Genomic DNA, 54,656 nt, shown 5'->3' on the forward strand with positions numbered 1-54,656 from the left:
CGGCGTTGGTGGATCAGTTGGTCGCCCAGGTCATTGGCCTGGAAGTCGGATTGTTGAGTTGCCAGGCACGCCTGGCGGCGGTGACCGATGACGAGGCGTTGCACGACTTGCGCACCACCGTGCGGCGCCTGCGCAGCCTGTTGCGGCCCTTGCGCGGGCTGCCCGGTGTCGAGCAACTGGAAGCGGCCGCCAGCGCGGTCGGCCAATTGACCACGCCACTGCGCGACCGTGAAGTGCTGGCGGCGTACTTGCAGCAGCACGGCTATCACGAAGCGGCGGCGCGGCGCCTGCGCCAGCAGCCACAAACCTATCGACAGGTGGCGCACAGCCCGCAAGTCGCACACCTGCTGCTGATCCTGGATGCCTTTCCCCGCTTTATCCGCGCGTCCGATCACCAAAAATTGCTCAAGGGGCTGCAGGCGCGCATCGAAAAGCGGTTGGCCAAGCAGTGGCAAACCCTCGATGAGGCCCTGCACGATCCCGGTCACGACCGCCATCGCCTGCGCTTATTGATCAAGCGCGTGCGTTACGCGGCCGAGGCTTATCCGCAATTGGGGCAATTGCCGGCCAAGGCCATGTCCCGTCTCAAGTCCGCCCAAGGCGCGCTGGGGGATTGGCATGACTGCTGGCAATGGCTGGCGCAGGCGGAACATCAGGCGGATCTGCAACCTTGTGTTGCGGTCTGGCATCGCACCATGGCCCAGGCCGAAGGCAAGGCGGATCGGGTGCTGGATAAGCTGGCGGCGGAGTGTTTCTGATCCGGCGGCTTATCTGTCCGGTTTTTTGGCCGGAATAAGCGCTGTACCTGACTGGCACGCTGGTTAAGATCGCACAATCGATTTTCTTGATGTGAGGTCGCCATGCGCTTTAGTGATTTGCTCGACGCCGCCCGTAATAACCCGTTGGACGTGTCTATCCCGGCCGAGTGGGCCCAGGGCCGCGCCACGTTTGGCGGGCTGGTCGCCGCTTTGCAATACGAAGCCCTGCGCGCCCAGGTGCCGGCAGACCGCCCGTTGCGGTCGTTGGCCGTGACCTTTGTCGGGCCGGTGGCGCCAGACGTATCGGCCAGCTATCAAGTGGAAGTGCTGCGCGAAGGCAAGGCGGTCAGCCAGTTGCTGGGGCGAGTGGTGCAGGGTGGTGAAGTCATGACCCTGGTCCAGGCCAGTTTCGGCGCATCGCGCCCTTCGGAGATCGATGTGCAGGCGTTGCCGGCGCCGACCTTCAAGCATTGGGACGAGTGCCAGGAACTGCCGTATATCAAAGGTGCGACCCCCGAGTTCATGCGGCACCTGGCGATGCGCTGGAGCGTCGGCGGCTGGCCGTTCACCGGCAACAAGTCGCGGGACATGGGCGGCTGGGTACGTTTGCGTGGGGATGTGAAGGAGGAACCCTTGACCGAAGCGCATATCCTCGCGCTGGTGGATGCCTGGCCGCCGGCCCTGCTACCGCACCTGAAGCGGCCTGCCCCGGGCAGCACCCTGACCTGGACCATCGAGTTCATCCAGCCGCTGGCGCAGTTGACGACCCTGGACTGGTGCCAGTACCACGTCGAGATCGAGCATGCCCGTGATGGCTACGGGCATGCCGCTGCCAAGCTATGGGGGCCAGACGGCCAGTTGATCGCCATCAGCCGGCAGACCGTGGTGGTATTCGCCTGAGTGGCCTTCAGTGGCGGTGGCGCTGACGCCAGGCTTGCCACCAGCCGCCACTGAGGACAAAACGCGGAAAAGTCACGAACTGCTCGACCAGCAGGCGCTGTACCGCATCTTTACGATCACTGAACGGTTCGCTGGCCTGGGCTTCCAGGCTATGGCCATGGCGTTGCAGCGCCAGGCCGGCCAACACGCCGATCACGCCGATGGCAAAGCTGGCCAGGCTCAGGCTGAACACCCCGGACACAATCAGCAGAAACCCGACGATGAACAGCGGCACGGCAATCAGGTGCAACACCAGATTGGTCGGGTGCTGATGGTTCTGCGGGTAGGCGCGCCATTGCCAGGCCGGGAGATTGGGGTGACGTTTGCCCATGATGATAAATCCTCTGTCCATTGATACTCGATGAACAGAGTTTAGGTTGGGTGGGCAGGGGCGGCGAATTGGGGTTGGCTATGGGGGTTATAGCGATTTGATGGGATCCGCCAACGGCGAGCGTTGGCTGATCGGCAGGCAAACTTCACAACTTCAGTTGACCGATCGCCTTGTTCAACTCGCCGGCCAGGGTCGCCAGCTCGTTGCTGGTGGTCGCGGAATCCACGGTCTGTTGCACGGTGTTTTCCGTGACATCACGAATGCTCACCACTGCGCGGTTCATCTCTTCGGCCACGTGGCTCTGTTGTTCGGCGGCCACCGCAATCTGCGTGTTGCTCTCGCGCATCTGCGCCACGGCGCTGGTGATTTCGGCGAGTGAGGCGCCGGCTTCCTGGGCTTGCTGTACACAGTCATCTGCCTTGAAGGAGCTTTCCTGCATAAAGTCCACCGCGTCCCGGGTGCCGGCCTGCAGGGCCGAGACCATGCGGGTGATCTCATCGGTGGAGCTTTGTACGCGCTTGGCCAGGTTGCGCACTTCGTCGGCGACGACGGCAAAGCCGCGGCCCATTTCACCGGCGCGGGCGGCTTCAATCGCGGCGTTGAGGGCCAGCAGGTTGGTTTGTTCGGCGATGCTGTGGATCACGCCGACCACACCGTTGATCTTCTGACTGTCTTCGGCCAGTTTCTGGATCATCTCTGCGGTTTGCTGCACGCCGGTGGACAGCCCGGCAATCGAGCGCTGGACCCGGGTCACCACTTCCTGGCCGCTGCCGGCCAAGGTGTCGGCGGTCTGCGACAGGTCGCGTGTGGCGCCGGCGTGTTGGGCAATGTGATACACGGTGGCGGTCATTTCATTGATCGCCGTGGCGGCCTGGTCGGTCTCACTTTGCTGGCCGAGCATGCCGTGCTGGACCTCATTCATGCTGCTGGCCAGGCGTGCGGCACCGTCGTCCAACAGTTTGGCGGTGCGCGCCACCGTGCTCACTACCCGCTGGTAGCCGGCCTGCATGGCGTTGAACGCGCTGGCCATCTGCCCGACTTCGTCCTTGCACGCCAGGGGCACCCGAGCCGAGAGGTCGCCGGTTTTCTCAACATGCAGCATCACGTCTTTCAAGGTGTTGAGTTGGGCGAGCAAAAAGCGGATCAGCAACTGCGAGGCGCAGAGCATCGCCAGCATCAGGATCAGCACCGCTACCGCGTAGTGGGTGAAACGTTCGGTAAACACCTGGCTCAAGCTGGGTGCATAGGCCAGTACGGCGACTTGCTGGCCGTCGGCGCGGGAGATGACTTCGGCGCCCATCAACGGGTTGTCGCCGAACAGTGGCATATGATTGAACTCGACCCAGCCATTGGCTTCGCTCAGGGCAGACAGGTCGTGGTCCGCCAGTTCGGGCGCCTGGCCCCGCTGGAACGCCAGCCAGTGTTCGCCCTTGGGCAGCGCCTGCCCGGCCGGCCAGGCGCCGAGCAAGCGGCCCTGGGCTTGTGCCGAAGCCTGGGAGGCGTGGCTGCGGGCCTGTTGTTCAAGCTGCACGGCATACAGCACCAGCAGCAGTGTGGTGATGAAGGCGACCGCGTTGACGGCCCAAAATTTGTACTTCAGCGAGATATTGCTAAGCCAGGCACCCATGGAAGGTTTTCTCTGATAGCGGAAACAGTTTTGGCAAGGTGCCATTATTGTGCCGCTATTCGGAAAAAGGGTGTTGATATGGGTCAATGCGCCGCGTCAATCCAACGCAGGCAGGCCGAAAAACGTGCGGGCGCAGGCGGTGCTGTGCTGGGCCAGGTCTTCCAGGCTTTCTTCGCGGTGCTGGGCCACTTCACGCAAGACTTCCGGTAAATAGGCGGGTTCATTGCGCCCGTTCTTGGGTTTGGGACGCAGGGTGCGCGGCAGCAGGTAGGGCGCATCGCTTTCCAGCATCAGGCGACCCCGGGGGATTTCCCTGACAAGCGGGTGCAGGTGCGTCCCACGCCGTTCGTCACAGATCCAGCCGGTGATACCAATATGCAGGTCAAGGTCGAGGTAGCTGAACAGGGCGCGCTGCTCGCCGGTGAAGCAGTGCACCACGGCGGCGGGCAGATGATCGCGGTAGTCGCGCAGGATCTCCAGCAAACGCTGATTGGCGTCGCGCTCATGGAGAAACACCGGCAATTGCAATTCGACGGCTAATGCCAGGTGGGCTTCGAGGACTTTTTCCTGCTGGGGCCGTGGTGAGAAATCACGGTTGAAATCCAGCCCGCATTCACCCACGGCGCGTACCCGGTCCTGGCTGAGCAGGTCACGCAGTTGCCGGGCGGTGTCGGCGTTCCAATCGCTGGCGCTGTGGGGGTGAATGCCCGCGGTGGAGAACAGCCGTTGGGCGCTTTCATCCCAACGCTGGCACAGTTCCAGGGCCTGTTCACTGCCTTGCACGCTGGTGCCGGTGACAACCAATTGGCCCACGCCGGCGGCATAGGCGCGGTCGAGCACGGCCTGGTGTTTGTCGTCGAAACTGGGGTTGGTCAGGTTGACGCCAATATCAATGAGTTGCATGGTGCTATCTCCGCCTGCGGCCGGAAAGTCTATCAGAGCTGTAGATTTATAAGAAAAACCTAGAACTACAACGAGTTATCGCTGTCTTTGAACGTCGCAAGTAACACCGTGGTTGGCCGATGAGCTGCTGCTGTGACACCCTTGCGCCCAAAGTCTGCGCCTCTGGCGCTCTGTTTCTGTCCCCCAATGTGGCGTTTTGCGCGGTGCATGGGGCCTTGTTCTTTCCGGAGAGCGGATGATCCGACCCTCGGCATTGCTCATGGTATGCCTGACGCTGCTCCTGCCCACGGCGGCGGTTGCGCGCCTGGACGGGCCGCTGGAAGTGACCAAGACGGGCAAGGTCCGCGACCTGGCCGAAATCCGCAGCAGCCGCACGTTACGGGTGCTGGTCAACCAGAGTCGCAACAGTTCCGGTGAAGTCCAGGGGCAGTCCATCGGTGCTGAATACCATCGCCTGCGCGCCTTCGAACATTACCTTAATGGCCGGGCCCGTGACGGCCAGGAAATCAACCTCAAGATCATTCCCAGGGCCAAGGACCAATTGCTGGGGGCGCTGGCTCGCGGCGAAGGCGATCTGGTTGCCCCCGGTGAATTGCTGGATGCGACGGGGGCGCACAAGATCAGCAGCAGTGACCCGATTGCCAGTGATGTGCCGCTGTGGCTGGTGGGGCTCAAGGGCGAGCGGCGGTTTACCCGGCTGGAACAGTTGTCTGGGCGCACTTTGGCCTTGACCACTGGCAGTGCGGCGGGGGAAGCGGTCAACCAGATCAACCAGAAACTGGCGCTGCGCAAACTGCCGCCGGTCAAGGTGGAATGGGTGGACCCCAGCCTGGCGGTGGAGGATGTGCTGGAGATGGTCCAGGCTGGGATCTTCCATCTGACCATTGTCGAGCGACCGATTGCCGAGCGTTGGTCCAAGGTCCTGCCCAAGCTGCGTTTTGATCGGCAAGTGGCGATCAGCGAGCCGGGCGAAGAGTACTGGTTCGTGCGCCAGGATGCCTCGATGCTACGGGCGAGCATTGATCGCTTCCTGAAAACCTACAAGACCCCGTCGGACCAGGATGTGGCTTTCCAGCGTATCTATCGCCGTCTCTATAAGGTGCGCTATCCCCTGGCGCGGGCTGATCGCCAGCGCCTGGAAAAGCTGCGCCCGGTGCTGCAAAAGCATGCCCGGGAACAAGGCATGGACTGGTTGAACCTGGCGGCCCTGGCCTTCAAGGAATCATCGCTCAACCCTGCGGCGAAAAGTGGCAGCGGGCCGACGGGCCTGATGCAGATCACCCCGTCGGCCGCGCAGCGGGTCGGGGTCAACAATATCCAGACCCTGGACAGCAATGTGCAGGCGGGCGCGCGCTACCTGGCCCTGATTCGCCGCAAGTTCTTCGCCAGCCCCAAGCTCAACGAGCGCGAGCGCATGGCGTTCGTGCTGGCGGCCTACAACATGGGGCCGGAGCGGGTACAGGGCATGCGTGCCGAGGCCAGGCGCCGGGGCTTGAACCCCAATCAGTGGTTCTTTCAGGTGGAGCGTATCGCCATGGAGCAGGTCGGAATGGGCGGTGTCAGCTATGTTAATAGCGTGAACAAGTATTACTTGGCCTTTGATCGGGAACGGGACTCCCTGGAGCCGGTGTCAGCGAAGATTGTCTCGCGAAAATAATCGATATTATCGATATGATTTAGGCATTTTTTCGGCTTTTATCATTATTTAAACTGATTAATATAGCGACCAACCAACCCCTACATTGAAAGGATTGTCAGCATGAGCCCATTGATCAAAAACATTCTGTCCACCCGCGCAGGCTACGGCCTGACGGTACTGCGGATTTTCGTCGGCATCATTTTTGCCGCCCACGGTTCGCAAAAACTCTTTGGCTGGTTCGGTGGTGGTGGCTTGGCGGGGACGGCGCAGTGGATGGAAAGTATCGGTCTGGCACCGGGCACTCTAATGGCACTGTTGTCGGGCGGTACCGAGTTCTTTGCCGGCCTGGCGCTGATCATCGGTTTGCTGGTGCGTCCGGCAGCGCTGGGCCTGGCCTTTGTCTCGCTGGTGGCGATTTTCTCGGTGCATATCAGCAACGGTCTGTTCATGGCCAACAACGGCTACGAGTTCGCCCTGGCATTGCTGGGCGGTACAGTGGCGGTGCTGTTTGAAGGGGCTGGCAAACTGTCTGTCGACCGCGCAATCGCCAATTGATCCTGCTGACGCTCCTGTAAAGGCCCGCCCCGTGCGGGCCTTTTTCGTTGTACGGGATTCTTGACACTTCCCCACCAGCTTCTCTAGGATGCTGCATGCGCCGATTTAAACAGCTAATTGCGGGGCGCCACAGGGACTCGATGCAGCCCCGACAGAAGCCTGTTCCAGGTTTCGAAATACCGCTAAAGCGCTGGTTCGGTGTTGCCTCTCACCTGCCCGCAGACTTTTGAGGTAGAGACACGACACGATGAATGCACTACGACCTCTTGTACGCTTGGCCCCGATCACTGCGGGCCTGACTCAGCGCAATCCGAAAATTCTTCTTGGCGGCAAGCACCAGCCGACGCTGCTGCGTTATCTGGATGGCTGGCCCCGGCGCACGGGTCGTCCTTCGGCTTTCCTGATCCAGTTTGTTGAAGACGGCGAGTCCCTGGCGCGTTTTGCCACGAACAGCTTTGATCTGGCGGTGATCCAGGCGCCGAACGCCGAGGATGCCGATGAGTTCATCCGACACCTGACCCGTGTGGCGCGCCAGGGCCTGATTACCCGGCGTTAACCTGTAACGCTCAGTAGAACACTGCAGCAGGCGGATGTTGGCGACGTTGGTGCGAGATGAAGATCCCCAGGCCGAGCAGGCTCACTATCAGCGGAACGGTGATGATAGAGAGCAGCATCACGATGAGCTCCAGTTGGCGGACGTTCTTGTAGGCGTCTTTTTTCAGCGTGTGAAGCTCCATGCGTAATCGCAGGCGTTCTTTGTTTAACGCTTGCAGCATCGTATTGGAGGAAATGGCCTGGCTCCCCGATATCAATGACGGCGTGTTCAACGACTGCCATTCTTTTTCTGCTTGGTCCAGGCGTTGTTCCAGGAGGGTGGCTTTTTTTCGGTAGGACTGTTCGGCCTCGTTGCGCAGCCTGTCCAGCAACCCTGGTTGTTGCTGATCGCTTGCACGAGGGCTGATAGCACTTAGTGCGTCGGACGCTGCCAGGTTATCCAGGGTATTGAGAACAAACCTGGCATTACCCGAACGCAGCGCTTTTTGTCCATTGGCGGTGCGTGCGGCCAGCCAGATGCGGTCACTGAGCAGGTCAGTGTCGGCAACCAACACTACATGGATCCTGGCGGCCTTTTTCACCGCAGCTTCCTGGCCATTGATACCTTCAGGGAAGGCAGAATAGGCGGGCCCCTCGATACGAGCTGCGATCACATTCTGCCGACCGCGAGTGGCAGCCTCGCTGATCATGGCGTCGAATGCGTCCTGTTGAGCGAAGCGTGCCCCATCGAACGTGCTAGCTTGCCCGGAGCTCTGGATCAGCGGGGTGAATGTAGTGCGGCTTTTTTTCAGTGGCGTGAGCGTACCAGAATTTAACAGCGTTACGCTGTCAACGCCCCAGGTGCTGATATCGTGCTGCGCCATCGTCTCTCTGGGCAGGGTGAGCGCCCCAGGATGGCGTATGGGCGGCTGGCCGACGGCAAGCACTACCTGGGTTGCATAGCGGCTGTCTGCCAATACCTTGTTCGCCTGCATCTGCACCCCCCATGCGGCAAGCAGGTTTTGCTGGCCTGAGGTATCGGCGGTTGAGTCCAGGTCATCCAAGGGGTCAACAAACATCATCAACTTGCCCCCTGCCAGGACAAACTGGTCAATGGCAAAGAGTGTCTGTTGCGGCAGTCGAGCGGGCTGTACGACCATCAAGGTCCTGACGTTCCCGGGGATACGCGAAATGTCGCTGCCCAGGCTCATCAGATTGAAATGGCTGCGAATTTCCTTGAGTAGCTGCCACTGTGGGGCGATTTCCTGATTGCGTTCATTTTGGCTGCCACTCATGGCTAATCCAGAGATCAACCCGATGACTGGTTGTTCCTGGCGCGCGATATTGTGGATCAGGTGACTGATTTCATACTCCAGGAATTCCACCTGGGCGGGATCGAACCGCTCGATTTTCTGGGGCTCTTGGTTTGCACGGGTTCCGATGAGCCCAAACAGCCCTTGTTTACTATCAAGGCCCAATAATTGGGCCTTGTACTCATCTTCTGAAAAGGGTTCAGGGTCAATCAGATGCAGCGTAATGTTGCCCTTGGACGCACTTTCATAGGCCTTGAGCAACAGGGCGATGTACTCGCCATGGCTTTTCAAGGCTTCACTCTTGCGGGGGTGGCTTGCGTTGAAAAAATACAAGTCCATGGGCGTTTCAAGTTCCGCGAGCAGGGCGTCGGTCGAAGGCGACAGGGTGTAGATTTTTTTCTCTGAAAGGTCCAACCGATAGTTGGGCAGTTTCAGTGCCCATACCAGATTGAAGGCGAGAAAAAGCAAGGCGATGACGATCAACGTCACACCGAAGTTCATAAGGTTCCTCATGGGGATTTCCTTCCTCAGCCTTTTCTGAAATTTAAAGTAAGAGTGGTCGCGGTGAGGAAGGCAATGATCATGCTTATGAAGTACGACGTGTCGTGTAGTGTCAGAAGGCCGTTGTCTATCGCGTTGAATCGTATTCGCGGATTGAGTGAGATCAAACTGTCAATTACCCAGATGGGGGCCTGATGGTCCAACATATCCAGTACAGATGATAGTGTGCTTGTTGTTAACAATAATGCGAGTGTGATAGCGAAAATAATAAGGCGATTATAGGCCAGGACACAGACAAGGCACGCGAACGAAAGATAAGCACCGGCCAGTAGCCAGCTCCCTATGAATTGGGCCAGGATGCTTAAATTGTCCGCCATAGCCAGGTAATTAATGGCGATGACCAGCGGGAAATTCAATGAAAGCGTTAATGCGCAAAGGCTCCAGGCGGCCAGAAATTTTCCCAGTGTCAGTTCGAGAGCTGATATTGGCAGTGTATTTGTAAAGGAGCGCGCATTGTCTTTGTGCTCGTCCGACCAAAGCAGTGTAGAAATAAATGGAATGAAAAAAAGATAAAGCCAGGGGTGGAACTGAAAGAAAGCGTGTAAGTTTGCTGGAGGTTTTTCCAGGAAATTTCCTATATGAAAGCCGAGCGCAGTGTTAACAATCAAGAAGATCACGATACCAAAATAAGTGGCCGGGTTCGACAAGTAGTTACTCAGTTGCCGCTTGAATATCACGGGTAGACGTTTCAATTGGGCATCTCCTGGCTCAAATGATGGATGACATCGCTCAGGCGTCCCGGCTCAAGGCTCAAGGTATTGATCTTCCAGCGGCGGTTGGCGACCAGGGCATTGACATGTGGATAGATGATTTGCCCCGGCATCGCGAGTACCGTCACGCTGCCGTGGGCATGCCGGTCTTCTTCGATGCCAGCTACCCCCGGAAGCACAGCCAGCGCCAGGAGGTCCAGGGGGGTATCGGCGGCCAGGGTGATCGCCTGGTAATGGCGCGAGCTACGCTGTAACTCGGTGACGGGGGCATCGGCCAGCAATCGACCCTCGACCAGAACCAGCGCCCGCTGGCAGATACAGGAGAATTCTTCGGGATTGCGTGAGGCAATAATGACCGTCATATCTTCGGTCAACGATTGGATAAGCGCCCCGATCTTTTGTTTTTGCAGGGGGTCCAGGCCTTCTGTAGGTTCATCGAGCAACAGTAGCTTGGGGGTATGCAGGATGGCTTGGGCCAGCGCCACTTTGCGCCGGTGCCCTGGCGGAAGGGCTGTGATAGGTGAGTCAAGTACTCGCCAAAGCTCCAGGCGGGTGATCGTCCGATCGACCATCTTGCGCTTTTCCTGGCCATGAAACCCACGAACTTCGGCCATGTAGCCCAGAAAACTTTTTACCTTCATATTGCCATGGCCGAGTGCCGATTCAGGCTGGTAGCCTATTATTTTTTTTGCCTTTATGGGGTGGTTAGAGATATCTGTGTCATATATTTTTATCGTGCCTGAAGTTGCCGGGATTGCGCCTGAGAGCAATTTGAGGAGCGTACTTTTTCCTGCGCCGTCATGTCCAAACAGTCCTAGACACTCCTGAGGGCGGGCGCTAAATGTCAAGTTGTCGATTGCAATCGCTCGTCCTGTTTTTTTTGTTAGATTTTTTATTTCGATCATTGGGTTTTTCTACTTGGTTGTTTGCCGGGACACGCTGAGTATTCGGTGATCTCAGTAGCCTGTGTGATCAGGTTGGAAATTGCCGAGGGTTGATGGTGAAAAGTATTGATTAAGTGTTTCAGGTGCAGCTTTGTTAAAAAATGGTACGTTCAATGGGGGGGCTTGGAAACGCTGAAATGCTGAAATAAGGTAATTCCTACATGTAGCTCAATCACTCGCTGAAACAATTGTGTTGCTCTTGATGTTTTTTGATTTGATAGATGGCGTGTATATGAAGTACTACCGTAATGGAGTCCGACACTCATGATGCTTCTACGTACTCTTGTTCTTGAACACTCTGGTCATGATTCCCCGGTCAACGGTGCACTGCTCTGTTGTTTTGCGATACCGCAAATCGCTTCGAATTTTCTTGTCTATAGCCTGGACGAAGAGGTTGAGCCAGGGAGTTCTCGGGTCTATATCGCCGCCTTGCGTAAAAAGACCGAGCGGTATTTTCTTGGCGGTATCGAGTCCAAGGAGAGCCTGCAACTGGCGATGAGCGTCCTCAAGCAGATCATCACCCTGGCCACGGGGTCCGGTGTCAAGGATGGAAATACCTCAGCGTCACAAGTGCCTTATCATTTCATTGACCTGAAGGGCAGCAAGCTACCGACGGCCAGACCTGAGGATCACCACTCGCTGATGATCAAGAAGGCACTGGTGATGAAGGTGATCACCCTTGGGACTTCAGTCATTGGTCTGCCTGCGATTGAGAGTACCGAGTTGATTGTGCCGTCTATTCGTTTCTCGTCAAAAATGGTGTCGCCACCCGGTACGGCAGATGGCACTGAGGTTGTGGGGCAGGGGGCGGATGAAGAACCGTCAGTTGTCTTGCCGGTGGCAGCGCCTGCTGACACATTGCCTTCCCCGCCTAAGGGAGTGGTGCCGCAGGTACCCGCTCCGCGAGTGCAGCAGCAGCCTGTTACGTCGCCAGAAGTCGTTTCGCCAGTCGTGGCCCGGGAGCAGTCATCCCTGCTTGAAGTGGACACCACGCTGACCAATCTTGCCCGTGTGGCGCAAGAGTTGACGCAACAAAAGCGTGCAGTGTTCCAGCAGCAGGAGGAGCTTGAGCAGCACAGAAGTCAGCTGCTACGGGAAAAAGCCGCACTGGAGCAGGCCAATCAACAGCTGGCCGCATTGGAGGTGGCCTTGCAACAGCGAACCGAAGCCTTGAATGGGCGTGAGGAGCATCTGTCCCAGGATGCGCAGTTGCAACAGGCAGAACAACGCCGCCTGGAGGGGTGGGCCCGCCAACTGGAGGATGAGTCGTTCAGGCTACAAGCGTTGGATAGGGCATCCCAGCAACAGGCTGAGCAATTGGCGACCGGACTGGGGCAGTTATCAGGCTTCAGGGGCGATCTGAAGGGGTTGCTTTATCGTCTGGACGGAACCTTGTTTCCTGTTGAAAAAGTCGACCGACAACAGGATGCGGATGCAGGCAGTGTGTCTGGTTCTGATTGACCTGGGGGAATCAGGCCTGGCTACTTTCTGGCGTTCATTTATCATCAAGGCCTACCGATTGCCGTCAGGCAGCCAGCGCATCTTTAGCTGATGCTGAGGTGGTTTGAACCGATAGGCATTTCCTGGGGATGTGACGCTTTTGAGTACCAAGCTGATTACCAAAGAAGGTCATGAGGCGCTGAAGAAAGAGCTTGATTACCTGTGGCGAGAAAAGCGTCCTGATACAACACGCAAGGTCACTTGGGCTGCCTCGCTGGGAGACCGTAGTGAAAACGCCGACTACCAGTACAACAAAAAGCTGCTGCGCGAAATCGACCGCCGGGTGCGTTACCTGCGCAAGCGCCTGGAAGATATGCGGGTGGTGGAATACATGCCCGAGCAGGAGGGCAAGGTGTTCTTCGGAGCCTGGGTGGATATCGAGAACGAGCAGGGCGATACCAAGCGTTTTCGGATCGTGGGCTATGACGAAATTTATGAGCGCATGGATTACATCTCCATCGACTCACCCATGGCCAGGGCCTTGCTGCGCAAAGAGGTGGACGATGAGGCCATTGTGCAGACGCCCGGCGGCGAAATGTGCTGGTGGATCACTGGCATCGAGTACATCAGGTAGGCGCCGGCTTGCCGGCGATGGCGCGAGGAAGAACGCCGTGATGCAGTGAGCCGGCTCCCACAGGGGAGCCGGCTTTTTTGTTTCAACCTTCGCGCAATACTGTCAGCGGGCTGGCGTTCAGCGCACGGCGTGTACCGAACACCCCCGCACCGCCGATCAAGACCGCACCAATCACCGGAAGCACCAACAGCCAGGGATGAGGGTGCCAGACCAGGTCGAATGCATAGCGATACAGCACCAGGGTCACTAACTCGGTCCCCAGCGCCGCCAACAGCCCACTGACCGCTCCCAATAGGCCAAACTCGATACGCCGGGCCTTGACCAGCAACTTGCGCTCCGCCCCCAGGGCGCGCAACAAGGCGCCCTGGCGGATGCGTTCGTCCAGGGTGGCCTGCAGGCCGGAGAACAGCACCGCCATGCCTGCCGCCAGGACAAACAGCAGCACATACTCCACGGCCAGCGTGACCTGGGCCAGGATGCTGCGCAGTTGGGCCAGCAGCGCCTCGACCTGCAGGATCGTGACTGCCGGGAAGGCCCGGGACAGGTCGACGATCTGCTGGTCATGGCCGGCGGCCAAGTAGAAGCTGGTCAGGTACGTGGCCGGCAGGTCCTTCAGGGTGCCAGGTTGAAAGATCATGAAGAAGTTGGGTTGGAAGTTGTCCCAGTTGATCTCCCGCAGGCTGGTGACCCGGGCCTCACGGTTTTCCCCGCCAACGGTGAAGACCAGGTGGTCGTTGAGCTTGAGCTTGAGGCTTTCGGCGACCTTGGTTTCTACCGAGACGCCAGGTATCTCATCCTTCGGCTGATCCGCCCACCAGGTGCCTGATGTCAGGGTGTTGCCCGGGGGCAGGTTGGCGGCCCAGGTCAGGCTCAAGTCCCGCTGTATCGCCCGATCGCCACTGGAGTCCTTGCTGACAATTTCCTGCACGGGTTCGCCGTTGATGCTGATCAGGCGTCCTGGTACCACCGGATACAAGGGCGCTGCCTGCGCTTGCAACTCCAGCAGGCGGGCCCCGAAGGCGTCCTTGTCGGCTGGCAGTATGTTGAGCGCGAAATAGTTGGGGGCATCCTTGGGCAGTTGGTTCTGCCAGGTGTCCAGCAGTTCGCCACGCAGCAGGGCGATCAACCCCATCGACAGCAGGATCAGGCCGAACGCCAGGGACTGGCCCGCCGCCGCCAACGGGTGGCGCAATAACTGGCCCAGCCCCAGGCGCCAGGGCAGGGCTGCACGCGCCAGCAGGCGGCGCAGGCTTTGCAATAGCAGCAGGAGCAGGCCGCCGAGGATCAGGGCGGCGATAACCCCGCCGCCCAACAGCGCGAAGGTCAGCACCAGGTCCAGGCTCAGGCGCCACATGATCAGGCCCAGGGCAAACAATGCCGCGCCATACACCATCCAGGTGCTGGAGGGGATCGGCAGCAGGTCGCGCCGTAGAACCCGCAGCGGTGGTACGCGGCCCAGGGCCGCCAGGGGCGGCAGGGCAAAACCGGCCAGGGCCACCAGCCCGGTACCGATGCCGGCGACGGCTGGCAGCAATCCGCCAGGCGGGACATCTGCCGGCAGCAGATCGTGCAACAGGTAAAACAGACCCAACTGCGCCAGCCAGCCCAGTGCCGCACCGGCGAGGCTGGCCAGCAAGCCCAGGACGGTCAGTTGCAGGCTGAACAGCAGCATGGTTTCGCGCCGCGACAGGCCCAGGCATCGCAACAGCGCACTGGCGTCGAAGCGGCGGCTGGCAAAGCGGTTCGCCGACAGGGCCACGGCCACTCCGGACAGCAGCACGGCGACCAGGCTGGCCATGTTCAGGTAGCGCTCGGCCTTGCCCAGGGCGCCACCGATTTGCTGGTTGCCGTCCCGTGCATCCTGCAGGCGCTGGTTGGCCGCCAGGCCAGGTGTTATCTGGTCGCGGTAGGTTTGCAGGGTGGTACTGGCTGGCGGCGCGCGCCACAGCTCGCGGTAGCTGACGCGGCTGCCTGGCTGGACCACGCCGGTGGCCTCAAGGTCGGCCAGGTTGATCATCACCCGTGGGGTGAGGCTGTAGAGGTTGCCGGCCCGATCCGGCTCATAGGTGAGGACGCGGGTCATGCGCAGGGCTTTCATGCCGACGTCGATACTGTCGCCGATTTTCAAGTCCAGTGCGGTCAACAGGCGCGCCTCGACCCAGGCCTCGCCGGGTTTCGGGCCGCCGCCCGAGGTCTCTTGTGCGAACGGTTCAGCCGCGCTTTTCAGTTGGCCGCGTAGCGGGTATTGCTCGTTGACCGCCTTGATACTCGAAAGCTGAATGCCGTTGTCGGTGGCGATGACACTGGAGAACTCCACCACCCTGGCGTGCGTCAGGCCCAGTTGCGTGCCGCTGGCTACCTGCTCGGAACGGGCGGGGGAGCTGCCCTCCAGCACCAGGTCGGCGCCGAGGAACTCGGTGGCGCGCAACAGCATGGCGCCGTTAAGCCGCGCACCGAAATAACCGATGGCAGTGCTGGCGGCCACTGCCACCAGCAGGGCGAAGAACAGCACGCGCAACTCACCGGCGCGGGCATCACGCAGCAATTGGCGCAGGGCAAGGCTGAACAGGCGCAACAGCGGCAGGCGTGCCATCAAGGCTCCAGGGGCTCGACCATCAGGCCGGCTTCAAGGCGGATCAGGCGTCGGCAGCGATGGGCCAGGCGCTCGTCGTGGGTCACCAGCACCAGGGTGGTGCCGTTTTCTTTATTGAGTTCGAACAGCAAGTCGCTGATGCGCTCGCCGGTATGGCTGTCGAGATTGCCGGTGGGTTCGTCGGCAAACAGCACGTCCGGTTCGGCCGCGAACGCCCGGGCAATCGCCACTCGTTGCTGCTCGCCACCGGAGAGCTGGCGGGGCGAATGGGTCAGGCGCTGGCCCAGGCCGACCCGTTCGAGCAAGTGCCGGGCGCGTTCGCGGGCGTCCTTGCGCCCGTCCAGCTCCAGGGGCAGCATGACGTTTTCCAGGGCGTTGAGGCTGTCGAGCAATTGGAACGACTGGAACACAAAACCGACGTGTTCGGCGCGGATGCGTGCCCGCTGGTCTTCGTCCAGGAGGCTCAGGGCCTGGCCGGCGAGGGTGACCTCACCGCTGCTGGGCAGGTCGAGCCCGGCCAGCAGGCCAAGGAGCGTGGATTTTCCGGAGCCGGAGCTGCCGACGATAGCCAGGCTATCGCCCTTGTTCAGTTCCAGGCTCAGTTCGTGCAGGATGGTCAGTTCACCTTCCGCGCTAGGAACCACTTTGCTAAGGTTCTGCGCGGTGAGAATGCATGCGCCCATGGAGAATCCGATGCGAATATGGTTTTTGAGTGCTGGCCTGGCCCTGATGTGCATGGCCCAGAACGCAGCGGCGGGTACTGTCCTGATCGTTGGCGATAGTATCAGTGCCGGTTTCGGCCTGGATACCAGCAAAGGGTGGGTGGCGCTGCTGGAGCAACGGCTCAAGAGCGAAGGTTTCGACGATAAGGTGGTCAATGCTTCCATCAGCGGCGACACCAGTGCTGGTGGCCTCGCGCGGCTGCCGGCGGCACTTGCAGAGCATAAGCCGGACCTGGTGATTCTTGAGCTGGGCGGCAATGATGGACTGCGCGGGCAACTGCCAACGCAATTGCAACAAAATCTTGCTTCGATGATCGAGAAGTCCAAGGCCAGTGGTGCCAAGGTGCTGCTGTTGGGCATGCAATTGCCACCCAATTATGGGAAGCGTTACACCGAGGCCTTTGCCAGGGTCTATGGTGATGTGTCCGAGGTGCAAAAGGTCCCGTTGGTCCCGTTTTTCCTGGAGGGAATCGGTGGTCATCCCGAAATGATGCAGGCCGACGGAATCCACCCGGCAGTCGGCGCCCAGGTCAAGTTGCTGGAAAATGTCTGGCCGACGCTAAAACCGCTGTTATGACGCTTTTCTAGCAGCGGTCTTTCGGCTAAGGTGGCGCCCCCGATTTGGAGCCCCCGATGTCGTCGCGTCCTGCCTGGTCCCTGTTTGCCTACCAACTGATCGAGCCCGACGAGCAGTTGGATCTGTTCGCCTGCCAGGAAGTGAAGGTGCATCTGGTGACGCGCCAGTTGGAGCTGGGCGGCACCATCGACCGCACGCTCTGTGGCACATTGCTGCCGGCCCAGCCACGCTGGTCCTCGGTGGATCGCTCGATCTTCCAGGATCAGCGCCTGTGCCCCCTGTGCCGGGCGATTCTCGAATCGCAAAAACGCGGCACACCGCCTATCTGGCCTGAGCTGCGCTTCGAGCTTTAAGGGCCGCTACACGCTACAATCGCCATTTTACTCCCCGTCGATCTGCGAAGGATTTCCCGGATGTTGTCGCGCCTCCCTGTCGTCACCCGTTGCCTGTCTCTCGCTGCCTTGTGTGCAGCCGGTCCTGTTGCAGCCTTGCAACTGCCCCTGCCACCGCCGGGTGAAGACATTGTCGGTCAGGTCCAGGTGATCAAGGCCAAGTACGAAGACACCTTTGCCGACCTGGGGGTGACTTATGACCTGGGCTATTCGGAGATGGTCGCAGCCAATCCGGGTGTCGATGCCTGGCTGCCGGGGACCGGGGCCGAGATTGTGTTGCCGACCCGTTTCATCTTGCCGCCGGGCCCCCGGGAAGGCATCGTGATCAACCTGGCCGAGTACCGCCTGTATTACTACCCCAAGGGTCAGGACGTGGTGTACACCTTCCCGCTCGGTATCGGTCGCGAAGGCTGGGGCTCGCCGATTGCCCATACCAGCATCATCGCCAAGACCCCCAACCCGACCTGGACCCCGCCTGCGTCGATCAAGGCCGAGCACGCGGCTGACGGTGACCCGTTGCCCAACGTGGTGCCGGCAGGCCCCGACAACCCCCTGGGGCCATTCAAGTTCACCCTGGGTACGCCGGGCTACCTGATTCATGGCTCCAACAAGAAGTTCGGCATTGGTACCCGTACCAGCCATGGCTGCTTCCGCATGTTCAACAACAACGTGCTGGAGATGGCCAAGATGGTTCCGGTGGGCACGCCTGTGCGTATCATCAATGATGCCTACAAGTTTGGCATCAGCGGCGGCAAGGTTTACCTGGAGGCGCATGCGCCATTGAACGACGATGGCACGCCGTCGGTGGTCGACAAGCACACGGCCGTCATCAATGCGATGCTCAAGCGCGAAGACCTGGCCAACAACCTGCGGGTCAATTGGGATGAGGTGCGTGATGTAGTGGCGGCCGAAGATGGCTTGCCGGCGCAAATCGGCGAGCCGGGCGAGGCACCTATGGTCACCAGCGCACCGGGCGACTTGCTGCAATAACGTCACCCAATAGAAGCCCGCCACGGATTATTCCCTGGCGGGCTTTTTATTGCCTGGGATCCGGAGCCCAATTGCGGGCAATAAAAAGCCGATCCAAAAATGGATCGGCTTGATAACAATCCCGAGGGATTATTACTTGCGGCTAGCTTTTTCAAGCATGCGCAGAGCGCGCTCGTTAGCTTCATCAGCAGTCTGTTGTGCTTTTTGAGCAGCAGCCAGAGCTTCATCAGCTTTACGGTAGGCTTCGTCTGCACGGGCCTGGGAGCGAGCTGCTGCGTCTTCAGTTGCAGTCAGACGAGCTTCGGTTTCTTTGGAGACGCTGCTGCAACCGGTAGCCAGAACTGCGGCCAGAGCCAGAGCAGAGAATTTCAGAACGTTGTTCATCGTGTTCCCCTTCAAGGACTTTCTATTTAATGGCTACTATCTCAGAGTGAGCTAATAGCCGGCGTACATACTACCCATTACTTGTAGTAAGTAAACTGACGTAGCGCAAGAAGCAAAAAAAATTCTTGTACCGAATCTATTTTGGCTAATCTTTAGCGAGTTTGTATAAAAATTGTCCAGTCTTTGCTGCACAGTCAAAGATTGGATCCAGGCTGAAAGCGCCAGCTGGCAAGTGTTAAACGTTGTAAGCGCAAGTCAATTTATATATCAAGGCGAACACTATTGTTCAGATTTTCCTGGCGCTGACGGGCATCTTTTGCGCATGTAGAGGTGACTTTAAGAGCCGCTGTTCGTCTCAAGCTTCAACTGCCGGCAATGTTCAGGCTATCGATCAGCGGATGCTCGATCAGCCCTTTCTATGTCCGCCAGCCCCATGGATGACAAGCGTCCCTTGAGCAATGACAGGATTGGTGCCTACTATTCCTGGGTGCGGGCCGTGAGTGCTGTAGGGCTTTTCTCGTTGTCGAAACCGGCACGGGGTGGCGTAGATGTTCCTTCGCCGGAAAAACATCGGTAAGGTAGGGGTCAGAAACCAAGACCCGCGAGGAGTAGTGATGAGCGAGGCGTTGTCCATCCACCATGACCAGGCTGGTCATCAGTTCGAGACCAATGTGGACGGTCATCGTGCCTATCTGACCTACATGGACCTGGGGAAGCAGACCCTGGATATTTACCGCACGTTTGTGCCCAATGCCCTGCGTGGACGTGGCATTGCTGCTGCGCTGACCGAAGAAGCACTGCAATACGCCGAGAGCATGGGCTACACGGTGATCCCGTCCTGCTCCTACGTCGAGCGCTACATGGAGCGCCACCAGCGCCATGCCGCGAAGCTGTGACCGCCAATAGACACGCATAAAAAAACGCCGGGCTTAGCCCGGCGTTTTTGTGTGCGTCAGGTACGTTTGCGTTTGGGCAATACGTCCTTGAGCTTGGCGTGCATGCTGCGCAGGGTCGTCTCGGTGGCGGACCAGTCGATGCAGGCATCGGTGATCGACACGCCGTATTGCAGGTCGGCCAGATCCTTGGGGATCGCCTGGCAACCCCAGTTCAGGTGACTTTCGACCATCAGGCCGATAATCGACTGGTTGCCTTCCAGGATCTGGTTGGCCACGTTCTCCATCACCAGCGGTTGCAGGGCCGGGTCCTTGTTGGAGTTGGCGTGGCTGCAATCGACCATGATGTTCGGCTTGATTTTCGCCTTGGTAAGCGCCTGCTCGCACAGGGCCACGCTGACCGAATCATAGTTGGGCTTGCCATTACCGCCACGCAGTACCACGTGGCCATAGGCGTTGCCCTTGGTGGTGACGATGGACACGCCACCTTCCTGGTTGATCCCCAGGAAGCGGTGTGGGCTGGAAACCGACTGCAAGGCATTGATCGCCACGGTCAGGCCGCCATCGGTACCGTTCTTGAAGCCCACGGCCGAAGACAGGCCGGAGGCCATTTCGCGGTGGGTTTGCGATTCGGTGGTACGCGCACCGATCGCCGACCAGCTGATCAGGTCTTGCAAGTACTGCGGGGAAATCGGGTCCAGGGCTTCAGTGGCCGTGGGCAGGCCCATTTCAGCCAGGTCCAGCAGCAGCTTGCGGCCGATATGCAAGCCGTCCTGGATCTTGAACGAGTCGTCCAGGTACGGGTCGTTGATCAGGCCTTTCCAGCCGACGGTGGTCCGTGGCTTCTCGAAATACACGCGCATCACCAGATACAAAGTGTCAGACACTTCTGCAGCCAGTACTTTTAGGCGCTCGGCGTACTCGTGGGCAGCCTTGAGGTCGTGGATCGAGCAAGGGCCGATCACCACGAACAAGCGGTGGTCAGTGCCGTCGAGGATGTCACGAATGACTTCGCGGCCCTTGGTGACGGTCTGCAGTGCAGCGTCGCTCAAAGGGATTTCGCGTTTGAGCTGATCGGGTGTGATCAGGGTCTCGTTGGATTCGACGTTTAGGTCGTTGATCGGTAAATCAGCCATCGTGTTACTCGTCAGGGTCACGGGTGCCGGCCGCCAGCGAACCCCGTGCGGCGGAGCACAGCATGATTTAAATGCAGCGGGGAGCCGAACCTTAGCGCGTACACGCCGGCTCGACAATGGGCAATTGCGCACGGTGGCGTACGGCCTGATAGTGTGTTGCCTGGTTAAAGGGCGTGGTGTGGATCGAGTGAAAGCGTTTGAATTGACGGATTTGGATATCGACCAGCAGTTACTGGCGTTACCGGGCACTTCGCTGCTGGTGTTTACCAGCGTCGGCTGTTCCAGTTGTCGGTGGGCGCGCCAGCAGATACCCGGTTGGAACCTGCCGGTGGCGCGCATCTGTTGGGTCGACGCTGGGCACAATGGTGGTGCGGTGGCGCGCTACGGGATCTTTCATTTGCCGGCTTTATTTGTAGTGTGCGAGGGTCAACTCCACGGAGCACTGCAGGTGGGCCTGAACCCCAGCGACCTCAGCGAGGCTATAAATGAGGCGCTCAAACAAGAACCAGAGGAGTTGCCATGACGAGTGCAGTTGAGCCTGGCCCGCGCATTGGGATTATCGGCACCGGTGCCATCGGTGGTTTTTACGGGTTGATGCTGGCGCGCGCCGGTTTCGACGTGCATTTCCTGCTGCGCAGTGAATACGCGGCGGTCAGTGAGCGTGGCTTGCAACTCAATAGTGCGGTGCATGGGGCCTTGAGCCTGCACCCGGTCCAGGCCTACGCCAATGCGGCCGACATGCCGCCTTGCGATTGGCTGCTGGTGGGCACCAAAACCACCGGTAACGTTGAGTTGGCGCCGACGATTGCCCAGGTGGCGGCGCCGGGTGCCAAGGTCGTGCTGTTGCAAAATGGCCTCGGTGTCGAGGATGGCCTGCGTGAACATTTGCCTGAGTCTCTGCATTTGCTCGGTGGACTTTGTTATATCTGCGTACACCGTTCCGGGCCAGGGATTGTCGAGCATCAGGCCATGGGCCGGGTCAGTCTTGGCTATCACAGTGGCAGTGCCTCTCATGATGCTGCACGCCGCCAGGCAATTGTCGAAGAGGGCGCCGGGCTGTTCCGCGAGGCCGGGATCGACTCCCAGGCCATGCCCGACCTGGACCAGGCGCGCTGGCACAAACTGGTGTGGAATGTGCCGTACAACGGCCTGTCGGTGCTGCTCGGTGCGAACACCTCGGCGTTGATGGCCGACGAATCCAGCCGGGAGTTGATCCAGGGTTTGATGGCTGAAGTGGTGCAGGGCGCCCGGGCGTGCGGCCATGAGATCGCGCCTGGCTACGCCGAGCAGATGTTCAACATGACCGAGCGTTTGACGGACTACTGGCCAAGCATGTATCACGATCATCAGCACCAGCGCCCGCTGGAACTGGCCGCGATCTACGCCCGCCCGCTGGCCGCTGCCAGGGCCGCAGGCTGTGAGTTGCCGCGGATGCAGGCGCTGTACCAGGCCCTGAGCTTTATCGATCGACGCAACGGCTGAGGAGCTGACATGGCTAAAGGGATAAGCGACAAACTGGTGCTGGCGATTTCCTCGCGAGCGCTGTTCGACCTGGGTGAAAGCCATAAGGTTTATCTGTCCCAAGGCGTCGAGGCGTACCGCAAATACCAGATTGAGCACGAGGAAGAAATCCTTGAGCCGGGAGAAGCCTTTGCCTTGGTCAAGAAACTCCTGAGCCTGAACGCCAGTCTCGGGCGGGCGCGGGTCGAAGTGGTGCTGGTGTCGCGCAACAGTGCCGACACCGGTTTGCGTGTGTTCAATTCGATCCAGCATTACGGCCTGGATATTTCCCGTGCGGCGTTTGTCGGTGGGCGTAACCCTCACCCTTACCTGGCCGCGTTTGGCAGTCACCTGTTCCTTTCGACCCACGCCGAAGATGTGCGCAGTGCGCTGGACGAAGGTTTTGCGGCAGCGACTATTTTGTCCGGCGGTACGCGGCGGGCCTCCAGTGCTGAGTTGCGGATTGCTTTTGATGGCGACGCGGTGCTGTTTTCCGACGAGTCCGAGCGTGTCTACCAAACCGGCGGCCTGGAAGCGTTCCAGGCCAGCGAGCGGCAGTCGGCCCGTGAACCGCTGCGTGGTGGGCCCTTCAAAGGCTTCCTGGCGGCGCTCAATCTGTTGCAGCGCGAGTTCCCCGATGAGTCATGTCCGATTCGCACGGCGCTGGTGACGGCGCGTTCGGCGCCGTCCCACGAGCGGGTGATCCGCACCTTGCGTGAGTGGGATATCCGCTTGGACGAGTCGCTGTTTCTCGGGGGGCTGGAAAAATCGGCGTTCCTTGAGGCGTTCGCCGCCGATGTTTTTTTTGACGACCAGGCTGGCCATTGCGAGAAAGCCAGGGCGGTGGTGGCCACCGGGCACGTGCCCCATGGCGTGAGCAATGAGCCGAAAGTCCAGGTCGAGAGCTAAGTTCATCACAGTCGCAAAGGCGCTGCTAAGCTGAAGCAATCCCCGCCATCCTGGCAGTCCAGGAGGTTCTATGATTCGGTCGATGTTGTATGCCTCAGACCTGGGTGTGTATGCGCCTTACGTGATGCAGCATGCGCTGGCGATGGCGCGAACGTTCAAGGCGGATCTGTACGTGATTCATGTGGTAGAGCCTATCGGGCTGTTCGCAGAGTCGGTGTTGCAGACCTACCTGGATGAGCAGGCCTTGAGCGAATGGCAGAGCCAGGGGCTGAGCACGGTGATGGCCAGTATCGAGCAGCGAGTGCTGGACAGTTTCCGTGAAGAGTTGCAGGACGGTGAGCAGGACTTGCAGGTGATTCGTTCGGTGCGGGTGATCCAGGGGGATCCTGCCCAAGTGATTCTCGACCAGGCGCAGAAACTCTCGGTCGATTTGTTGATCGTAGGAAGTCATAGCCAGGGCACAGGGATCTCGACCCCACTGGGACGTACTGCGGCGCGAGTGTTGCAGCTATCCCAGGTGCCGGTGTATCTGGTGCCTTTACTGCAGCGTCGGCGCAGTGATGATGTGTGATGGGGCGTAAACGATAAAAAGTTCTAGATTTATCATTCAGACCTTTAATATAGTTATATACCGTCGCTGATATCCGTGGCGTCTATCTGCTTTGAGGGACACATATGAAGCTTCAACAACTGCGCTACATCTGGGAAGTGGCGCACCACGACCTCAACGTTTCCGCCACGGCTCAAAGCCTCTACACCTCGCAACCGGGTATCAGTAAACAGATCCGCCTGCTGGAAGACGAACTGGGCGTCGAAGTGTTCGCCCGCAGCGGCAAACACCTGACCCGCGTCACGCCTGCCGGTGAGCGCATCATCACCACGGCCGGCGAAATCCTGCGCAAGGTAGAAAGCATCAAGCAGATCGCCCAGGAATTCTCCAACGAGAAAAAAGGCACCCTGTCGATCGCCACCACCCACACCCAGGCCCGTTACGCGCTGCCGCCGGTGATCAGCTCGTTCATCAAGCAGTACCCGGACGTGGCTTTGCACATGCACCAGGGCTCGCCGATGCAGATCGCCGAAATGGCGGCTGACGGCACCGTCGACTTCGCCATCGCCACTGAAGCCCTGGAGCTGTTCGGTGACCTGGTGATGATGCCGTGCTATCGCTGGAACCGCTGTGTAGTGGTCCCCCAGGGCCACCCACTGGCCAAGCTGCCGAAGCTGACCCTTGAAGCCCTGGCCGAATACCCGATCGTGACTTATGTATTCGGTTTCACCGGCCGCTCCAAACTCGACGAAGCTTTCAGCCATCGCGGCCTCACGCCCAAAGTGGTGTTCACCGCCGCTGACGCAGACGTGATCAAGACTTACGTGCGCCTGGGCCTGGGCGTCGGCATCGTGGCCAAGATGGCGGTCGATACCAAGCTCGACAGCGACCTGGTGGTGCTCGATGCCAGCGAACTGTTCGAGTCCAGCGTGACCAAGATAGGCTTTCGTCGTGGCACGTTCCTGCGCGGCTTCATGTGCGACTTCATCGAGAAGTTCGCTCCGCACCTGACCCGTGAAGTCATGGCCAAGGCGATCCAGTGCCACAACAAGCAGGAACTGGAAGAACTGTTCGACGGCGTTGAACTGCCGGTTCACTGATCGGCTCAGCGGGCCTCGGTCACGGTGAACAGTTGCCGGGCGCCCGCCACCAGAATCTCCACCTCATCCCCTTCGAACTTGCCCAGCAGGCTTTTGCCCAGCGGCGAGCGAGGGGTGATGACGGTCACCAACTGCCCCACCACGTAGACTTTCAAACCTGCCGCATCCGGTGCGAGGAACAGCCATTGCTGGCGACCGTTGTTGTCTTCCAGGCCGAGCAGGGCGCCCACTTCGATACCCCGCTGCTCATCGTAGGGCCGCAGGTTGAGGTTCTGGCACAGCACCAGTGACTGTTTGATCTCCTCGACGCGCTTGGCCTGTCCGGCGGCAAGGTAAGACGCCTCCAGGCCCAGGGTGTCGTATTTGTTCTCGGCGATATTTTCTTCGTGGGTCGCGGTTTCGTAGGCGGTTTGCGCGGCGCGTTGGGCCACATCCAGGTCGGCTGCGAGTTTTTCCAGGATCAACTGGAGGACGGCGTGTTTATTCATGGGGGCTTGCGGCTCAATCACAAAATTGCAGGACGTTGGCCCGGCTCTTGTCGCTGGGGGCATTCTGGTCCTGCTGGAGCCAGAACTGGCATTTGGGGTTGGACAGGTTGCGCGGGTTGGCGTGCGCCTGCTCCAGCGCCTGTTGTTGCTCCTGCTTGTGCAGGTTTTGCTGGTATTGCTCAAACATTTGGTTCGGCGGTTCCGGCGCCACGGCAGGCGGCTTGCCCAACTGTTGCACGACCTGGGCCACGGGCTGTTCAAACAGGTAGCGTGAGGCCAGCCAGCCTGTCAGCGCGATGGCGACAAAGCCCAGCCACAGGCCCAGGGCCACGGCAATACTGAGTTTGAACATCGACAGCGGGCGATCGGACATGGCGGCCTCCTGGCGGGCGGTTGCGGTGAGTTGCGGATTGTCGCACAGCCGGCGTGCAGAATAATCGCGATCAACCCTTCTGCATGGCAGCATTTATGCGGACAATCGAGCCTTTGAATGATGGAGCCCGGAATGAAAGCCCGCTGGGATATTTTTTGCAGCGTCGTCGATAACTACGGCGACATCGGCGTGACCTGGCGCCTGGCCCGGCAATTGGCAGCGGAACACGCCTGCGTGGTGCGCTTGTGGGTCGATGATTTGCGGGCGTTCGAACGCATGTGCCCAGAGGTGGATGTGCAGTTGGACCAGCAGTGGCAAGAGGGCGTCGATGTCCGTCACTGGTCGCAGGAGTGGGTTGCGACGACGGCAGCCGATGTGGTGATCGCCGCATTTGCCTGCCAATTGCCCCATGACTACATGGAGGCCATGGCTGGGCGTGAGCATCCGCCACTGTGGATGAACCTCGACTATTTGAGTGCCGAAGAATGGGTAGTCGGTTGCCACGGCCTGCCGTCGGTGAAGTTCAAGGGCGTGCAAAAGTATTTCTTCTTTCCCGGATTTCGTCCTGGTACGGGCGGCTTGCTGCGTGAGGCCGGGCTGATCGAACAGCGGCAGGCCTTTGAGCGTGACCGGCAGGCCCGGCAACAATTCCTGCAAGCGCTTGGCGTCTTTCCCGCAAAGGGCGCGCGTTTGATTTCGCTGTTTGCCTATGAAAACGCCGGCCTGGCCAGTTGGCTGGATGTGTTGGCGGCTGACGGGCAAGCCACTCATTTGCTGGTGCCGGAAGGGCGCATCCTTGGCGACGTGCAACGCTGGTTGGGTATCGAGACGTTGGCAGCGGGGGATGTTCATCTGCGCGGTACCCTGACGGTACAGGTGCTGCCGTTTGTGCGACAGGAGCAATACGACCACCTGCTGTGGTGCTGCGATTTCAACGCAGTACGCGGCGAAGACTCCTTTGTGCGGGCGCAGTGGGCAGGACGTCCGTTGCTATGGCATATCTACCGCCAGGATGACGACATTCACCTGGACAAGCTCGATGCCTTTCTCACGCTCTACACCCAGGACCTGTCTGCACCGGCGAAAGCTGCGCTGATTGCCCTATGGCAAGCCTGGAACACGGACAGCGATATGGCCTCAAGCTGGAAAATGCTGCTTGAACATTGGCCGGAACTGACCGCACACGCCGAGAAATGGTGTCTGGAACAGGCCTTGCAAGCCGATCTTGCGACGGCGCTGGTACAGTTTTATGAAAATTGGATATGATACGCGACCTTGATTTTTGTAAATCCCATCCAAATTTCGGATATTCGTAATGAAAACTGGTAAAGAACTGAAACCCGGTACCGTGATCCGTATCGACAACGACCCTTGGTTGGTTCAGAAAGCTGAGTTCACCAAGTCTGGTCGTAACAGCGCAATCATGAAGACCAAGCTGAAGAACCTGCTGACCGGTTACAAGACCGAAACCGTATACAGCGCCGATGACAAGCTGGACGACGTGATCCTCGACCGCAAGGAAGCGACCCTGTCCTTCATCAGCGGCGACACCTACACGTTCATGGACACCACCGACTACACCATGTACGAGCTGAACGCTGAAGATATCGAAGCCGTTCTGCCGTTCGTGGAAGAAGGCATGACCGACGTTTGCGAAGCCATCTTCTTCGAAGATCGCCTGGTTTCCGTAGAGCTGCCGACCACCATCGTGCGTAAGGTTGCCTACACCGAAGGTTCCGCTCGCGGTGACACTTCGGGCAAAGTGATGAAGTCTGCCAAGCTGGCTAACGGTACCGAACTGCAAGTGGCTGATTTTATCGAAATCGACGATATGATCGAGATCGACACCCGCGAAGGTGGTTCGTACAAAGGTCGCGCCAAGAAGTAATTCTGGCGTTACTGATAAAAACCCGACCAAGAGTCGGGTTTTTTTATGCCTGTTTTCCCGTCACACAGTGATATGCAAGCGCACATCGACATTGCCACGAGTGGCATTGGAGTACGGGCAGACCTGGTGTGCGGCATCCACCAGGCTTTGTGCCTCATCCGCGGCCAGGCCGGGCAGGGATACGTGAAGGTCGATGTCCAGGCCAAAACCACCGGGGATCTGGCCGATGCCTACATGGGCAGTGATTGAGGCGTCATCGGGAATTTTGCGTTTGCTCTGGCTGGCGACGAATTTCAGGGCACCGATAAAGCAGGCCGAGTAGCCAGCGGCGAACAGTTGTTCCGGGTTGGTGGCCTGGCCGCCGGCGCCGCCCAGCTCTTTTGGGGTGGCGAGCTTGACGTCGAGGATGTTGTCGCTGGAAACGGCGCGACCATCACGGCCGCCGGTGGCGGTGGCTACAGCGGTATAGAGGGTTTGCATGGGGTTTTCCTCGTATTTATTTGCGCTAAAATTTAGTGCACTAAGTAAGTGCGAGGTAAATGTATCGCGCAAATGTTTTGTGCGCAATATAAATTTCTGGAAGTGATCCCGATCACGTGTAGGAGCCAGCTTGCTGGCGAAAAACCTGAGCGCGGCGCGGGGCACCTGGCACCCCGCATTATCGTTGGCGATTTTCGCCGGCAAGCCGGCCCCTATAGGGGCCTATGTCCGGTCGAAAACAGTGAGAGGGTCAGACGCTACCCTGCAAATTCCTGCGCAATTGCAGCAAGTCCGCCTGCAGCTTCTGCAATTGCTCCATCTGCAACCCGCTGGCGCCGAGGATGCATGGAGGAACATCCATAGCCTTGTCTCGCAACGCGCGGCCTGCCTCGGTCAACTCCACCACGACCACGCGCTCATCGGCACGGCTGCGCGTGCGGCTCAACAGGCCCTCGGCCTCCAGGCGCTTGAGCAGTGGCGTCAGTGAGCCCGGGTCGGTGAGTAGGCGGCTGCTGATTTCGCCCACGGTCAAACCATCTTTTTCCCACAACACCATCATGGCCAGGTACTGCGGGTAGGTCAGGCCAAGGGCTTGCAGCAGGGGTTTGTAGACCTTGGTCATCAACAACGACGTGGAGTGCAGGGCGAAGCACAGTTGGTTGTTCAGAAGCAGGGAGTCGCAAGAGTCGGTCATGGCAGTGCCTTAAAGCGTATTTGATCTGGAATCTAGCGGCCAAATCTTTAACGCGCAAGATAATTCTGTGGCAGTTGTCAGCCCCAGCCGCTTTGCAGTGCCAGATCCCAAGGCGGGACGGGGCTGAAACGGCTCTTGAGGTACTCCAGCAGCAGGCGGCTACGGGCGTTGGCCTGCTGCTCCAGGCGCAGGGCGTAAATACCCGCGCTTTCGGCGGTAGGCAGGCCGTTTTCGCAGAACAACGGTACCAGTTCGCCGCGTACCAGGTATTCACTGGCCAGCCAGGTCGGCAGGTGAGCGATGCCCAGCCCGGCCAGGGCGCCGGACAGCAGGGCTTCGGCATTGTTGGCGCTCATGCGGATACGCTGTGGGCGGTAGGTGTTCTTGCGCCCATCGAGTTCAAAGCGCCAGGCGAACATCGGCGCCAGTCCTTCCCAATCCAGGCCATCGTGTTCGTTGAGTTGGCTGGGGTGGGTCGGTGTACCACGGTTTTTCAGGTAGGCCGGACTGGCACAGGCGATTCGTACGATGCTGGCCAATGGTGTGGCGATCAGCCGGGTGTCGACGATATGCCCCGCGCGCAGCACCAGGTCCACCTTGCCCAGGTGCTCGCCTTGCATGTCGACAAAGCTGTCGATCAGGTGCAGGTGCACGTCCAGGCCCGGGTAGACAGTCAGGAAGTCCGCAATGGCCGGCGCCAGGTGTCGTCGGCCAAAGGCGGCGGGTGCGTCCACGCGAATCAGGCCCTCGGGCGCATGGCTCAGCGACACGGCTTCGGCACGCGCCAATTGCAACTCCCGGACAATCCGCCGCGCGCGCTCGGCAAACGCCAGGCCGGCGGGGGTGGGCAGCACCGCATGGGTACTGCGCAGGAATAACTGGCTGCCCAGGGCGCCCTCCAGGCTGTCGATCCTGCGGGCAACGGCGGAAGGGGTTAGCGGATAGCGGCGCGCGGCGGCGGAAAAACTGCCGGCCTCCAGCACATCGAGGAACAGGCCCAGTTGGTCAGTCAAGGTCGTGGGGTTCATGGGGGGATTCGCTTGTGCGGATTTGGCATAGCCATTGTGCGTTGCTATGCGTTTCCATACCAGAGTGGACTGCGTAGCATGCAGGGCTTGAGTCAGTGCAGGGGTGTAGCTGTGGTGGATATGGCGATGTATGTGGTGCTGGGCATAGCCCTGGGTACCGTCGGCGGTCTGTTTGGCATTGGTGGCGGGCTGATCGCGATTCCGGTGCTGGGCGTGCTGTTTGGCCTCGATCAGCAAATCGCCCAAGGCACGGCGCTGGTGATGGTGGTGCCGAATGTGATGCTGGCCTTGTGGCGTTATCACCAGCGTAATCGCATTGAGCTGCGCCATGCCTTGCCCCTTGGCGTCACGGGTTTCTGCTTTGCCTGGCTGGGTTCGATCTGGGCGGTAGGCATCGATGCGGGCGTCATGCGTATTGGTTTTATTGCGTTTTTGGTGGCCCTGTCGGCGTACAACCTGTTACGGATGGTCACCAGCAATGCGCCACCCAGTGCGCAGATGCGTTATTCCTGGCCGTGGCTGGGGGTGTTGGGAGCGGCGTCGGGTTCCATGGGTGGCCTGTTCGGTGTCGGCGGCGCGGTGGTTGCGACGCCGGTCTTGACCAGTGTGTTCGGCACCACCCAGGTGGTCGCCCAGGGCCTGTCCCTGGCATTGGCCTTGCCCAGCACCGGCGTCACGCTGGTGACCTATGCCTGGCACCACGAAGTGGATTGGCTGATCGGCGTACCCCTGGCCATCGGCGGGTTGCTCAGCATCAGTTGGGGCGTGAAAATCGCCCACGCATTGCCGGAGCGCCTGTTGCGCGGTTTGTTCTGCGGCTTCCTGGTGGTGTGCGCGGTGATGTTGACCTTTAAAGTCTGAAACCCTCCAGGATGTATTCCGCCAGGCATTCGGTGATGGGGGAGGACATGCTCGGGTTGCGCAGCAGTCGCAGGTTGACCGTGTGCAGGGGGCCGAAACCTTCGTCACTGCCAAGTATGCGCAGATCTTCGGTAACCAGGCTTTCCATCATGACCGTCACCGCCAGCCCTGCACCGACCACCGCCTGGATCGCCGCGCCGTTGGAGCTGTGATAGGCCAGGCGATACTCGCGCCCTACGGCATCCAGCGAGGCGCGGGCCCACTGAGTGCAGAAGCTGTCCATGCCGGAAATCGCCAGGGGCAGGGCTTCGTGTTCATCCACGCAGAAGCAGGGGGATGCCACCCAGACCATGCGTTCGTTACGCAACAGCTCGCCGATTTCATTACCCGCCTCGCGGCTGACCACCGTGAGTGCCAGGTCGCGTCGCTGCATCAGGATGGGTGTTCCTTCGCAGTGCATCTCGATCTGAATCAGCGGGTATGCCTTGGAAAACCGCTTGAGAATGCCCGGCAGGTAGCGCATCACATAGTCATCCGGGGTACCGATCCTCACCAGCCCGACCATGTGCGGTTCGCGCAGGGTGTTGAACACCTCGCTGTGCAGTTTCAGGATACGCCGCGCATACCCCAGCAACACCTGGCCCTCGGGTGTGAGTCTGACCTGCCGTCCATCGCGCTCGAACAGCTTGCGTTGCAGCACGTCTTCTTCCAGGCGCTTCATCTGCATGCTCACGGCGGACTGGGTGCGATTGACCAACTCGCCGGCGCGGGTGAAACCGCCCTGGTCGGCGATGGCGACGAAGGTGCGCAGCACGTCGGTGTCGATGCTCGGGTAGTTGGACAATTGATCAATTCCTGAGATGTATAACATAAGAAACATTCGTTGGATTGATCATAGCCGCAGGCACAGACTTCAGTCATCCCCACTGGAGGGCGAGATGATGAAAGGTCAGAAAGGTTTTGTGTTGATGGTAAGGCGGCCGTTTTCCGGGCTGTTTCAACGAGTTTCCCGTTGGTATGCCCTGCATTGTGAACGCCAGTTGCTGGCAAGCATGAGTGATGAGTCGCTCAAGGATATCGGCTTGACGCGTGCCGATGTGGAGCAGGAGCGCCACCGGCATTTCTGGAATGATCCGTTGGGTAAATGACGGGCATCGCGCTACAGTTCGCGGGCGTAACCAGGAGATGCACATGCCCGCAGAACTGAGTTTTTCCCTCAAGCAGGCGCGCCGTCTGGCGCTGGCGGCCCAAGGTTTCAGCGGGCGCCAGCCGCCGGCGCAGGTCAAGGCCGCGCAGGTCAACCGCCTGATCGAGCGCCTGGGCGTATTGCAGATCGATTCGGTCAACGCAGTGGTGCGCTCCCACTATTTGCCGCTGTTTTCCCGCCTGGGCAACTATTCCCCGCTGCTGCTCGAACAGGCCGCCTGGAGCCAGGGCCGGCGGCGCACGCTGTTTGAATATTGGGGGCATGAAGCCTCCCTGCTGCCCATGGCGCTATATCCGTTGATGCGCTGGCGCATGCAGCGTGCGTCCGAGGGGCAGGGGATCTATCAACAGATGGCGCGTTTTGGCCGCGAGCAGCAGGCCACCATCCGCCGCGTGCTGGCTATCGTCGAACAACAGGGCGCGCTGGGAGCCGGCAGCCTGTCGACCCGTGAAGAGCGCGCCGGGCCCTGGTGGGACTGGAGTGATGAAAAGCACGCCTTGGAGTGGTTGTTCGCCGCGGGCTGGGTGACGGTGGCTGGGCGGCGGGGTTTCGAGCGGTTGTACGACTTGCCGGAGCGAGTCATTCCAGCGGCCATTCTGCAACAGGCGCCCTTGAGCGAAGCCAGCGCCCAGCGTGGTCTGATAGTGCATGCGGCAACGGCGTTGGGCGTCGCTACGGAAAAGGACCTGCGCGATTACTTTCGCCTGGAACCCGCGCAGAGTCGCGGGCGCCTCGCCGAACTGGTCGAGGATGGGCAATTGCAGGTCTGCCAGGTCCAGGGTTGGAAACAGCCGGCTTATTGCCTGCCCGAGCCAAGCGTCCCGCGCAAGGTGGTGGCCAGTGCCTTGCTGTCGCCCTTCGATTCATTGATCTGGGAGCGTAGCCGCACCGAGCGATTATTCGACTTTCGCTATCGACTGGAAATCTACACCCCGCAGGATAAGCGGGTGTATGGCTATTACGTGCTGCCGTTTCTGCACAACGAACGGATTGCTGCGCGGGTGGACTTGCGGGCCGAGCGGGCCAATGGCCGGCTGGCGGTGCATGCCGTGCACGAGGAAGAACCGGGGTTGGACGAGGCGGGGATGCTGGCGTTGGCGTTGAACTTGCGGCAGATGGCCGATTGGCTGGGGTTGGAGCAGGTGCAGATCAACTGTCAGCGGCACAGTGCGGCCCGGTTGCGGGTGGCGATGCTGGCGATGGAAGTTGCCAGGTAGGGCGCCATCGCGGGCAAGCCCGGCCCCACATGGGAACTGCGTCTGATCCCCCATCATGTGATGCACGCGGTCAATGTGGGAGCCGGGCTTGCCCGCGATAGCGGTGGATCAGGCCGCCACCGCCCTAGCGTTTGACCTGCTTCAGCGTCTCGGCAATCAGGAACGCCAATTCCAGCGACTGATCGGCGTTCATCCGCGGGTCGCAATGGGTGTGGTAACGGTCCGACAAGCCATCCTCGGTAATCGGCCGTGCGCCACCAATGCATTCGGTCACATTCTGCCCGGTCATTTCGATATGAATCCCTCCGGCATAAGTGCCTTCGGCTTCATGAACCTGGAAGAATTCCTTCACTTCGCTGAGGATCTGCGCGAAGTCCCGGGTCTTGTAGCCGCTGCTGGCCTTGATGGTGTTGCCATGCATCGGGTCGCTGCTCCACAGCACCTGCTTGCCTTCGCGCTGTACGGCGCGGATCAGGTTGGGCAGATGATCGCCGACCTTGTTGGCGCCCATGCGCGCGATCAGGTTCAGGCGGCCGGGGTCGTTGTCCGGGTTGAGGATGTCGATCAGGCGAATCAGGTCGTCGGGGTTCATGCTCGGGCCGACCTTGACCCCGATCGGGTTGTTCACCCCGCGCAGGAACTCGACGTGGGCGCCATCGAGCTGGCGCGTGCGGTCGCCGATCCACAGCATATGGGCCGAACAGTCGTAGTAGTCGTTGGTCAGGCTGTCGCGGCGCACGAAGGCTTGCTCGTAGTTGAGCAGCAGCGCTTCGTGGGCGGTGAAGAAGCTGGTCTCGCGCAATTGTGGCGAGGTGTCCATGCCGCAGGCGCGCATGAAGGCCAGGGTCTCGTCGATGCGGTCTGCCAGTTGGCTGTACTTGTCGGCCAGGGCGGAGTTGGCAATAAAGTCCAGGTTCCACTTATGCACCTGGTGCAGGTCGGCAAAACCACCCTGGGCGAAGGCCCGCAGCAGGTTCAGGGTGGCGGTGGACTGGTGGTAGGACTGCAGCAGGCGGTCGGGATCCGGGACGCGGCTTTTCTCGTCGAAACCGATGCCGTTGACGATATCGCCACGGTAGGCGGGCAGGGTGATGCCGTCGATGGTTTCATCATTGGCCGAGCGCGGCTTGGCGAATTGGCCGGCCATGCGCCCGACTTTGACCACGGGGCAGCCAGCGGCGAAGGTCATGACAATGGCCATTTGCAGCAGCACTTTGAAGGTGTCACGGATCTTTGCTGCGGAGAACTCGGCAAAGCTCTCGGCGCAGTCGCCGCCTTGCAGCAGGAACGCGCGACCCTGGGTCACCTCGGCAAACTGGCGGCGCAGCTCCCGGGCTTCGCCGGCGAAGACCAGCGGCGGGTAACTGGCCAGGCTCTGCTCGACCTGCAACAAGTGCGCGGCGTCAGGGTAGCGGGGTTGTTGCTGGATCGGCAGGGCGCGCCAGCTGTCGGGGCTCCAGGGTTGGCTCATCGTGAACTCGAATGAATGTCGGGGATGTGCATGTTATCAGCAATTAGTGCGTGACCTGCTGGCGCTGCTTGGCCGACAATCGCGCCTTTCCCGCTTGGTACCAGGCGGCTTGAACCCGTGCCGGGGCCATTAGGAGATGAAATGTCTGAGGAGCGCGTCGAGCGCCTGCTGGCTGAGGTCCATGACGACTTCGGCATGATCCGTGTGCTGGAAGTGGCCGATTACCGCTTTCTTGAGTTTGGCGATGCCATCGAGCAGAGCTGTGTGTTTACTGCCGATCCGAGCTGGCTGGAGTATGACTACACCCGTGCCATGCTGATTGGTGCCCTGTGCCATGAGCAGCCCGAAAGTGCGCTGTTCCTCGGCCTGGGTGCCGGGACCCTGACCCAGGCTTGCCTCAAGTTCCTGCCCCTGGAGGATGTCGAGGCCATTGAGCTGCGTCCGGACGTGCCGCGCCTGGCTATCGAGTATTTAGGGCTCGATGATGACCCGCGGTTGTATATCCGCGTGGGCGATGCACTGGAGTTGCTGGAGACGGCAGAGCCGGCAGACCTGATTTTCGTCGACCTGTATACCGATGTGGGGCCTGGGGTTGGCCATCTGGCCTGGACCTTCCTGGAAAATTGCCAGAAGAAACTCAACCCCGGTGGCTGGCTGGTGATCAACCAGTGGGCCACCGATGATGGCAAGCCGCTGGGTGCTGCACTGTTGCGCGGGCTTTATCATCGGCATTACTGGGAGTTGCCGGTGAAGGAGGGCAACGTGATTTTGCTGGTGCCGGCGGATCTGGACCAGACGCTGGACCTGGCGGCGGTTTCTGCGCGGGCCGAGGCGCTGGCGCCGCGCCTGGGGTATTCGTTGCAGGCGTTGATCAAGGCAGTTCGTCCGGCGACGTAGGTGTCTGTACTGGCCCATCGCGGGCAAGTCGAATCGTCGCACCGCCGCTCCCACAGGTGTATGCGGTCAAATGTGGGAGCGGGCTTGCCAGCGATGAGGCCATCACTGACTGCTTACAAACCTTTGAACACCCCCGGCCGCTTCTCCAGCATCGCCCGCACCCCTTCCTTAGCATCCTCGCTGTTAAGCAGTTTCTCGACCAGCACCGGCAACCCGGCCGCCGCAGCAGTCTCGCCTTCATCCCGCGCCTGTCGTGCCGATGTCAAAGTCGCCTGCACGCCCAGCGGTGCCTGGCTGGCAATCCGGTTGGCCAGGGCCAGCGCCCGGGGCAGCAGGTCTTCGCTGGCCATGACCTCTTGCACCAGCCCCAGTCGCAGCGCTTCATGGGCATCGAACTCATCGCCCGTCAGCAACCAGCGCATGGCGTTGCCCCAGCCAGCAATCTGATGCAGGCGCAGGGTGGCGCCGCCAAAAGGAAAGATCCCACGCTGTACTTCCATCTGCGCAAAGCGCGTATTGCTGGCGCACAGGTTGATGTCCGCCGCGAGCATCAATTCGATACCGATGGTCAGGCAATAGCCCTGCGCGGCAACGATCACTGGTTTGCTGACCCTGGGCCCGGCGAACACGCCCCATGGGTCGCAGCCTCCCAGCGGCGGTTGCCAGCCTTGCGCCATAGTGTGGGCGACGTTGATCAGGTCCAGCCCGGCGGTGAAGTGGTCGCCATGCCCGAACACCACGGCCACGCGTGCTTCTTCATTGCGATCGAACTCGCCATAGGCCAGGCTCAGTTCGTTGAGCAAGTCGAGATCAAAAGCGTTGCGCTTGGCGACCCGATCAAGTCCCAGCAGCAGGACATGCCCTTGTAGTTCACGGCTGACGCGGCTGCTGCTGGCTTGTTTCATGGGTGGATCCTCGGGCGCGAAAGGCAGTTTCGGACCGAAGGGCCCGCTGCAAAAGGTGAAGCGTTTAAGCGCAATGACCAACAGGGCCGGGCCTTTGAAAAATAGACGTTCCTGCAAGGATGCGCAAAGCCTGTGACACAGAGCAGTTGAATGGCCTTTTCCGATAAAAAAAGCTCCCTTTTTCAGGGATTTCCGGTATAGTGCGCGCCGGCCTTTAACCGGGCCGCGTTTAGGTAGCGCAATTCCCCGAAGTCAGCTTCGGCTGCACGTCCGCACAGCGGACTCTTCCTTGACGAATCTTTTTCATTCATTCGTTTTCGCAAATCCCCGCCGACAAAGCAGCCAGGGCGACTCTTGAGTCTCAACACGGCATGCGCAGCTTTGGAGCATGGGTCTTTGCGGATGCACTTAGAGGCAGACCCATGACCCAGGAAACCGGCGGCTTCGCCGCTTTTAATCTTAACCCGAACATTCTTGCTGCCGTCATCGCGACTGGCTACGAAGAACCTTCGGCTATTCAGCAGCAATCGATCCCGATCATCATGGCCGGCCAGGACATGATTGGCCAGGCGCAAACCGGTACCGGTAAAACCGCCGCGTTCGCCCTGCCTATCCTGCATTGCATCGATCCTGCCAAGCGCGAGCCGCAAGCCCTGATCCTGGCGCCAACCCGTGAGTTGGCGCTGCAAGTAGCAACCGCTTTCGAAACCTACGCCAAGCAAATGCCGGGCGTTACCGTTGTGGCCGTTTACGGCGGCGCGCCTATGGGCCCACAACTGAAAGCCATCCGTAATGGTGCACAGATCGTTGTCGCCACTCCGGGCCGTCTGTGCGACCACCTGCGTCGTGACGAAAAAGTGCTGTCGACCGTGAACCACCTGGTTCTCGACGAAGCTGACGAAATGTTGAAGCTGGGCTTCATGGATGACCTGGAAGTCATCTTCAAGGCGCTGCCACCGACCCGTCAGACCGTATTGTTCTCGGCCACCCTGCCGCAGTCGATCCGTGCCATTGCCGAACGCCATCTGCGCGATCCGCAACACGTGAAGATCCAGACCAAGACCCAGACCGTTACCGCGATCGAACAGGCTCACCTGTTGGTTCACGCTGACCAGAAGACCTCGGCTGTATTGAGCCTGCTGGAAGTCGAAGACTTCGACGCCCTGATCATGTTCGTGCGCACCAAGCAAGCGACCCTGGACCTGGCCAGTGCCCTGGAAGCCAAAGGCTACAAAGCCGCTGCGCTGAACGGTGACATCGCCCAGAACCAGCGTGAGCGCGTGATCGACTCCCTCAAGGATGGCCGTCTGGACATCGTTGTGGCGACCGACGTTGCTGCTCGTGGCCTCGACGTTCCACGTATCACCCACGTGTTCAACGTTGACATGCCGTACGACCCAGAGTCCTACGTTCACCGTATCGGCCGTACTGGCCGTGCCGGTCGCGAAGGTCGTGCACTGCTGCTGGTGACTCCGCGTGAGCGCCGCATGCTGCAAGTGATCGAGCGTGTAACCGGTCAGAAAGTTGCCGAAGTCCGCCTGCCGGATGCCCAGGCCGTTCTCGATGCGCGCATCAAGAAACTGACCAACAGCCTGTCGCCGCTGGTGGCTGACGCTGAATCGACCCACGGTGATCTGCTGGACCGCCTGACTGCCGATATCGGTTGCACCCCGCGTGCCCTGGCTGCAGCCCTGCTGCGCAAGGCTACCAACGGTCAGGCCCTGACCCTGGCTGCGATCGAGAAAGAACGTCCACTGGTGCCGAACAACGCGCCACGCGGTGATCGTCCAGAGCGTACCGGCGACCGTCCGGACCGTGGTGATCGTGAGCGTCGTGCTCCGGTTGCATTGGCTGAAGGCCGTGCTCGTTGCCGTACCGCGCTGGGCGCACGTGACGGCATCGCCGCCAAGAACCTGCTGGGCGCTATCCTCAACGAGGGTGGCCTGGCACGTGAAGCGATCGGTCGTATCCAGGTGCGTGACAGCTTCTCCCTGGTGGAGCTGCCGGAAGATGGCCTGGAGAAGTTGCTGGCCAAGCTGAAGGACACCCGCGTTGCCGGCAAGCAGCTCAAGCTGCGTCGCTATCGCGAAGATTGATCGACCTTAGGGTTGATTGATCGAACATAAAAAATCCCCGACTGGTTCGGGGATTTTTTTTGCCTGGGGTTTGGGCTAGGACTGTAGGCGCGAAGTCATCCGAAGCGGTAGATGTCCATCCCCAATGCGCCCAGGGTGAAGCCTTGGTGCGCGATACTGAACTCGCCTCCGGCCCCGCGTGCGAAATACAACGGTAACAAGTGCTCATCGCTGGGGTGGCTGCGCTCCGCATAAGGCGCTTGCTTGCGATAGTCGTGCAGCGCGGTCTCATCCTGTGCCGACAGTTTGTCGACCACCCAATCGCGAAAGTCTCCCGCCCAGGGCTCAATGCTTTGCGGCCCGGCTCGCCAATCCAGCTCACCGAGGTTATGGGTGATGCTGCCCGAGCCGATCAACAGCACGCCTTGTTCACGCAAACTGCGCAGTGCCTGCCCGATCCGGGTTTGCAACGCGGGGCCCATATGGCTGGGCAGCGAGACCTGTACCACTGGGATATCGGCCGCCGGGTACATCAGCGACAGCGGCACCCAGGTGCCATGGTCAAACGGGCGCTGGTTGTCGAGTCGGGCTGGCAAGCCATCGGCTGCGAGTAGTTCGACGATCTGTTGCGCCAGTGCTGGGTCGCCGGGCGCTGGATATTGCACCGCAAACAGTTCGCGGGGGAAGCCGCCGAAGTCGTGCCAGGTTTCTGGGGTAGGGCTGCCACTGACCAGTAGCTCGCGACTTTCCCAGTGCGCGGACATCACCACGATTGCCCTGGGGCGTGGCAAGTCAGCGGCCAGGCGCTGAAGTGCCGGGCCGCTGGCGCCGGGTTGCAGGGCAAGCATGGGTGAGCCGTGGGAAATAAACAGGCTGGGGAGCATGAGCAGGGCCCTCAAGGTTAAGATGGGACCATCTTCAATCAGATCATTGATCTAAATCCAATATAAGTTTTAGCGCTATTTGATCAAGTTTTCAGGGGTATTCATGGATTCCACTTTTTGGCATGACCGCTGGGCACGCAATCAGATCGGCTTTCATCTGCCAGGGGTCAATCCCTATTTGCAGCGACACTGGCCGGGCTTGGGGTTGGCCATTGGGGCCAGGGTGTTGGTGCCGCTGTGTGGCAAAAGCCTGGACATGGTGTGGCTGGCGGAGCAGGGGTATCGGGTCCTGGGTGTGGAATTGTCGGAAAAGGCCGTTGAAGAGTTCTTCCAGGAGCAACGCCTGACTGCGCAAGTCAGCCAGCGGGGAAACTTCAAGGTTTATCAGGCGGACGCTATCGAGTTGTGGTGCGGTGATTTCTTCCAATTGCGTCGCGCCGATGTGGCGGGATGCACCGCACTGTACGACCGTGCGGCGCTGATAGCCTTGCCGCCGCCGATGCGTGAGCGTTATGTCGCGCATTTGCAGGCGATTGCACCTCAGGTGCAGGATGGCCTGTTGATCAGCCTTGATTATGAGCAGGCCCTGAAGGCAGGGCCGCCGTTTGCAGTGAGCGACGATGAGGTTCGGGGGCTGTTGGGAGTGCGCTGGCGCCTGAGTGTCCTGGAGCAGCGGGATATCCTGGCCGAGAGCCCGAAGTTCGCCCAGGATGGCGTCACGCGGCTGGAGGAGCGGGTTTACCAACTGGCAGGGCGGTAAAACACGCGAGCACAAAAAAGGGGCGATTCAATCGCCCCTTTTTGACCAGCTTGGCTGTCAGCCGCGACGACGCAGTGCGTCGATCCGCTCTTCCAGCGGCGGGTGGCTCATGAACATCCGCGCCAGGCCTTGCTTGACGCCACCGTTGATGCCGAAGGCATTCAGGGTGTCAGGCATATGCACCGGCAGGCCCTGTTCGGAGCGCAGGCGTTGCAGGGCGCCGATCATGGCGGCAGTACCGGCCAGTTGGGCACCGGCTTCGTCGGCGCGGAATTCGCGTTTGCGCGAGAACCACATCACGATGGAGCTGGCGAGGAAGCCCAGGACCAGTTCGGCAAAGATCGTCGCCACGTAGTAGGCGATACCCTGGCCGCCTTCGTTCTTGAAGATCACCTTGTCGACAAAGTTGCCGATGATCCGCGCGAAGAACATCACGAAGGTGTTCACTACGCCCTGGACCAGTGCCAGGGTCACCATGTCGCCGTTGGCGACGTGGCCGATCTCGTGGGCCAGCACGGCCTTCACTTCGTCGGGCGAGAAACGCTCCAGCAAACCCTGGCTGACGGCAACAAGAGCATCGTTCTTGTTCCAGCCGGTGGCAAAGGCGTTGGCCTCGTAGGCCGGGAAGATCCCGACTTCGGGCATCTTGATCCCGGCTTCGCGGGACAGTTGCTCGACGGTCTGCAGCAGCCATTGCTCATGCCGGGTGCGCGGCTGGGTGATGATCTGGGTGCTGGTGCTCATCTTCGCCATCCACTTGGAGATGAACAGCGAGAAGATCGAGCCGGCAAAACCAAAGACGGCACAGAAAACCAGCAGCTGATTGAGGTTCAGATCAACCCCGTTGGCCGCCATGAACCCGTTGAAGCCGAAAAGGCTCAGGGTGATGCTGGCAATCAGCACGACCGCCAGGTTAGTGGCCAAGAACAGCAGGATGCGCATCATGGTTGTAGAATTCTCCTCATGCTTAATATGTCGCTTACTGCGGGGTATATAAGGTGCGGCACTGGGCTATTCAACCGGGCGACTATTTCAAACTGTGTCCTACAGCTTGAATGTAGAGCCTTGAAGGTTTTTTCTGACTCTGAATGTCGAGGGAAATTCCCGTTCGGCAGCCTTGGGGCCCCGTGATTGTTGGGGGCTACAGAGTAGATAGGGCATGGGGCGGGGCAAGAAGGTGTTTCTGCCTGGTGTGGGCACAGATGTGTTGCCAGATACTCGCTGTACGACCTGTGTCGGGTCGCACAGCGAAAGCAGGTTACTGGCGATAGGACTTCAGGAAGTTGCCGATGCGGCCGATGGCCATGTCCAGGTCATCCACACGCGGCAAGGTCACCACGCGGAAGTGATCAGGCCACGGCCAGTTGAACGCGGTGCCTTGCACCACCAGCAGCTTTTCCGACAGCAGCAGGTCGAGGACGAACTTCTCGTCGTTGTGGATCGGGCAGACTTTCGGGTCGATCCGTGGGAACGCGTACAAGGCGCCCATGGGTTTGACACAACTGACGCCGGGAATATCGTTGAGCAACTCCCAGGTGCGGTTGCGCTGTTCCAGCAGGCGGCCGGCTGGCAGCACCAGGTCGTTGATGCTCTGGTAGCCGCCCAGCGCGGTCTGGATCGCGTGCTGGCTGGGTACGTTGGCGCACAGGCGCATATTGGCCAGCATGTCGATGCCTTCGATGTAGCTCTGGGCATTGTGCTTGGGGCCGGAGATGGCCACCCAGCCGGAGCGGAAACCCGCCACCCGGTAGGACTTGGACAGGCCGTTGAACGTCAGGCACAGCAGGTCCGGGGCCAGGGAGGCGGTGCAGATATGCACGGCATCGTCATAGAGGATCTTGTCGTAGATCTCGTCGGAGAACACCACCAGATTGTGCTGGCGCGCCAGTTCCAGCATGCCCAGCAGCACTTCCTTGGAGTACACCGCGCCGGTCGGGTTGTTCGGGTTGATGATCACCAGCGCCTTGGTGTTGGGCGTGATCTTGGCCTTGATATCGGCCAGGTCCGGCCACCAGTTGGCTTGCTCGTCGCACAAGTAGTGCACCGGGTGACCGCCGGCCAGGGTGACGGCGGCGGTCCACAGCGGGTAGTCAGGCGCCGGCACCAGCACTTCGTCGCCGTTGTTGAGCAAGGCCTGCATGGCCATCACGATCAGCTCGGAGACGCCGTTGCCCAGGTAGATGTCCTCGATGCCGACACCTTCCACCTGTTTTTGCTGGTAGTACTGCATCACCGCCTTGCGTGCGCTGAACAAACCTTTGGAGTCGCTGTAGCCCTGGGCAGTGGGCAAGTTGCGGATCACGTCCTGGAGGATTTCGTCCGGCGCTTCGAAACCAAAGGGCGCCGGGTTGCCAATGTTCAGCTTGAGGATGCGATGGCCTTCCTCTTCCAGGCGTTTGGCGTGCTTGAGCACTGGGCCGCGAATGTCGTAGCAGACGTTGGCGAGCTTGTTCGATTTGCTGACCTGCATGGCGATGTGATCCTGAAAATGAACGATCCAGACGATGTGAAGACTACCGTGCTGGGAATCCGGCGTTTGGCTTGACCCATAAATACGTTTGAATGCCGATAACGCGGGTGCCAGACTGGCGCTTTGAAGAGGCGCAATCATACGTGCCGCCTGATCCATGGAAAAGACACAGATCAGGCTTTTTCAGTTGTCGAGGTGTATTGATGGAAAAGTTGGATAAAACCCTGGATGAATGGCGGGAAATGCTTGACCCGGCGCAGTATCAAGTGTGTCGCCTCAAGGGCACCGAGCGGCCGTTTTCCGGCAAGTACAACGCCACCACCACAGACGGTGTGTACCACTGCATCTGCTGCAATGAGCCGTTGTTCGACTCCAGTACCAAGTTCGATGCCGGTTGTGGCTGGCCAAGTTTTTATGAGCCGATTGCCGATAACGCGATGATCGAGATTCGCGATGTCAGCCACGGGATGATTCGCACCGAAGTGACCTGTGCCAAGTGCGATGCGCATCTGGGCCATGTGTTCCCTGATGGACCGCCACCGACCGGCTTGCGCTATTGCATCAACTCGGTGTGCCTGGACCTGGTTCCCCGCGAAGATCGTTAACGGTGACGCGGGTTGCCTGGGTGAACGCGGCGTCTGGGCGTTTTTCGCGGGCAAGCCCGCTCCTACAGGGGGTAATGTTGTGATATTGGTTTGGCTAATTACATTGTGTGCAATTGAGTTGTTCGCTATGTTTATCTTCTCTACTTCTTGAGGCCTTGTCATGAGCGACAACCTGCTGACCATCCCCTGCACCACCATCAAGGGCGAGCAAAAGACCCTGGCGGACTTCGCCGGCAAGGCGATCCTCGTGGTCAACACCGCCAGCAAGTGCGGGTTCACCCCACAGTACAAAGGCCTTGAACAGCTCTGGCAGCAGTACAAGGACCAGGGCCTGGTGGTCTTGGGGTTTCCGTGCAACCAGTTCGGCAAGCAGGAACCGGGCAACGAGGGGGCCATTTCCGAGTTTTGCGAGCTGAATTTCGGCGTCAGCTTTCCCTTGTTCAAGAAGGTTGATGTCAACGGTGGCGAGGCCCACCCGCTGTTTGTGCAATTGAAACAGCGGGCGCCGGGGCTGCTGGGTTCCAAGGGTATCAAGTGGAACTTCACCAAGTTCCTGATCGGCCGCGACGGTCAGGTGGTCAAGCGTTTTGCCCCGACCACCAAACCCCAGGAACTGACTCAAGAGATCGAAGCGCTGCTCAAATGACGGACTTGCCTGCCACATCCCTGGCCCTGGATGACCAGCTGTGCTTCAAGCTCTACGCCGCCTCTCGGGCGGTGACACGGGCCTATAAACCCATGCTTGATCAGTTGGGCCTGACGTATCCGCAATACCTGGTCATGTTGGTGTTGTGGGAGTGGCACACCGCCGCGCCGCTCCAGCCGACGCTCAAGGCGCTGGGGGAGCGCTTGCTGCTTGATTCCGGCACGTTGACGCCGCTGCTCAAGCGCCTGGAACACCTGGCGCTGATCACTCGCCGTCGTAGCGCGGTCGATGAGCGTGAAGTGCACCTGCGTCTTACCGACGCGGGCCAGGTGTTGCGTGAGCGCGTCCAGCCACTGAAGGCCCGCCTGCTGTGTGACAGCGGAGTCGATCTGGGCCAGGCCGACGTCTTGCGTCAGGACCTGGACCAGTTGCTCCAGCAGGTCAGAGGGTTGTCGTAGTCGGCACCCAGAGGTCGAGCAGGGCGTTGAGCTCTTCGCGGCGAAAGGGTTTGGCCAGGTAGTCGTTCATGCCGGCCGCCCGGCAGCGTTCGCGCTCTTCGGCCAGGGCATTGGCAGTCAGCGCGACAATCGGCAGCTCTGGCCAGCGCCCGCTGCGGCGAATCTGCCGGCTCGCCTCGTAGCCATCCATGACCGGCATGTTGCAGTCCATCAGCACCATATCGAAACGTTGTTCTTCCAACTGTTTCAGTGCCTCTGCGCCATGGGCCGCTACAACGACCTCGCAGCCGAGCTTGCCGAGCATGCCTTTGGCCACCAGTTGATTGACCAGATTGTCCTCTACCAGAAGGATGCGCGCGCGATGCGCAACCGGGCTGGTTTCCAACTGGACAAGGTCGAGGACTATTTCGCTGTCGGCGCGCAGGGTACGGTGCAGCACCTGATACAGCGCGGCGCGACTCAGTGGGCGTGCCTGCTGTTGCAAGGGGGCCAGGGCGACCACTTCTTCGCTGGGCATGAAGTTGCCGTAGGCGGTGACCAGCAGGATCGGTGCGCTGACGGTCGGGCGCAGGCGGAACAGGCATTCGGGGCAATCGGTGATCAGGATGTCGGGTGCCAGGCCACTCAAGTCATCGTCGATCGTTTTGCAGTACGGCGTCAGTCCCCAGTGCGGTAGCAGGGTGAGCAGCAGTTCTGCCAGGCCACTGCTGGCCCCGGTGATGACCGCAACCTCGCCCTTCAACGGCCCCAGCCGCGCCGCCGGTGTGTGGGCGGGCAGTGGCAGTTCGGCACAGAACTGGCTGCCGAAGCCGGTTTCCGAGCTGATGGTCAGCCGGCCGCGCATGGCCTCGCAAAGGTTGTGGGTCAGTGCCAGGCCCAGGCCGGTCCCGCCAAATTGGCGGGTAATACCGGCGCCCGCCTGGGTGAAGGGGTTGAAAATCCGCGCCTGGGCCTCTTGGGCAATGCCGATCCCGGTGTCGCACACTTCGATCCGCACGCCATTGGGGTGCGCACTGAGGCGTACATCGACGCGGCCGAAACGGGTGAACTTCAAGGCATTGGACAACAGGTTGCTGACAATCTGCCGGACCCGGGTCGGATCACCCACGACCTGGGCAGGAAACTGCGGATCGATCAGGCAGGTCAACTCCACGCTGGGCGCGGCGTTTTGCGACAACAGGTTGGCTGTATCTTCCACCAGGGAGCCGAGGTCGAAAGGAATGCTCTCCAGTTCCAGTTGTCCGGCATCGAACTTGGACAGGTCGAGAATATCGTTGAGCAGTTCCACCAGGACTTTGCCGGAGTCATGGGCAATCGACAATTGTTGGCGCTGCTCGGCATTTAACGCGCTGTCCAGGGACAGGGCAATCATGCCGAGCAGGCCATTGAGCGGGGTGCGGATTTCATGGCTCATGTTGGCTAGGAAGGCCGCGCGTGCCTGGGCCATGCCCAAGGCGGTCATTTTCGAGGCTTCCAGTTCTTCGTTGGATTGGCTCAGCCGCTGGTTGATCGCCTTGAGTTCGGTGGTACGGCTCGAAACAATGCTCTCCAACTGGCCAAGGTACTCGGTCAGGCGGTCCTCGGCGTGGCGCCGTTGCTGGATCTCGGTCTCCATATTCTCGAACTGCTGGTTGGTGACGTTGACCAGCACGCCGATCTCGTCGTGTTCGTGCCCGGGCGGGCAATCCAGGCGAGTCAGGGGCGCACTGCCGGGGTTGCGGGTGCTCAGTTCGCGGATGATCCGGATCAACGGCTGGGTCAGCATCACATAGAACAGGCCCAGCAGGATGGCGCTCAGGATCAGGCTACGGGCAAAGCCATTAAGCAGCGTGATCTCTGCACGGCGCAGGAAACGGCTGCCAAATGCGTAGGTATCGACATCAAGGCGCAAGACGCCCAGGGAGTCATCGGGCATGTGCGTGAGGTAGAGGCGGTCTTCGAACTGGCGGTTGGCGCCGAACAAAAAGTCGCTGACAGGGCGGTAGGGGCTCTCCTTGCGGGAGCGGCCAACGTCAGCCAGCACCAGGCCATTGTTGTCGACCAACTGTGCCCGGATGATGGCGGGGGAGTGCAGCAGGCCCAAGGTCAGTTCCTGGGCCAGTTCGGCGTCGATGTTGTAGGCGATACGTGAGGCAGGGTTGTGACTGATTTCAAGCAGCGCATGTATTTCACGGTTGATGGACGTGTCTTCGCTGGCATAATCAATGCCGATTTGGATCAGGCTGAGCAAGGTTCCCAAGACGAAACCGACCAGCACAGTCAGTCTGGCTTGTTTATAAGACAAGCGGTGGGCGAACTTGATATCCATTGGGTGCTGAACCACTTTACGTTTCCCTTCGCCCGGCAAGCATAGCTGAACATCCTCAGCGTCAGCCTTGCCCGGTATGAATGGTTTTTCAGGTGCAGCTGTCTGGCAACTGCGTCAGGGTTGCCAATACGCCATTTTTTATAAGAACTTGCCACAGGAATAGTCATGGATTCTCGATTGAATGCCTTTCTTGAGCGGGCCGATGCGGTGCTCGCTCGTCTGGAACCCCTGTTGCCAGCGCCTCGCGAGGTCATTGACTGGAACCACTGCCTGGCGGCCCGCTGGCAGCGCGAGGGCCGCAGCGGGTTTTTGATGCCGCTGGAGGTCAGCCTGGATATGCGTCTGTCCGACCTGATCGGTGTCGACAAGCAGCGCGAGCAATTGGCACGCAATACCCAGCAGTTTATCGATGGCCTGCCGGCCAACCATGCATTGCTCTGGGGCTCGCGTGGCACTGGCAAATCGTCCATGGTCCGCGCCTTGCTGGCCCAGCATGCCAAGGCCGGCTTGCGCCTGATTGAAATCGAACGTGACCACCTGGCCGACCTGCCGCGTGTGGTCGAGCAACTGCTCAAGCTGCCGCAGCGTTTTATCCTGTTCTGCGACGACCTCTCGTTTGAGGCCGGCGAAGGCGATTACCGTGTGCTCAAGAGCGTGCTGGACGGCTCGCTGGAGCAGGCCCCGGAAAACGTGCTGCTGTATGCCACGTCCAACCGTCGTCACCTGGTGCCGGAAAACCAGAGCGACAACGACAACTGGAAACGTGTGGACGGTGAGTTGCACCCCAGTGAGGCGGTGGAAGACAAGATTGCCTTGTCTGACCGTTTTGGCTTGTGGTTGTCGTTCTACCCGTTCACCCAGGAGCATTTCCTGGATGTGGTGGAGCACTGGATCGGCGAGCTGGCGAGCAAAGCGGGTCTGCAGTGGCAGCGCGATGAGGCCCTCGACATCCTTGCCGTGCGCTGGGCTACCGGCCGGGGCAATCGCAATGGCCGCTGTGCCTATCAATTTGCCCGTTACTGGGTGGGACTTAAATTGCTGGAGCGTCAGCCATGATCGACTTGCAACAGGCGGGCAGCGGCCTTGATGGGTACGCCATGCTTTGCGCACAGTTGGAGTCGCTGCTGGCCGATGAGCGCGACTTTATTGCCAATGCGGCGCAGTTTTCCGCGTTCCTGTTCAACCAGCTCGATGATTTGAACTGGGCTGGTTTCTATCTCAATCGTGATGAAGAACTGGTGCTTGGGCCGTTCCAGGGGCAGATCGCCTGTGTGCGGATTCCGTTTGGCCGAGGTGTGTGTGGTGCGGCGGCGGCTTCGCGGCAAACCCAGCGGGTGGAGGATGTGCATGCGTTTGCCGGGCATATTGCTTGCGACAGTGCTTCCAATAGCGAGTTGGTGGTGCCGCTGGTCAAGGATGGGAGGTTGATTGGGGTACTGGATCTGGATAGCCCGAAGCTGGCGCGCTTCAGTTCTGAGGATCAGGTGGGGATTGAGCTGTTGGTCGCGATTTTCCTGCGGTTGACGGATTGCTGAGTGAAGCGCGCTTAAGCCTTTTGGCAGGAGCGAGCTTGCTCGCGAAGAGCTTGATAACGCCGCGTTTATTCAGCAAGCCTGGGTTATCGTTGACGTCCTTCGCGAGCAAGCTCGCTCCTACAGTGGAGGAGCGTTCAATCAGTGTGGTGGCAGGCTGTCCAACTGTTGTTGCAGCACCTGCTCAAGGTCGAGCATGGCGTTCTCGATGGCCTTGACCCAAGTGTCGACCTGCTCCTGGTCAGTATCCTCGCCAGCCTGCTCCAGCCTCTCGCATTGCTCGGCCAGTGCACGGGCCTGGACGATCCTGGCAGCACCCTTGATCTTGTGGGCCTGGTCGATCAGGTCCTGGTGAGCGCCTTGCACGAGCAATGTCATGAGTTCCTCGCGATCACGACGACTACTGCTCAGCAGTTCTTCCAATAGACGCTGGCTTAACAGTGGATCACCGCCGGTGAGGGCGTTCAGGCTTTCGAGATCGAAAATCCGCGCTGGCGACAGCGGGGTGATCTCGGCCAGGTGGCGTTCCAGCGTCGTAAGGCTGATGGGCTTGAACAGGCAGTCATTCATGCCCGCATCCCGGCAGCGCTGTTTTTCCTCCGGCTGGGCATTGGCGGTAAAGCCCAGGATGATACAGGGCGTCATGTTTTCCCGTTGCTCATGTTCACGGATCGAACGAGCCAGTTCATAACCGTTCATGACCGGCATGTTGCAGTCGGCGATGATCAGGTCGAAGTGCTCCTGGCGCCAGGCCTGGAAGCCCGCTGCGCCATGTTGGACTGCGGTGAATCGATGCCCGAGGAAGCCCAGCTGCTGGCACATAAGCAGGCGGTTTGCCGGATGATCATCTACCACCAGCACATTCAGCTCTGCCGCGGCATCCTGGTCCGCGGGCTTGAGTTCGATCAGCGGGTAGGCCGGTGGCAGGCTGGTCATCTGCAGCGAGACAAACACCTGGGTGCCGACGCTGGCTACGCTGCTCAGGGTCAATTGCCCGCCCATCATCTCGCACAGGCTGCGACAGATCACCAGCCCAAGACCGGCGCCGCTCCTGGCCAGGTGCCCGGAATTGTCGGCCTGGGAAAAAGGTTCGAACAGGCGTTGCTGGTCCTCCCTACTGATACCAATGCCGGTGTCTTCGACCGCCAGTTTCATCTGGATCTGTTGTGGCTGTCCGGTGGCCTGGATATCCACCTTGATCTTCACCTCGCCCTGCTCGGTGAACTTGATGGCATTACTCACCAGGTTGGACAAGACCTGTTTGAAGCGCAGGGGATCGATCTGCACGTCGCGCTCTTCGGCGCCGGGATTGAACTCCAGTAACAGGTTGAGATTCTTCTGGCGGGCCAGGCCATCGAACACACGCACGACTGACTCGATCAGTTCCCGCAGGTTGACGCGTTCCGGCGCCAGGCTCAGACGGCCAGATTCGATGCGCGCGATGTCGAGGATATCGCCAATCAACTCCAGTAGATCCTTGGCCGAATTGTAGGCGACCTCGATGGCCGGACGATCCAGGTGCCCGTGGTCGGCGCGCTTGAGGGTCAGCTCCAGCATGCCGATCACCGCGTTCATGGGGGTGCGGATCTCATGGCTCATGGTCGCCAGGAACGTGCTTTTTGCTCGGTTGGCCTCATCTGCGCGGTCCTTGGCAGCACGCAGGTCATCGAACAATTGGCGACGTTCGCTGATGTCGATCCAGCCGCCGATGATGCCCTGGACTTCACCGACGGAGTTACGGTACGGCAGGATCCAGTGATAGATCGTCAGGTGTTGCTCGCGAATATGCAACGGGCGATCAAGGATCAGCGGCTTGCCTTCGGCCACCACCCGCAGATAGTCGGCATGGTATTGCCTGGCTTGCGCCTCGTTGGCCAGGCTGCTCTGCATGACACTCTTGCCGATGACCTCCTCGCGCTTGACGCCGAAGGCCTGCAAGTAACTGTCATTGCAGGTCTGCAGCAAGCCGTTGCGATCACGCACGTAGATCGGGTGAGGGGTTTCATTGACCAGGGCGCGCATGAATTCGTATTGATCGCTGAGGGCTCGCTCTGCCATCTGCCGATGCTTGATCTGCCTGCGCATGTAGCCGTTCCAGGCCAGTGACGTGAGCAGCAGTAGCCCGGCGGCGCTGATGATCTGGATGATCAGGCGGTGGTAGTTGCGCCAATAGCTATCGGATGCGGCTGTGTAGCCACGCCAGCGGTTGTTGATAACGCCAAGCTCATCGGGCGCGATGCTGAGCAGGGCCTTGTCAAGAATGGAGGCCAGTTCGGGGGCGCTGCGTGATGTCGCCAGGGAAAAAGAAGCCAGTTGCGTGCCGATACTTGAACTGATCTGCAATTGGCCTTGGAAAAAGTGTGATGAGAGGAAATAGTTGGCGACCACCAAAGAGTTGACGGCCCCGTCTACATGCCCCTGTGCCAGCATTTCCGAGGCCTTGAAGGTATCGCTGGCCTGCACCAGGGTGATCTGCGAAAAATTCCGACGCAGATAATCCACCAAGGGATTGCCTTCGGTGATCGCCAGTTTCTTTCCTGCCAGTTGCTCAAGGCTTGAGGGCGCTCCAGGCTCCTTGCGCGTCAGCAGGACGTAGGAGTTCTGCAGGTAGGGCCGGCTGAAGTTGAGCCTGGCTTCGCGTTCGGGGCTGGGGCTGATGGCGGCAATGATGTCCGCGCTACCGTTTTCGACCTGCTCGATCATTTGGCTGACATTGCGGGTGTTCTGGAACTCCAGGCGCAAGCCCGTACGTAGCCGTATCAACTCCAGCAGGTCGGCGGTCATGCCCCGCATCTGGCCGTCTGAGTCGACGAACGTCAAGGGGGCGAAGGTTTCGTTGATGACCACTTTCACCACCGGATGGTCCTTGAGCCAGCGCTCTTCACGTTGGCTCAACTGCAACTTGTGGTCAGTCAGCAGGATAGCGCTGCCTGCACTCCAACGTTTGGCGATGTTTTCTCGCTCGTAGGTACCGATGCCAGCGAGGACTGTATCGACGATGCCCAATAGGGTTTGCTGGTCGCGGTGTACGGCGAAGCTGAAGCCGTACGCTTCGTGCTTGCCGAAATTGGCCATGCGGATGTTCTTCAGGTAGCCCTTGTTGATCATGTAATGGGTGGAAATGGTATCGCCGAGAAACACATCGGCCTGGTCGAAGGCCACGGCGTTCAGCGCATTCAAATAGGACGGATAGACCTGGATGATCGCATTGGGGTACAGCGCTTCGACTTCCTTCAGCGGCAGGTAGTGGTAGACAAGGCTCAAGCGCATGCCCGCCAGCCCGTCATTGAGCGGGCGGGTTTCTGCGTCACGGGTGACCAGCACCGGCTGGTCGACCGCGTAGGGCGTTGACAGGACGATGTCGGCGTTGCTCGCTTCAAAACCGTTGGCGCTACCCAGTAAATCGATTTTCCCGTCTTCCAGCGCCTGGATTGCTGCCTCCCGTGATGGGTAGCGCATCACCGTGACGGGCAATGCCAGGGCTTTGGCCAGGATACCTGTGTAATCGGCAGTAATACCTTCATAGTCATGACCGCTGGCGGTGATGTCGAAGGGCGGGTAGTCGGGTGTCGAGGTTCCCAGTACCAGTTCGCGCTTGTTTTTTAGCCATTGGCGCTGTTCGGGGTTCAGGTGAGTGTCCAACTGAACGATACCGGCACGGCTCAGCAGTGAGTAGCGTTCTGGAGCGGTTTGAGTGGCTGGCACGGCTGTACTCAAGCACAGCCCGGTACTCAAAATGATTAGATAGTCCTTTAAACGCCTTGGCATCCTGTTTCTCACACTAACGCGTTGCGTTTTGCCATCTCGATAAGTTCTACCAAAGACTTGGCCTTGAGTTTTTGCATCAGTCGTTTTTTATAAGTGCTGACAGTTTTGTTGCTGAGAAACATACCTTTGGCAATTTCCTTGTTTGTACGGCCTTGCGCAAAAAGTTGTAAGACCATAAGTTCTCGGTCATTGACTGATTTGAAAAGATTTAATTCTTCGCTTTCGCCGAACTCGGTGCCATTGGTGTTCAATGCCTGACTTGGAAAATAGTTGTAACCTGAAAGTACGGCCCTGATGGCACTTAACAACTCACTTAGGTCACCTTCTTTACAGACATAACCATCAGCACCTGAACGCATGCAACGTGTGGCAAAAAGTGTCGGGGATTGGGCTGTCAGAATCAGGGTTTTCATTGGGGTGCTCATGGCATTGAACCGGCAGAGAACCTCCAGGCCGTCGAGTTTTGGAATGCTGATATCAAGTATGATGAGGTCTGGAAGACATTCGCGGACCATTTGTATTGCATCACAACCGTTATCTGTTTCACCGACTACTTTGTAACCTTCATGTTCCAGCAACATTCTGATTGCAAGTCGAATAACCGGGTGGTCGTCAATAATAAAGACTGTATTCATGAGCCAATTCCATACTAGTGCAAATAAGCGCGCACATTAGCTCAGAAGGTAGGGTAGGAGCATGAAGGGAAGGCTGAGCAGGTATAAAACAGGAAAATTCCTACGCATAAAAGGGCGTCAGACTACGATGCACTAAGGCTTTGTTGGCTGCGTTGTAAGAGTTTCTTGGGTCAAAGGTTTTAAAGTTGTGCGGTGTTGTTTGCAGGCTGAATAGAGGTGATATTTCATTTGTGTGAGCGTTTAGTATCCTACGGTAAATGTTGAAAATACCTGGGCAATCAACAGGGTGTTGGTGTCGTGGGATACTTCAGGTTTGCCAGGCGATTTTTGGTCAAGTGCAAAGCAGTACTTTTTAATCGTAGGCAAGCCCTGATCGGCTGATCAACTCGATCCAGGCTTCTTTGTTCAAGGGCTTAGCCAAATATCCAAGCAGGCGCAAGTCACGTTGTATTGCCAAGGTTTTCAGATATTCCAGTTCGAGGGCGGGTAGTCCACTTAGCAATACAGCACTTTTGACAAAGCCTGCATGGCTGGCTATCTCCACCAGCTCCAACCCGGTAAGGTCGGGCAGGCATTGATCACACAACATCACATCGAAGGGGACTTCGGTTGTTCTCATCAACTTGATCGCCTGCTCGGCATTCTCGGCAGGTGTCAGTTGATTGAAGCCGAAACTTTTGAGCAGGCACTGAAGGGCCAGGAGTTGAAAAGGATGATCTTCCACCAACAGGATGCGCAATTGTCGTTCGGGCATAGGAAGTTCCGTGGACGTAGCTAAAGCCGGAAAATACCAGCCAGTGCCAATGACGATTTGCCCAGTGAACCAGGCGCTGGGCGATCGAAGGTTTGCGTGAATGTAGGAGCTGATCGCTGGGGTGGATCAGAGAGGGGTGATTATTCATCGGGTGTTGGGGCGAATTCGATCAGGCCGCTCTGGAGCCTGTGTAGGTCAATTCTTTGAGGCAAGCACCCAGGCAGGAAACCTGCCTGGGTCACGGGTCACAGAGGGTGTGAACGCCCGGTCATCTCGCGGGCCATTTCGCTGGCGTAGCTATCGGTCATGCCGGCGATGAAGTCGATCATGCGCAAGAACGAACGGTGCAGCGACCAATCAGGATGGGGCGCGCTATTACCCAGCAAATCCAGGACGCGCCGATTCTTGAAGGATGGGGTGCGGCCGCCATGTTGTTCCAGGGCTGCGCCACAGAAGGTGTTCAGGAGGATCTCCAGGGTGGTGTAGGCGCCGATCTCATGCAGGGTCTTGCGTTTGTCCTGGAAGATTTTCTTGCGCGCCATGTCCTTGGCATTCAGTACACAGCGTTTGGCCGGGCCATGCATATGCTCCACCAGATCCCCTGGCAAGGTCCCGGCCAGCAGCGCAGGTTGTTGCTCGACGAACGCCCGCGCGGCGGCGTTGGTCAGGTGCTCGATCGCCTTGCCGCGCAGGATCGCGAGCTTGCGTCGCCTGGAGTCCAGGGGCCCCAGTTGCCGGTAGGTTTCCGGCAGGTCATCGCCTACCAGGTTCAACAGCAATGATTCGACCTCGGCGTACTCCAGCAAGTCCATTTCCAGGCCATCTTCAAGATCGATCAGGGCGTAGCATATATCGTCGGCCGCCTCCATCAAGTAGACCAGAGGGTGGCGCGCCCAGCGTTGTTCCTCAAGTTGAGGCAGACCCAGTTTCTGGGCGATCTGCTCAAGGATCGGCAGCTCGCTCTGGTAGCAGCCGAACTTGTGTTTCTTGTAGCCCAGGGAGTCGGCATGGCGGGCGGTCCATGGGTACTTCAGGTAAGTACCCAGGGTGGCGTAGGTCAGGCGCGTGCCGCCGTCGAACTGGTGGTATTCCAATTGCGTCAGGACGCGGAACCCTTGCGCATTGCCTTCGAAATTGAGGAAGTCATTGCGCTCGGCACTGCTCATGTCATCCAGCCAGCCGCGGCCTGCGGCCTGCTGGAACCAGTGGCGAATCGCATCTTCGCCGGAATGGCCGAACGGTGGGTTACCGATGTCGTGAGCCAGGCAGGCCGATTGCACGACCATCCCCAGGTCACTGGGGTCGCACCAGTCGGGCAGGGCACTACGGATGGTCTCGCCGACACGCATACCCAGGGAGCGTCCGACGCAACTGACCTCCAGCGAGTGGGTCAGTCGGGTGTGGATATGATCGTTGCTGGTCACCGGGTGGACCTGGGTCTTGCGGCCCAGGCGACGAAAGGCCCCGGAGAAGATGATCCGGTCATGGTCTTTGTGAAATGGGCTGCGACCCAGCTCTTCCGGGCTGTGCAGGGGTTTTCCAAGGCGTTCGCGGGTAAGCAGGGTAGGCCAATCCAAGGCGAGGGCTCTCCGTGGGATGAATGTCGACCCCCAGCTTC

Annotated in this window: 55 protein-coding genes (1 of these 55 only partly in view); 29 read left to right on the top strand and 26 right to left on the bottom strand. The window is 59.6% G+C overall.

All coding sequences use genetic code 11. The features are described from left to right. Together KL786_RS06670 and KL786_RS06675 are read left to right on the top strand one after the other, a co-directional pair. Window positions 1-758 carry the 3' portion of a CHAD domain-containing protein gene (locus KL786_RS06670; RefSeq protein ID WP_215517099.1) on the top strand. 4 nt of this gene lie to the left of the window's left edge, so only the last 758 of its 762 coding nucleotides appear in the window; its start codon lies beyond the left edge, outside the window; its stop codon occupies window positions 756-758. Between the two features lie 102 nt (window positions 759-860). After that, the gene (locus tag KL786_RS06675) at window positions 861-1,658 is read left to right on the top strand and encodes an acyl-CoA thioesterase (protein ID WP_215517100.1); all 798 of its coding nucleotides are present in this window, start codon (window positions 861-863) and stop codon (window positions 1,656-1,658) included. Between the two features lie 7 nt (window positions 1,659-1,665). Here the strand turns inward: KL786_RS06675 and KL786_RS06680 are convergent, their stop codons facing one another. The 3 genes from KL786_RS06680 to KL786_RS06690 form a co-directional block, all read right to left on the bottom strand. Further along, window positions 1,666-2,028, bottom strand: coding sequence for an Mpo1-like protein (locus tag KL786_RS06680; protein WP_032863091.1), 363 nt, complete (start codon window positions 2,026-2,028; stop codon window positions 1,666-1,668). Window positions 2,029-2,173: 145 nt separating this feature from the next. Next, a complete protein-coding gene (locus tag KL786_RS06685; RefSeq protein ID WP_215517101.1) occupies window positions 2,174-3,655 on the bottom strand; it encodes a methyl-accepting chemotaxis protein in 1,482 nt (493 codons plus the stop codon). A gap of 96 nt (window positions 3,656-3,751) precedes the next feature. Beyond that, the gene (locus KL786_RS06690; protein ID WP_215517102.1) at window positions 3,752-4,558 is read right to left on the bottom strand and encodes a TatD family hydrolase; all 807 of its coding nucleotides are present in this window, start codon (window positions 4,556-4,558) and stop codon (window positions 3,752-3,754) included. Between the two features lie 235 nt (window positions 4,559-4,793). Between KL786_RS06690 and KL786_RS06695 the strand changes: the two genes are divergently transcribed. The 3 genes from KL786_RS06695 (at window position 4,794) to KL786_RS06705 (ending at window position 7,308) form a co-directional block, all read left to right on the top strand. Continuing rightward, the gene (locus tag KL786_RS06695) at window positions 4,794-6,215 is read left to right on the top strand and encodes an MltF family protein (RefSeq protein ID WP_215517103.1); all 1,422 of its coding nucleotides are present in this window, start codon (window positions 4,794-4,796) and stop codon (window positions 6,213-6,215) included. 102 nt (window positions 6,216-6,317) lie between these two features. Beyond that, on the top strand, window positions 6,318-6,752 hold the full coding sequence (locus KL786_RS06700; RefSeq protein WP_032863083.1) for a DoxX family protein: 435 nt from the start codon (window positions 6,318-6,320) through the stop codon (window positions 6,750-6,752). Window positions 6,753-6,999: 247 nt separating this feature from the next. After that, a complete protein-coding gene (locus KL786_RS06705) occupies window positions 7,000-7,308 on the top strand; it encodes a hypothetical protein (protein WP_076963891.1) in 309 nt (102 codons plus the stop codon). A 10-nt stretch (window positions 7,309-7,318) separates the two neighbouring features. On the opposite strand, the gene KL786_RS06710 is transcribed toward KL786_RS06705, so the two are convergent. The 3 genes from KL786_RS06710 to KL786_RS06720 are packed head-to-tail and all read right to left on the bottom strand — an operon-like array spanning window position 7,319 to window position 10,775. Continuing rightward, complete coding sequence (locus KL786_RS06710) at window positions 7,319-9,100, bottom strand: Gldg family protein (protein ID WP_252193624.1); 1,782 nt, start codon at window positions 9,098-9,100, stop codon at window positions 7,319-7,321. Between the two features lie 26 nt (window positions 9,101-9,126). Then, window positions 9,127-9,852, bottom strand: a complete 726-nt coding sequence (locus KL786_RS06715) for an ABC transporter permease (protein WP_215517105.1) — start codon at window positions 9,850-9,852, stop codon at window positions 9,127-9,129. Further along, window positions 9,849-10,775 carry an ABC transporter ATP-binding protein gene (locus KL786_RS06720; protein ID WP_215517106.1) on the bottom strand — a complete coding sequence of 309 codons (927 nt, stop codon included), beginning with the start codon at window positions 10,773-10,775 and terminating at the stop codon, window positions 9,849-9,851. The genes KL786_RS06715 and KL786_RS06720 overlap by 4 nt, the downstream gene beginning before the upstream one ends. A gap of 303 nt (window positions 10,776-11,078) precedes the next feature. Between KL786_RS06720 and KL786_RS06725 the strand changes: the two genes are divergently transcribed. Both KL786_RS06725 and greB read left to right on the top strand, forming a co-directional pair. Next, window positions 11,079-12,275: a hypothetical protein gene (locus tag KL786_RS06725; RefSeq protein ID WP_215517107.1), complete on the top strand. Its 1,197-nt coding sequence runs from the start codon at window positions 11,079-11,081 to the stop codon at window positions 12,273-12,275. A gap of 139 nt (window positions 12,276-12,414) precedes the next feature. Beyond that, window positions 12,415-12,888, top strand: a complete 474-nt coding sequence (greB, locus tag KL786_RS06730; protein ID WP_032863073.1) for a transcription elongation factor GreB — start codon at window positions 12,415-12,417, stop codon at window positions 12,886-12,888. An 82-nt stretch (window positions 12,889-12,970) separates the two neighbouring features. Here greB and KL786_RS06735 read toward each other — a convergent pair whose 3' ends face one another. Both KL786_RS06735 and KL786_RS06740 read right to left on the bottom strand, forming a co-directional pair. Beyond that, on the bottom strand, window positions 12,971-15,481 hold the full coding sequence (locus KL786_RS06735) for an ABC transporter permease (protein WP_215517108.1): 2,511 nt from the start codon (window positions 15,479-15,481) through the stop codon (window positions 12,971-12,973). Then, the gene (locus KL786_RS06740) at window positions 15,481-16,164 is read right to left on the bottom strand and encodes an ABC transporter ATP-binding protein (protein WP_032863069.1); all 684 of its coding nucleotides are present in this window, start codon (window positions 16,162-16,164) and stop codon (window positions 15,481-15,483) included. The genes KL786_RS06735 and KL786_RS06740 overlap by 1 nt, the downstream gene beginning before the upstream one ends. A gap of 10 nt (window positions 16,165-16,174) precedes the next feature. Here KL786_RS06740 and KL786_RS06745 point away from each other — a divergent pair, with 10 nt between their 5' ends. Genes KL786_RS06745 through KL786_RS06755 form a run of 3 tightly spaced genes read left to right on the top strand, consistent with a single transcriptional unit; the run spans window position 16,175 to window position 18,162 of the window. Further along, a complete protein-coding gene (locus KL786_RS06745) occupies window positions 16,175-16,780 on the top strand; it encodes an arylesterase (RefSeq protein WP_215517109.1) in 606 nt (201 codons plus the stop codon). A 56-nt stretch (window positions 16,781-16,836) separates the two neighbouring features. Then, window positions 16,837-17,133: a hypothetical protein gene (locus KL786_RS06750; protein ID WP_029297976.1), complete on the top strand. Its 297-nt coding sequence runs from the start codon at window positions 16,837-16,839 to the stop codon at window positions 17,131-17,133. 60 nt (window positions 17,134-17,193) lie between these two features. After that, complete coding sequence (locus tag KL786_RS06755; protein ID WP_032863065.1) at window positions 17,194-18,162, top strand: L,D-transpeptidase family protein; 969 nt, start codon at window positions 17,194-17,196, stop codon at window positions 18,160-18,162. A 132-nt stretch (window positions 18,163-18,294) separates the two neighbouring features. Here KL786_RS06755 and oprI read toward each other — a convergent pair whose 3' ends face one another. Beyond that, window positions 18,295-18,546: an outer membrane lipoprotei OprI gene (oprI, locus tag KL786_RS06760; protein WP_003172710.1), complete on the bottom strand. Its 252-nt coding sequence runs from the start codon at window positions 18,544-18,546 to the stop codon at window positions 18,295-18,297. Between the two features lie 614 nt (window positions 18,547-19,160). Here oprI and KL786_RS06765 point away from each other — a divergent pair. Further along, on the top strand, window positions 19,161-19,442 hold the full coding sequence (locus tag KL786_RS06765; RefSeq protein ID WP_029297992.1) for a GNAT family N-acetyltransferase: 282 nt from the start codon (window positions 19,161-19,163) through the stop codon (window positions 19,440-19,442). Window positions 19,443-19,498: 56 nt separating this feature from the next. Here KL786_RS06765 and KL786_RS06770 read toward each other — a convergent pair whose 3' ends face one another. Continuing rightward, a complete protein-coding gene (locus KL786_RS06770; protein ID WP_029297994.1) occupies window positions 19,499-20,575 on the bottom strand; it encodes a 3-deoxy-7-phosphoheptulonate synthase in 1,077 nt (358 codons plus the stop codon). 145 nt (window positions 20,576-20,720) lie between these two features. Between KL786_RS06770 and KL786_RS06775 the strand changes: the two genes are divergently transcribed. The 5 genes from KL786_RS06775 (at window position 20,721) to cysB (ending at window position 24,634) form a co-directional block, all read left to right on the top strand. Further along, window positions 20,721-21,098: a YbbN family protein gene (locus KL786_RS06775; protein ID WP_252193631.1), complete on the top strand. Its 378-nt coding sequence runs from the start codon at window positions 20,721-20,723 to the stop codon at window positions 21,096-21,098. Continuing rightward, window positions 21,095-22,057, top strand: coding sequence for a putative 2-dehydropantoate 2-reductase (locus tag KL786_RS06780; RefSeq protein WP_215517111.1), 963 nt, complete (start codon window positions 21,095-21,097; stop codon window positions 22,055-22,057). Before KL786_RS06775 ends, KL786_RS06780 begins: the two co-directional genes overlap by 4 nt. A 9-nt stretch (window positions 22,058-22,066) precedes the next feature. Then, window positions 22,067-22,984: a 5'-nucleotidase gene (locus KL786_RS06785; RefSeq protein WP_076963881.1), complete on the top strand. Its 918-nt coding sequence runs from the start codon at window positions 22,067-22,069 to the stop codon at window positions 22,982-22,984. A 70-nt stretch (window positions 22,985-23,054) separates the two neighbouring features. Beyond that, window positions 23,055-23,555 carry a universal stress protein gene (locus tag KL786_RS06790; RefSeq protein WP_076963880.1) on the top strand — a complete coding sequence of 167 codons (501 nt, stop codon included), beginning with the start codon at window positions 23,055-23,057 and terminating at the stop codon, window positions 23,553-23,555. Window positions 23,556-23,659: 104 nt separating this feature from the next. After that, on the top strand, window positions 23,660-24,634 hold the full coding sequence (gene cysB, locus KL786_RS06795; RefSeq protein ID WP_010176165.1) for an HTH-type transcriptional regulator CysB: 975 nt from the start codon (window positions 23,660-23,662) through the stop codon (window positions 24,632-24,634). A 5-nt stretch (window positions 24,635-24,639) separates the two neighbouring features. On the opposite strand, the gene KL786_RS06800 is transcribed toward cysB, so the two are convergent. Both KL786_RS06800 and KL786_RS06805 read right to left on the bottom strand, forming a co-directional pair. After that, a complete protein-coding gene (locus KL786_RS06800) occupies window positions 24,640-25,122 on the bottom strand; it encodes a GreA/GreB family elongation factor (protein WP_215517112.1) in 483 nt (160 codons plus the stop codon). Window positions 25,123-25,135: 13 nt separating this feature from the next. Continuing rightward, a complete protein-coding gene (locus KL786_RS06805; RefSeq protein ID WP_215517113.1) occupies window positions 25,136-25,495 on the bottom strand; it encodes a hypothetical protein in 360 nt (119 codons plus the stop codon). Window positions 25,496-25,627: 132 nt separating this feature from the next. On the opposite strand from KL786_RS06805, the gene earP reads away from it, so the two are divergent. Both earP and KL786_RS06815 read left to right on the top strand, forming a co-directional pair. Continuing rightward, window positions 25,628-26,761 carry an elongation factor P maturation arginine rhamnosyltransferase EarP gene (gene earP, locus KL786_RS06810; RefSeq protein ID WP_215517114.1) on the top strand — a complete coding sequence of 378 codons (1,134 nt, stop codon included), beginning with the start codon at window positions 25,628-25,630 and terminating at the stop codon, window positions 26,759-26,761. A gap of 49 nt (window positions 26,762-26,810) precedes the next feature. Next, entirely contained in the window at window positions 26,811-27,383 is a 573-nt protein-coding gene (locus KL786_RS06815; RefSeq protein WP_215517115.1) for an elongation factor P, read from the top strand. Between the two features lie 60 nt (window positions 27,384-27,443). Here KL786_RS06815 and KL786_RS06820 read toward each other — a convergent pair whose 3' ends face one another. The 3 genes from KL786_RS06820 to KL786_RS06830 form a co-directional block, all read right to left on the bottom strand. After that, window positions 27,444-27,863 carry an organic hydroperoxide resistance protein gene (locus tag KL786_RS06820; protein ID WP_076963876.1) on the bottom strand — a complete coding sequence of 140 codons (420 nt, stop codon included), beginning with the start codon at window positions 27,861-27,863 and terminating at the stop codon, window positions 27,444-27,446. Between the two features lie 250 nt (window positions 27,864-28,113). Next, a complete protein-coding gene (locus KL786_RS06825; protein WP_076963875.1) occupies window positions 28,114-28,557 on the bottom strand; it encodes a MarR family winged helix-turn-helix transcriptional regulator in 444 nt (147 codons plus the stop codon). Window positions 28,558-28,634: 77 nt separating this feature from the next. Further along, window positions 28,635-29,585 (bottom strand): LysR family transcriptional regulator, encoded by a 951-nt coding sequence (locus KL786_RS06830; RefSeq protein ID WP_215517116.1) that lies wholly within the window; start codon window positions 29,583-29,585, stop codon window positions 28,635-28,637. A 111-nt stretch (window positions 29,586-29,696) separates the two neighbouring features. Between KL786_RS06830 and KL786_RS06835 the strand changes: the two genes are divergently transcribed. After that, a complete protein-coding gene (locus KL786_RS06835) occupies window positions 29,697-30,446 on the top strand; it encodes a sulfite exporter TauE/SafE family protein (protein ID WP_215517171.1) in 750 nt (249 codons plus the stop codon). Here the strand turns inward: KL786_RS06835 and KL786_RS06840 are convergent. After that, entirely contained in the window at window positions 30,436-31,317 is an 882-nt protein-coding gene (locus KL786_RS06840; protein WP_215517117.1) for a LysR family transcriptional regulator, read from the bottom strand. The two genes, KL786_RS06835 and KL786_RS06840, sit on opposite strands and share 11 nt — an antisense overlap. A 70-nt stretch (window positions 31,318-31,387) precedes the next feature. Here KL786_RS06840 and KL786_RS06845 point away from each other — a divergent pair, with 70 nt between their 5' ends. Together KL786_RS06845 and KL786_RS06850 are read left to right on the top strand one after the other, a co-directional pair. Further along, window positions 31,388-31,594 (top strand): DUF1127 domain-containing protein, encoded by a 207-nt coding sequence (locus tag KL786_RS06845; RefSeq protein WP_032863432.1) that lies wholly within the window; start codon window positions 31,388-31,390, stop codon window positions 31,592-31,594. A 43-nt stretch (window positions 31,595-31,637) separates the two neighbouring features. Next, window positions 31,638-32,870, top strand: coding sequence for a winged helix-turn-helix domain-containing protein (locus tag KL786_RS06850; protein ID WP_215517118.1), 1,233 nt, complete (start codon window positions 31,638-31,640; stop codon window positions 32,868-32,870). 124 nt (window positions 32,871-32,994) lie between these two features. Here the strand turns inward: KL786_RS06850 and KL786_RS06855 are convergent, their stop codons facing one another. Beyond that, window positions 32,995-34,341 carry a class II 3-deoxy-7-phosphoheptulonate synthase gene (locus tag KL786_RS06855; protein ID WP_065942584.1) on the bottom strand — a complete coding sequence of 449 codons (1,347 nt, stop codon included), beginning with the start codon at window positions 34,339-34,341 and terminating at the stop codon, window positions 32,995-32,997. A gap of 141 nt (window positions 34,342-34,482) precedes the next feature. On the opposite strand from KL786_RS06855, the gene KL786_RS06860 reads away from it, so the two are divergent. Continuing rightward, window positions 34,483-35,238 carry a spermidine synthase gene (locus KL786_RS06860; RefSeq protein ID WP_215517119.1) on the top strand — a complete coding sequence of 252 codons (756 nt, stop codon included), beginning with the start codon at window positions 34,483-34,485 and terminating at the stop codon, window positions 35,236-35,238. A gap of 113 nt (window positions 35,239-35,351) precedes the next feature. Here KL786_RS06860 and KL786_RS06865 read toward each other — a convergent pair whose 3' ends face one another. Further along, window positions 35,352-36,143: a crotonase/enoyl-CoA hydratase family protein gene (locus KL786_RS06865; protein WP_032863030.1), complete on the bottom strand. Its 792-nt coding sequence runs from the start codon at window positions 36,141-36,143 to the stop codon at window positions 35,352-35,354. A 422-nt stretch (window positions 36,144-36,565) separates the two neighbouring features. On the opposite strand from KL786_RS06865, the gene KL786_RS06870 reads away from it, so the two are divergent. Continuing rightward, entirely contained in the window at window positions 36,566-38,239 is a 1,674-nt protein-coding gene (locus KL786_RS06870) for a DEAD/DEAH box helicase (RefSeq protein WP_032863027.1), read from the top strand. Between the two features lie 95 nt (window positions 38,240-38,334). On the opposite strand, the gene KL786_RS06875 is transcribed toward KL786_RS06870, so the two are convergent. Further along, window positions 38,335-39,102, bottom strand: a complete 768-nt coding sequence (locus tag KL786_RS06875; protein WP_215517120.1) for a DODA-type extradiol aromatic ring-opening family dioxygenase — start codon at window positions 39,100-39,102, stop codon at window positions 38,335-38,337. A gap of 103 nt (window positions 39,103-39,205) precedes the next feature. On the opposite strand from KL786_RS06875, the gene KL786_RS06880 reads away from it, so the two are divergent. Beyond that, window positions 39,206-39,862, top strand: a complete 657-nt coding sequence (locus KL786_RS06880; protein WP_215517121.1) for a thiopurine S-methyltransferase — start codon at window positions 39,206-39,208, stop codon at window positions 39,860-39,862. Window positions 39,863-39,919: 57 nt separating this feature from the next. Here KL786_RS06880 and htpX read toward each other — a convergent pair whose 3' ends face one another. Together htpX and KL786_RS06890 are read right to left on the bottom strand one after the other, a co-directional pair. Continuing rightward, window positions 39,920-40,807: a protease HtpX gene (gene htpX / locus KL786_RS06885; protein WP_029298042.1), complete on the bottom strand. Its 888-nt coding sequence runs from the start codon at window positions 40,805-40,807 to the stop codon at window positions 39,920-39,922. A 313-nt stretch (window positions 40,808-41,120) separates the two neighbouring features. Further along, complete coding sequence (locus KL786_RS06890) at window positions 41,121-42,332, bottom strand: pyridoxal phosphate-dependent aminotransferase (protein WP_029298044.1); 1,212 nt, start codon at window positions 42,330-42,332, stop codon at window positions 41,121-41,123. Window positions 42,333-42,535: 203 nt separating this feature from the next. Between KL786_RS06890 and msrB the strand changes: the two genes are divergently transcribed. The 3 genes from msrB to KL786_RS06905 all read left to right on the top strand — a co-directional run bounded on the left by msrB (window position 42,536) and on the right by KL786_RS06905 (window position 44,041). Beyond that, window positions 42,536-42,937, top strand: a complete 402-nt coding sequence (gene msrB, locus KL786_RS06895; protein ID WP_215517122.1) for a peptide-methionine (R)-S-oxide reductase MsrB — start codon at window positions 42,536-42,538, stop codon at window positions 42,935-42,937. Window positions 42,938-43,097: 160 nt separating this feature from the next. Beyond that, window positions 43,098-43,583 carry a glutathione peroxidase gene (locus KL786_RS06900; protein WP_029298051.1) on the top strand — a complete coding sequence of 162 codons (486 nt, stop codon included), beginning with the start codon at window positions 43,098-43,100 and terminating at the stop codon, window positions 43,581-43,583. Further along, window positions 43,580-44,041: a MarR family winged helix-turn-helix transcriptional regulator gene (locus tag KL786_RS06905; protein ID WP_215517123.1), complete on the top strand. Its 462-nt coding sequence runs from the start codon at window positions 43,580-43,582 to the stop codon at window positions 44,039-44,041. Before KL786_RS06900 ends, KL786_RS06905 begins: the two co-directional genes overlap by 4 nt. Here the strand turns inward: KL786_RS06905 and KL786_RS06910 are convergent. After that, complete coding sequence (locus KL786_RS06910) at window positions 44,025-46,349, bottom strand: hybrid sensor histidine kinase/response regulator (RefSeq protein ID WP_215517172.1); 2,325 nt, start codon at window positions 46,347-46,349, stop codon at window positions 44,025-44,027. The two genes, KL786_RS06905 and KL786_RS06910, sit on opposite strands and share 17 nt — an antisense overlap. A 165-nt stretch (window positions 46,350-46,514) precedes the next feature. On the opposite strand from KL786_RS06910, the gene KL786_RS06915 reads away from it, so the two are divergent. Continuing rightward, window positions 46,515-47,405: an ATP-binding protein gene (locus KL786_RS06915; protein ID WP_090291527.1), complete on the top strand. Its 891-nt coding sequence runs from the start codon at window positions 46,515-46,517 to the stop codon at window positions 47,403-47,405. Further along, window positions 47,402-47,884: a free L-methionine (R)-S-oxide reductase MsrC gene (msrC, locus tag KL786_RS06920; protein ID WP_215517124.1), complete on the top strand. Its 483-nt coding sequence runs from the start codon at window positions 47,402-47,404 to the stop codon at window positions 47,882-47,884. Before KL786_RS06915 ends, msrC begins: the two co-directional genes overlap by 4 nt. 138 nt (window positions 47,885-48,022) lie before the next feature. Here msrC and KL786_RS06925 read toward each other — a convergent pair whose 3' ends face one another. From KL786_RS06925 to KL786_RS06940, 4 genes are all read right to left on the bottom strand, one after another. Continuing rightward, complete coding sequence (locus tag KL786_RS06925; protein WP_215517125.1) at window positions 48,023-51,649, bottom strand: transporter substrate-binding domain-containing protein; 3,627 nt, start codon at window positions 51,647-51,649, stop codon at window positions 48,023-48,025. Window positions 51,650-51,657: 8 nt separating this feature from the next. After that, window positions 51,658-52,284 carry a response regulator transcription factor gene (locus KL786_RS06930; protein ID WP_215517126.1) on the bottom strand — a complete coding sequence of 209 codons (627 nt, stop codon included), beginning with the start codon at window positions 52,282-52,284 and terminating at the stop codon, window positions 51,658-51,660. Between the two features lie 352 nt (window positions 52,285-52,636). Further along, complete coding sequence (locus KL786_RS06935) at window positions 52,637-53,038, bottom strand: response regulator (protein ID WP_215517127.1); 402 nt, start codon at window positions 53,036-53,038, stop codon at window positions 52,637-52,639. Between the two features lie 245 nt (window positions 53,039-53,283). Beyond that, entirely contained in the window at window positions 53,284-54,615 is a 1,332-nt protein-coding gene (locus tag KL786_RS06940; protein ID WP_215517128.1) for a deoxyguanosinetriphosphate triphosphohydrolase, read from the bottom strand. Window positions 54,616-54,656: the final 41 nt, after the last annotated feature.

The sequence above is a fragment of the Pseudomonas sp. TAE6080 genome, from assembly GCF_018732265.1.
GTDB classification, from domain to species: Bacteria; Pseudomonadota; Gammaproteobacteria; order Pseudomonadales; family Pseudomonadaceae; genus Aquipseudomonas; species Aquipseudomonas brenneri.

What these genes read in the sequence shown, in the direction of transcription:
- KL786_RS06820 (WP_076963876.1), bottom strand. Translation starts at nt 27,863, where the DNA reads ATGCAAACCCTCTATACCGCTGTAGCCACCGCCACCGGCGGCCGTGAT.
- KL786_RS06890 (WP_029298044.1), bottom strand. Translation starts at nt 42,332, where the DNA reads ATGCAGGTCAGCAAATCGAACAAGCTCGCCAACGTCTGCTACGACATT.
- KL786_RS06780 (WP_215517111.1), top strand. Translation starts at nt 21,095, where the DNA reads ATGACGAGTGCAGTTGAGCCTGGCCCGCGCATTGGGATTATCGGCACC.
- KL786_RS06690 (WP_215517102.1), bottom strand. Translation starts at nt 4,558, where the DNA reads ATGCAACTCATTGATATTGGCGTCAACCTGACCAACCCCAGTTTCGAC.
- KL786_RS06845 (WP_032863432.1), top strand. Translation starts at nt 31,388, where the DNA reads ATGAAAGGTCAGAAAGGTTTTGTGTTGATGGTAAGGCGGCCGTTTTCC.
- KL786_RS06900 (WP_029298051.1), top strand. Translation starts at nt 43,098, where the DNA reads ATGAGCGACAACCTGCTGACCATCCCCTGCACCACCATCAAGGGCGAG.
- KL786_RS06910 (WP_215517172.1), bottom strand. Translation starts at nt 46,349, where the DNA reads ATGGATATCAAGTTCGCCCACCGCTTGTCTTATAAACAAGCCAGACTG.
- KL786_RS06925 (WP_215517125.1), bottom strand. Translation starts at nt 51,649, where the DNA reads ATGCCAAGGCGTTTAAAGGACTATCTAATCATTTTGAGTACCGGGCTG.
- KL786_RS06860 (WP_215517119.1), top strand. Translation starts at nt 34,483, where the DNA reads ATGTCTGAGGAGCGCGTCGAGCGCCTGCTGGCTGAGGTCCATGACGAC.
- KL786_RS06755 (WP_032863065.1), top strand. Translation starts at nt 17,194, where the DNA reads ATGTTGTCGCGCCTCCCTGTCGTCACCCGTTGCCTGTCTCTCGCTGCC.
- KL786_RS06735 (WP_215517108.1), bottom strand. Translation starts at nt 15,481, where the DNA reads ATGGCACGCCTGCCGCTGTTGCGCCTGTTCAGCCTTGCCCTGCGCCAA.
- KL786_RS06870 (WP_032863027.1), top strand. Translation starts at nt 36,566, where the DNA reads ATGACCCAGGAAACCGGCGGCTTCGCCGCTTTTAATCTTAACCCGAAC.
- KL786_RS06930 (WP_215517126.1), bottom strand. Translation starts at nt 52,284, where the DNA reads ATGAATACAGTCTTTATTATTGACGACCACCCGGTTATTCGACTTGCA.
- KL786_RS06750 (WP_029297976.1), top strand. Translation starts at nt 16,837, where the DNA reads ATGTCGTCGCGTCCTGCCTGGTCCCTGTTTGCCTACCAACTGATCGAG.
- earP (WP_215517114.1), top strand. Translation starts at nt 25,628, where the DNA reads ATGAAAGCCCGCTGGGATATTTTTTGCAGCGTCGTCGATAACTACGGC.
- KL786_RS06745 (WP_215517109.1), top strand. Translation starts at nt 16,175, where the DNA reads ATGCGAATATGGTTTTTGAGTGCTGGCCTGGCCCTGATGTGCATGGCC.
- KL786_RS06855 (WP_065942584.1), bottom strand. Translation starts at nt 34,341, where the DNA reads ATGAGCCAACCCTGGAGCCCCGACAGCTGGCGCGCCCTGCCGATCCAG.
- KL786_RS06840 (WP_215517117.1), bottom strand. Translation starts at nt 31,317, where the DNA reads ATGTTATACATCTCAGGAATTGATCAATTGTCCAACTACCCGAGCATC.
- KL786_RS06875 (WP_215517120.1), bottom strand. Translation starts at nt 39,102, where the DNA reads ATGCTCCCCAGCCTGTTTATTTCCCACGGCTCACCCATGCTTGCCCTG.
- KL786_RS06675 (WP_215517100.1), top strand. Translation starts at nt 861, where the DNA reads ATGCGCTTTAGTGATTTGCTCGACGCCGCCCGTAATAACCCGTTGGAC.
- KL786_RS06685 (WP_215517101.1), bottom strand. Translation starts at nt 3,655, where the DNA reads ATGGGTGCCTGGCTTAGCAATATCTCGCTGAAGTACAAATTTTGGGCC.
- KL786_RS06800 (WP_215517112.1), bottom strand. Translation starts at nt 25,122, where the DNA reads ATGAATAAACACGCCGTCCTCCAGTTGATCCTGGAAAAACTCGCAGCC.
- msrB (WP_215517122.1), top strand. Translation starts at nt 42,536, where the DNA reads ATGGAAAAGTTGGATAAAACCCTGGATGAATGGCGGGAAATGCTTGAC.
- KL786_RS06790 (WP_076963880.1), top strand. Translation starts at nt 23,055, where the DNA reads ATGATTCGGTCGATGTTGTATGCCTCAGACCTGGGTGTGTATGCGCCT.
- KL786_RS06915 (WP_090291527.1), top strand. Translation starts at nt 46,515, where the DNA reads ATGGATTCTCGATTGAATGCCTTTCTTGAGCGGGCCGATGCGGTGCTC.
- KL786_RS06725 (WP_215517107.1), top strand. Translation starts at nt 11,079, where the DNA reads ATGATGCTTCTACGTACTCTTGTTCTTGAACACTCTGGTCATGATTCC.
- KL786_RS06830 (WP_215517116.1), bottom strand. Translation starts at nt 29,585, where the DNA reads ATGAACCCCACGACCTTGACTGACCAACTGGGCCTGTTCCTCGATGTG.
- cysB (WP_010176165.1), top strand. Translation starts at nt 23,660, where the DNA reads ATGAAGCTTCAACAACTGCGCTACATCTGGGAAGTGGCGCACCACGAC.
- KL786_RS06825 (WP_076963875.1), bottom strand. Translation starts at nt 28,557, where the DNA reads ATGACCGACTCTTGCGACTCCCTGCTTCTGAACAACCAACTGTGCTTC.
- KL786_RS06815 (WP_215517115.1), top strand. Translation starts at nt 26,811, where the DNA reads ATGAAAACTGGTAAAGAACTGAAACCCGGTACCGTGATCCGTATCGAC.
- KL786_RS06700 (WP_032863083.1), top strand. Translation starts at nt 6,318, where the DNA reads ATGAGCCCATTGATCAAAAACATTCTGTCCACCCGCGCAGGCTACGGC.
- KL786_RS06880 (WP_215517121.1), top strand. Translation starts at nt 39,206, where the DNA reads ATGGATTCCACTTTTTGGCATGACCGCTGGGCACGCAATCAGATCGGC.
- KL786_RS06865 (WP_032863030.1), bottom strand. Translation starts at nt 36,143, where the DNA reads ATGAAACAAGCCAGCAGCAGCCGCGTCAGCCGTGAACTACAAGGGCAT.
- KL786_RS06705 (WP_076963891.1), top strand. Translation starts at nt 7,000, where the DNA reads ATGAATGCACTACGACCTCTTGTACGCTTGGCCCCGATCACTGCGGGC.
- KL786_RS06805 (WP_215517113.1), bottom strand. Translation starts at nt 25,495, where the DNA reads ATGTCCGATCGCCCGCTGTCGATGTTCAAACTCAGTATTGCCGTGGCC.
- KL786_RS06710 (WP_252193624.1), bottom strand. Translation starts at nt 9,100, where the DNA reads ATGAACTTCGGTGTGACGTTGATCGTCATCGCCTTGCTTTTTCTCGCC.
- KL786_RS06740 (WP_032863069.1), bottom strand. Translation starts at nt 16,164, where the DNA reads ATGGGCGCATGCATTCTCACCGCGCAGAACCTTAGCAAAGTGGTTCCT.
- KL786_RS06905 (WP_215517123.1), top strand. Translation starts at nt 43,580, where the DNA reads ATGACGGACTTGCCTGCCACATCCCTGGCCCTGGATGACCAGCTGTGC.
- KL786_RS06765 (WP_029297992.1), top strand. Translation starts at nt 19,161, where the DNA reads ATGAGCGAGGCGTTGTCCATCCACCATGACCAGGCTGGTCATCAGTTC.
- KL786_RS06770 (WP_029297994.1), bottom strand. Translation starts at nt 20,575, where the DNA reads ATGGCTGATTTACCGATCAACGACCTAAACGTCGAATCCAACGAGACC.
- KL786_RS06695 (WP_215517103.1), top strand. Translation starts at nt 4,794, where the DNA reads ATGATCCGACCCTCGGCATTGCTCATGGTATGCCTGACGCTGCTCCTG.
- KL786_RS06785 (WP_076963881.1), top strand. Translation starts at nt 22,067, where the DNA reads ATGGCTAAAGGGATAAGCGACAAACTGGTGCTGGCGATTTCCTCGCGA.
- msrC (WP_215517124.1), top strand. Translation starts at nt 47,402, where the DNA reads ATGATCGACTTGCAACAGGCGGGCAGCGGCCTTGATGGGTACGCCATG.
- KL786_RS06680 (WP_032863091.1), bottom strand. Translation starts at nt 2,028, where the DNA reads ATGGGCAAACGTCACCCCAATCTCCCGGCCTGGCAATGGCGCGCCTAC.
- KL786_RS06935 (WP_215517127.1), bottom strand. Translation starts at nt 53,038, where the DNA reads ATGCCCGAACGACAATTGCGCATCCTGTTGGTGGAAGATCATCCTTTT.
- htpX (WP_029298042.1), bottom strand. Translation starts at nt 40,807, where the DNA reads ATGATGCGCATCCTGCTGTTCTTGGCCACTAACCTGGCGGTCGTGCTG.
- oprI (WP_003172710.1), bottom strand. Translation starts at nt 18,546, where the DNA reads ATGAACAACGTTCTGAAATTCTCTGCTCTGGCTCTGGCCGCAGTTCTG.
- KL786_RS06720 (WP_215517106.1), bottom strand. Translation starts at nt 10,775, where the DNA reads ATGATCGAAATAAAAAATCTAACAAAAAAAACAGGACGAGCGATTGCA.
- KL786_RS06850 (WP_215517118.1), top strand. Translation starts at nt 31,638, where the DNA reads ATGCCCGCAGAACTGAGTTTTTCCCTCAAGCAGGCGCGCCGTCTGGCG.